This window comes from Glutamicibacter protophormiae, assembly GCF_014647495.1.
Classification (GTDB): domain Bacteria; phylum Actinomycetota; class Actinomycetes; order Actinomycetales; family Micrococcaceae; genus Glutamicibacter; species Glutamicibacter protophormiae.
Window position 1 is genome coordinate 53,331 of record NZ_BMPH01000001.1, and the last position, 57,671, is coordinate 111,001.

The 57,671-nt window shown below is 66.3% G+C and carries 44 protein-coding genes and 3 tRNA genes (2 of these 47 cut by a window edge); 31 read left to right on the forward strand and 16 right to left on the reverse strand.

Annotation, left to right across the window (positions count from 1 at the left end):
- Together IEY43_RS00300 and IEY43_RS00305 are read right to left on the reverse strand one after the other, a co-directional pair.
- A protein-coding gene (locus tag IEY43_RS00300) for a TetR/AcrR family transcriptional regulator (protein WP_188946599.1) crosses the window boundary here: on the reverse strand, window positions 1-340 show its 5' portion. The gene continues 284 nt to the left of window position 1, outside the view; only the first 340 of its 624 coding nucleotides appear in the window; it begins with the start codon at window positions 338-340; its stop codon lies beyond the left edge, outside the window.
- 138 nt (window positions 341-478) lie between these two features.
- Entirely contained in the window at window positions 479-1,792 is a 1,314-nt protein-coding gene (locus tag IEY43_RS00305; protein ID WP_188946600.1) for a glutamyl-tRNA reductase, read from the reverse strand.
- Window positions 1,793-1,937: 145 nt separating this feature from the next.
- On the opposite strand from IEY43_RS00305, the gene hemE reads away from it, so the two are divergent.
- The 9 genes from hemE (at window position 1,938) to IEY43_RS00350 (ending at window position 12,743) form a co-directional block, all read left to right on the forward strand.
- The gene (gene hemE / locus IEY43_RS00310; RefSeq protein WP_188946601.1) at window positions 1,938-2,993 is read left to right on the forward strand and encodes a uroporphyrinogen decarboxylase; all 1,056 of its coding nucleotides are present in this window, start codon (window positions 1,938-1,940) and stop codon (window positions 2,991-2,993) included.
- A gap of 116 nt (window positions 2,994-3,109) precedes the next feature.
- A complete protein-coding gene (gene hemG / locus IEY43_RS00315; protein WP_229777201.1) occupies window positions 3,110-4,696 on the forward strand; it encodes a protoporphyrinogen oxidase in 1,587 nt (528 codons plus the stop codon).
- 111 nt (window positions 4,697-4,807) lie between these two features.
- Window positions 4,808-5,494, forward strand: a complete 687-nt coding sequence (hemQ, locus tag IEY43_RS00320; RefSeq protein WP_188946962.1) for a hydrogen peroxide-dependent heme synthase — start codon at window positions 4,808-4,810, stop codon at window positions 5,492-5,494.
- Complete coding sequence (locus IEY43_RS00325) at window positions 5,491-6,696, forward strand: ferrochelatase (protein ID WP_229777202.1); 1,206 nt, start codon at window positions 5,491-5,493, stop codon at window positions 6,694-6,696. The genes hemQ and IEY43_RS00325 overlap by 4 nt, the downstream gene beginning before the upstream one ends.
- Window positions 6,693-7,667, forward strand: a complete 975-nt coding sequence (gene hemC / locus IEY43_RS00330) for a hydroxymethylbilane synthase (protein ID WP_188946602.1) — start codon at window positions 6,693-6,695, stop codon at window positions 7,665-7,667. The genes IEY43_RS00325 and hemC overlap by 4 nt, the downstream gene beginning before the upstream one ends.
- Window positions 7,668-7,674: 7 nt before the next feature.
- Window positions 7,675-8,514 carry a uroporphyrinogen-III synthase gene (locus IEY43_RS00335; RefSeq protein WP_188946603.1) on the forward strand — a complete coding sequence of 280 codons (840 nt, stop codon included), beginning with the start codon at window positions 7,675-7,677 and terminating at the stop codon, window positions 8,512-8,514.
- An 18-nt stretch (window positions 8,515-8,532) separates the two neighbouring features.
- Window positions 8,533-9,516 carry a porphobilinogen synthase gene (gene hemB / locus IEY43_RS00340; protein ID WP_188946604.1) on the forward strand — a complete coding sequence of 328 codons (984 nt, stop codon included), beginning with the start codon at window positions 8,533-8,535 and terminating at the stop codon, window positions 9,514-9,516.
- 5 nt (window positions 9,517-9,521) lie between these two features.
- Window positions 9,522-10,829 carry a glutamate-1-semialdehyde 2,1-aminomutase gene (gene hemL, locus IEY43_RS00345; protein WP_188946605.1) on the forward strand — a complete coding sequence of 436 codons (1,308 nt, stop codon included), beginning with the start codon at window positions 9,522-9,524 and terminating at the stop codon, window positions 10,827-10,829.
- Window positions 10,830-11,219: 390 nt separating this feature from the next.
- Window positions 11,220-12,743 carry an amino acid permease gene (locus tag IEY43_RS00350; RefSeq protein ID WP_188946606.1) on the forward strand — a complete coding sequence of 508 codons (1,524 nt, stop codon included), beginning with the start codon at window positions 11,220-11,222 and terminating at the stop codon, window positions 12,741-12,743.
- Between the two features lie 354 nt (window positions 12,744-13,097).
- Here the strand turns inward: IEY43_RS00350 and IEY43_RS00355 are convergent, their stop codons facing one another.
- The 4 genes from IEY43_RS00355 to IEY43_RS00370 all read right to left on the reverse strand — a co-directional run bounded on the left by IEY43_RS00355 (window position 13,098) and on the right by IEY43_RS00370 (window position 16,661).
- Complete coding sequence (locus IEY43_RS00355) at window positions 13,098-13,952, reverse strand: MetQ/NlpA family ABC transporter substrate-binding protein (protein ID WP_188946607.1); 855 nt, start codon at window positions 13,950-13,952, stop codon at window positions 13,098-13,100.
- 103 nt (window positions 13,953-14,055) lie between these two features.
- Window positions 14,056-14,721 carry a methionine ABC transporter permease gene (locus tag IEY43_RS00360; RefSeq protein ID WP_188946608.1) on the reverse strand — a complete coding sequence of 222 codons (666 nt, stop codon included), beginning with the start codon at window positions 14,719-14,721 and terminating at the stop codon, window positions 14,056-14,058.
- A 4-nt stretch (window positions 14,722-14,725) separates the two neighbouring features.
- On the reverse strand, window positions 14,726-15,718 hold the full coding sequence (locus IEY43_RS00365) for a methionine ABC transporter ATP-binding protein (RefSeq protein ID WP_188946609.1): 993 nt from the start codon (window positions 15,716-15,718) through the stop codon (window positions 14,726-14,728).
- 259 nt (window positions 15,719-15,977) lie between these two features.
- Complete coding sequence (locus IEY43_RS00370; RefSeq protein WP_188946610.1) at window positions 15,978-16,661, reverse strand: exonuclease domain-containing protein; 684 nt, start codon at window positions 16,659-16,661, stop codon at window positions 15,978-15,980.
- An 87-nt stretch (window positions 16,662-16,748) separates the two neighbouring features.
- On the opposite strand from IEY43_RS00370, the gene IEY43_RS00375 reads away from it, so the two are divergent.
- The 3 genes from IEY43_RS00375 to IEY43_RS00385 are packed head-to-tail and all read left to right on the forward strand — an operon-like array spanning window position 16,749 to window position 23,673.
- Complete coding sequence (locus IEY43_RS00375) at window positions 16,749-17,138, forward strand: MGMT family protein (RefSeq protein WP_229777203.1); 390 nt, start codon at window positions 16,749-16,751, stop codon at window positions 17,136-17,138.
- 2 nt (window positions 17,139-17,140) lie between these two features.
- Window positions 17,141-20,335 (forward strand): ATP-dependent helicase, encoded by a 3,195-nt coding sequence (locus IEY43_RS00380; RefSeq protein WP_229777204.1) that lies wholly within the window; start codon window positions 17,141-17,143, stop codon window positions 20,333-20,335.
- Window positions 20,332-23,673, forward strand: coding sequence for an ATP-dependent helicase (locus tag IEY43_RS00385; RefSeq protein WP_188946613.1), 3,342 nt, complete (start codon window positions 20,332-20,334; stop codon window positions 23,671-23,673). Before IEY43_RS00380 ends, IEY43_RS00385 begins: the two co-directional genes overlap by 4 nt.
- A gap of 3 nt (window positions 23,674-23,676) precedes the next feature.
- On the opposite strand, the gene IEY43_RS00390 is transcribed toward IEY43_RS00385, so the two are convergent.
- Complete coding sequence (locus IEY43_RS00390; protein WP_239463990.1) at window positions 23,677-24,984, reverse strand: phosphotransferase; 1,308 nt, start codon at window positions 24,982-24,984, stop codon at window positions 23,677-23,679.
- Window positions 24,985-25,212: 228 nt separating this feature from the next.
- On the opposite strand from IEY43_RS00390, the gene nudC reads away from it, so the two are divergent.
- From nudC to IEY43_RS00405, 3 genes are all read left to right on the forward strand, one after another.
- On the forward strand, window positions 25,213-26,067 hold the full coding sequence (nudC, locus tag IEY43_RS00395; protein ID WP_188946614.1) for an NAD(+) diphosphatase: 855 nt from the start codon (window positions 25,213-25,215) through the stop codon (window positions 26,065-26,067).
- Window positions 26,067-28,190, forward strand: coding sequence for an ATP-dependent DNA helicase UvrD2 (locus IEY43_RS00400; protein ID WP_188946615.1), 2,124 nt, complete (start codon window positions 26,067-26,069; stop codon window positions 28,188-28,190). The genes nudC and IEY43_RS00400 overlap by 1 nt, the downstream gene beginning before the upstream one ends.
- A gap of 122 nt (window positions 28,191-28,312) precedes the next feature.
- Window positions 28,313-28,924, forward strand: coding sequence for a M48 metallopeptidase family protein (locus IEY43_RS00405; RefSeq protein ID WP_188946616.1), 612 nt, complete (start codon window positions 28,313-28,315; stop codon window positions 28,922-28,924).
- Between the two features lie 110 nt (window positions 28,925-29,034).
- On the opposite strand, the gene IEY43_RS00410 is transcribed toward IEY43_RS00405, so the two are convergent.
- Window positions 29,035-30,471, reverse strand: a complete 1,437-nt coding sequence (locus IEY43_RS00410) for a zinc-dependent metalloprotease (protein ID WP_188946617.1) — start codon at window positions 30,469-30,471, stop codon at window positions 29,035-29,037.
- Between the two features lie 177 nt (window positions 30,472-30,648).
- On the opposite strand from IEY43_RS00410, the gene IEY43_RS00415 reads away from it, so the two are divergent.
- The 5 genes from IEY43_RS00415 (at window position 30,649) to IEY43_RS00435 (ending at window position 36,834) form a co-directional block, all read left to right on the forward strand.
- Entirely contained in the window at window positions 30,649-31,764 is a 1,116-nt protein-coding gene (locus IEY43_RS00415; protein ID WP_188946618.1) for a YlbL family protein, read from the forward strand.
- 213 nt (window positions 31,765-31,977) lie between these two features.
- Window positions 31,978-34,938, forward strand: coding sequence for a UPF0182 family membrane protein (locus tag IEY43_RS00420; RefSeq protein WP_229777205.1), 2,961 nt, complete (start codon window positions 31,978-31,980; stop codon window positions 34,936-34,938).
- Between the two features lie 64 nt (window positions 34,939-35,002).
- Window positions 35,003-35,076 (forward strand) — tRNA-Met (locus tag IEY43_RS00425).
- 871 nt (window positions 35,077-35,947) lie between these two features.
- A tRNA-Met gene (locus IEY43_RS00430) sits at window positions 35,948-36,021 on the forward strand.
- A gap of 736 nt (window positions 36,022-36,757) precedes the next feature.
- A tRNA-Met gene (locus IEY43_RS00435) sits at window positions 36,758-36,834 on the forward strand.
- A gap of 188 nt (window positions 36,835-37,022) precedes the next feature.
- On the opposite strand, the gene IEY43_RS00440 is transcribed toward IEY43_RS00435, so the two are convergent.
- Both IEY43_RS00440 and IEY43_RS18300 read right to left on the reverse strand, forming a co-directional pair.
- Window positions 37,023-37,754, reverse strand: a complete 732-nt coding sequence (locus tag IEY43_RS00440) for a PspA/IM30 family protein (protein ID WP_188946620.1) — start codon at window positions 37,752-37,754, stop codon at window positions 37,023-37,025.
- A gap of 74 nt (window positions 37,755-37,828) precedes the next feature.
- Window positions 37,829-39,889 carry a TPM domain-containing protein gene (locus tag IEY43_RS18300; RefSeq protein WP_188946621.1) on the reverse strand — a complete coding sequence of 687 codons (2,061 nt, stop codon included), beginning with the start codon at window positions 39,887-39,889 and terminating at the stop codon, window positions 37,829-37,831.
- A gap of 239 nt (window positions 39,890-40,128) precedes the next feature.
- On the opposite strand from IEY43_RS18300, the gene IEY43_RS00450 reads away from it, so the two are divergent.
- The 4 genes from IEY43_RS00450 (at window position 40,129) to IEY43_RS00465 (ending at window position 44,423) form a co-directional block, all read left to right on the forward strand.
- The gene (locus IEY43_RS00450; protein WP_188946622.1) at window positions 40,129-41,685 is read left to right on the forward strand and encodes a S1C family serine protease; all 1,557 of its coding nucleotides are present in this window, start codon (window positions 40,129-40,131) and stop codon (window positions 41,683-41,685) included.
- Window positions 41,686-41,884: 199 nt separating this feature from the next.
- Window positions 41,885-42,706 (forward strand): electron transfer flavoprotein subunit beta/FixA family protein, encoded by an 822-nt coding sequence (locus tag IEY43_RS00455; RefSeq protein ID WP_188946623.1) that lies wholly within the window; start codon window positions 41,885-41,887, stop codon window positions 42,704-42,706.
- A 14-nt stretch (window positions 42,707-42,720) separates the two neighbouring features.
- Window positions 42,721-43,665: an electron transfer flavoprotein subunit alpha/FixB family protein gene (locus IEY43_RS00460; protein WP_188946624.1), complete on the forward strand. Its 945-nt coding sequence runs from the start codon at window positions 42,721-42,723 to the stop codon at window positions 43,663-43,665.
- Entirely contained in the window at window positions 43,662-44,423 is a 762-nt protein-coding gene (locus IEY43_RS00465; RefSeq protein WP_188946625.1) for a PIG-L deacetylase family protein, read from the forward strand. The genes IEY43_RS00460 and IEY43_RS00465 overlap by 4 nt, the downstream gene beginning before the upstream one ends.
- 81 nt (window positions 44,424-44,504) lie before the next feature.
- On the opposite strand, the gene IEY43_RS00470 is transcribed toward IEY43_RS00465, so the two are convergent.
- From IEY43_RS00470 to IEY43_RS00480, 3 genes are all read right to left on the reverse strand, one after another.
- Window positions 44,505-45,110, reverse strand: coding sequence for an anti-sigma factor domain-containing protein (locus IEY43_RS00470; RefSeq protein ID WP_188946626.1), 606 nt, complete (start codon window positions 45,108-45,110; stop codon window positions 44,505-44,507).
- A 121-nt stretch (window positions 45,111-45,231) separates the two neighbouring features.
- Window positions 45,232-45,693 (reverse strand): tRNA (cytidine(34)-2'-O)-methyltransferase, encoded by a 462-nt coding sequence (locus tag IEY43_RS00475; protein WP_188946627.1) that lies wholly within the window; start codon window positions 45,691-45,693, stop codon window positions 45,232-45,234.
- Between the two features lie 42 nt (window positions 45,694-45,735).
- Window positions 45,736-46,635 (reverse strand): J domain-containing protein, encoded by a 900-nt coding sequence (locus tag IEY43_RS00480; RefSeq protein ID WP_188946628.1) that lies wholly within the window; start codon window positions 46,633-46,635, stop codon window positions 45,736-45,738.
- A gap of 115 nt (window positions 46,636-46,750) precedes the next feature.
- Here IEY43_RS00480 and IEY43_RS00485 point away from each other — a divergent pair, with 115 nt between their 5' ends.
- On the forward strand, window positions 46,751-47,650 hold the full coding sequence (locus IEY43_RS00485) for a diacylglycerol/lipid kinase family protein (RefSeq protein ID WP_188946629.1): 900 nt from the start codon (window positions 46,751-46,753) through the stop codon (window positions 47,648-47,650).
- On the opposite strand, the gene IEY43_RS00490 is transcribed toward IEY43_RS00485, so the two are convergent.
- Both IEY43_RS00490 and folP read right to left on the reverse strand, forming a co-directional pair.
- Entirely contained in the window at window positions 47,647-48,384 is a 738-nt protein-coding gene (locus tag IEY43_RS00490) for a dihydrofolate reductase family protein (protein ID WP_188946630.1), read from the reverse strand. The two genes, IEY43_RS00485 and IEY43_RS00490, sit on opposite strands and share 4 nt — an antisense overlap.
- A 17-nt stretch (window positions 48,385-48,401) precedes the next feature.
- Entirely contained in the window at window positions 48,402-49,328 is a 927-nt protein-coding gene (gene folP, locus IEY43_RS00495) for a dihydropteroate synthase (RefSeq protein WP_188946631.1), read from the reverse strand.
- A gap of 114 nt (window positions 49,329-49,442) precedes the next feature.
- Between folP and IEY43_RS00500 the strand changes: the two genes are divergently transcribed.
- From IEY43_RS00500 to mnmA, 3 genes are read left to right on the forward strand one after another with little or no spacing between them, the layout of a single operon-like run.
- A complete protein-coding gene (locus IEY43_RS00500; RefSeq protein ID WP_188946632.1) occupies window positions 49,443-50,249 on the forward strand; it encodes a hypothetical protein in 807 nt (268 codons plus the stop codon).
- A 29-nt stretch (window positions 50,250-50,278) separates the two neighbouring features.
- Window positions 50,279-51,514 (forward strand): cysteine desulfurase family protein, encoded by a 1,236-nt coding sequence (locus IEY43_RS00505; protein WP_188946633.1) that lies wholly within the window; start codon window positions 50,279-50,281, stop codon window positions 51,512-51,514.
- Window positions 51,511-52,647 carry a tRNA 2-thiouridine(34) synthase MnmA gene (gene mnmA, locus IEY43_RS00510; RefSeq protein ID WP_188946634.1) on the forward strand — a complete coding sequence of 379 codons (1,137 nt, stop codon included), beginning with the start codon at window positions 51,511-51,513 and terminating at the stop codon, window positions 52,645-52,647. The genes IEY43_RS00505 and mnmA overlap by 4 nt, the downstream gene beginning before the upstream one ends.
- Before the next feature lie 96 nt (window positions 52,648-52,743).
- On the opposite strand, the gene IEY43_RS00515 is transcribed toward mnmA, so the two are convergent.
- Window positions 52,744-53,058, reverse strand: a complete 315-nt coding sequence (locus tag IEY43_RS00515; RefSeq protein ID WP_188946635.1) for a DUF2249 domain-containing protein — start codon at window positions 53,056-53,058, stop codon at window positions 52,744-52,746.
- 142 nt (window positions 53,059-53,200) lie between these two features.
- On the opposite strand from IEY43_RS00515, the gene IEY43_RS00520 reads away from it, so the two are divergent.
- The 3 genes in view from IEY43_RS00520 to IEY43_RS00530 are tightly spaced (each overlapping or abutting the next) and all read left to right on the forward strand, a layout consistent with a single transcriptional unit that may run on beyond the window.
- Complete coding sequence (locus IEY43_RS00520; RefSeq protein ID WP_188946636.1) at window positions 53,201-53,866, forward strand: helix-turn-helix transcriptional regulator; 666 nt, start codon at window positions 53,201-53,203, stop codon at window positions 53,864-53,866.
- Window positions 53,863-54,996, forward strand: a complete 1,134-nt coding sequence (locus tag IEY43_RS00525; protein ID WP_188946637.1) for a DUF8744 domain-containing protein — start codon at window positions 53,863-53,865, stop codon at window positions 54,994-54,996. The genes IEY43_RS00520 and IEY43_RS00525 overlap by 4 nt, the downstream gene beginning before the upstream one ends.
- Window positions 54,993-57,671, forward strand: partial view of a multicopper oxidase domain-containing protein gene (locus IEY43_RS00530; protein WP_188946638.1) — the 5' portion only. It continues 36 nt past the right edge of the window; 2,679 of the gene's 2,715 nt are visible here — the first part of the coding sequence; it begins with the start codon at window positions 54,993-54,995; its stop codon lies beyond the right edge, outside the window. Before IEY43_RS00525 ends, IEY43_RS00530 begins: the two co-directional genes overlap by 4 nt.

Sequence of the window (57,671 nt, forward strand, 5' to 3'; positions counted from 1 at the left end):
AGGCGTGGGACTCGCTCTTGATGTACTGGTAATAGGTGTTGATCGTGGCGAAAACGCGCTGCCGGTTGTCGTCGGTGGATTGGATGGCCTCGTCCAGCCGGCGGCTGAAATCCGCCAGATGCGAATCCAGCAACGCCAGGTAGAGTTCGCGCTTGCCGGGGAAATGCTGGTACAAAACGGGTTTGGAAACCTTGGCCACGTCGGCGATGTCGTCCATGGAGGCTCCGTGGTATCCGTTGCCGACGAAGACCTCGTGCGCGGCCTGGAGGAGCTGGCGGCGCCGCGCTTCCCGCGGCATTCGCTGCGTTCGATGTCCCTTGAGCGCTTCTGCTTCAGCCATGTCGACCTCGACCTTCCCCCTGTGCAAGGCTCCGCCCACGTCATTGTGGATTTTGAAAATCTTCCGGGAGCCTACTTGCAAGTAGTATTCCACGCATCGCGGTGGAACGGTAACTATGCGGGAGAATTACGGGTGCCGCTACGCGGTGCGCGCGGTGGTGTCCACGGGGCAGGCGGCCGGCGCCGTGGCGCTGGCCGGTGACTCCGGTTCACGCAGTTCCAAGCCGTAGAGGGTCTCCAGCGCGGTGACATAGTCCGCGGTGCGCCCCTCGGAGGCCAGCTCGCGGGCCCGGACGGTGGGAATGTGCAGCAGTTGGCGCATCATGCGGCGCATGGCCAGTTCGACCTCGTCTGCGGCGGCGGTGCAGCCGTGCTGGGCGCGCACGCGGGCGACCTCGGCGTCGAGCACCGCCTTGGTGTGCTGGCGCAGGGCCACGATGGCGAAGTCCGCTTCGCGTTCGCGCTGGGCGGCGGAGAATTCCTTGGCTGCGCTCTTCACGATGCGGCTGGCGGCGTGCACGGCCAGGGCCTGGTCGGTCGGGGCGGCCATGCGCACCGACTCCAGCGTGATCAGCTCGACGTCGGCCATCTCGACCAGTGCGGGATCGAAGTCGTGGGTGAGCGCCATGTCGATGGCGATCAATGGGTGGTTCTTCACGCGCACGGCCTCCAGGGCTTCGCGGTCGAGGCGCTGTCCGCCGCCGGAGCAGCCGACGATGATGTCGGCTTCACGCAGGGCCTGGGGGAGCAGCTCGTCGCTCAATGGAAAGCCGCCGCGCTTGCCGGTGAATTCGGCGGCGCGTCCGGAGCTGGAGTACACGCTGATGCGCTCGACGCCGCGTTCCTTCAGCAGCGCCATGGTAGCGCCGGCGTAGGATCCGGTGCCGAAGAGCACCACGTTCTGGTCGGCCCAGGAGGTCGCCTCGTTGGTGAGCTCCTCGGCCAGGTCCAGGGCGACCGCTACCACGGACTTGCCCTGGGTGCCCAGGTTGGTGTTGCTGCCGACGTCCTTGGCCGCCCGGGTGGCGTTCTGGAACAGCCGGGTGAGGTTGCTGGTGGTGGTTTTCTCCTGTTGCGCCTGGGCCAGCGCGCGGCGGACCTGGCCGGCGATTTCGCGTTCGCCCACGACGGCGGAGTCCAGGCCGGCGCCTACCGAGAAGAGGTGCTCGATCACCTTCTCGCCCTCCAGGATCGTCAGCTGGCGGGCCAGGAAATCGGCGCTGAGCGCGGCGGTGGCCGCTAGATGGGACACGAGGTGCTCGGTGGCGTCTTCGACGTGCTCCACGTCCGCGTAGACCTCGAAGCGGTTGCAGGTGGCCAGCACGACGGCGCCATTGATAGCTGCCGAACCGTTAACGGAGGCAGCTGCGAGCCCGCTGGCCGAGGCGCTGATTCGTGCCACGGTCTCAAGGTCGAGCTGCGAATGCGATGCGACAAGAGATAAGAAAACCACAATGTTCCTAGGTTAAGCTCAACGCCCCGGATAAACAATGCAGGTGTGCCTAAGGTCAATCCCCGTCAGACGCTTAATTTCAGCGGAGAGTGAGCATGTGTCCCTCCAAATGGGCTTTAAAGGCAAGAGTTGGCAGAATTGAATCATGACTCTGTCGCAGAACCATCCGATGATCGATGGACGTACCCAAGATTCCGCATTGATTCAGGCCCTGACCGGTCGCGAGCCGTCGCACCATCCGGTGTGGTTCATGCGCCAGGCGGGGCGCTCGCTGCCCGAGTACCTGAAGCTGCGCGAAGGCGTGAGCATGCTTGACTCGTGCCTCGACCCGGCCATGGCAAGTGAGATAACTCTCCAACCGGTACGCCGACACAAGGTGGACGCGGGCATCTTCTTCTCCGACATCGTCATCCCGCTGCGCCTGGCCGGCATCGGCGTGGACATCGTCCCGGGCGTCGGCCCGGTGCTGGACACCCCGATCCGCACCGCCGAGCAGGTCGCGGCCCTGCCAGAGCTGACCGACGAAGCCCTGGAGCCCATCCGCCAGGCAGTGGCCCTGACCGTCGCCGAACTGGGCAGCACCCCGCTGATCGGCTTCGCCGGCGCCCCGTTCACCGTGGCAGCCTACATGGTCGAGGGCAAGCCGAGCCGCGACCACCTGGGCCCGCGCACCATGATGCACGCCGAGCCGGAGGTCTGGGACGCGCTGATGCAGTGGGCCGCCGACGCCTCGGGCAAGTTCCTGCGCGCCCAGGTGGAGGCCGGGGCCTCCGCCGCCCAGCTGTTCGATTCCTGGGCCGGCTCGCTGTCGCTGCCGGACTACCAGAAGTTCGCCGCCCCGTACTCCGCCCGCTCGCTGGACTTCGTGCGCGACCTGGGTGTGCCGCTGATCCACTTCGGCACCGGCACCGGAGAGCTGCTCACCGCCATGCGCGACGTGAACGTGGACACCGTGGGCGTGGACTACCGCATCCCGCTGGGCACCGCGATCGAGCGCCTGGGCCAGGGCGTCTCGGTGCAGGGCAACATCGACCCGGCACTGCTTTCCGCCCCGTGGGAGGTCCTCGAAGCGCATGTGCGCGAGGTCGTCGCCAGCGGCAAGGCCGCGCGCGGGCACGTGGTGAACCTGGGGCACGGCGTTCCGCCGACCACGGATCCGACCGTGCTCACCCGAGTGGTGGAGCTCATCCACTCCCTGTAGCCCGGCAGGACTAAGCTAGGTTATACAGGCGTCATCGCGGTGGCGGACGCCTCGGGGGCCGACCCCGGGCGTGCGCACCGCAGCAAACGATTCAAAGGCAGAAGGTGCATCGGTACGTGAGCAAGGACCAGCGCAGCGAGAACGCGGCGGAAGCCTCGACCCGGACTCCCGCTCCCAAGGCGCGACGAGTCATCGCCTCCGACGCCGCCGCCCACGCGCTGCGCCTGCTGGAAAAGGTGCGCAGCGCCACCGATGCCCCAGCCCACAAGCGCGCCGCCAAGGATGCGCCCGACCCGGCCCCGCATGCTGTAGTGATCGGCGGCGGGGTCGCCGGCCTGGTGGCCGCGCGCGACCTGCGCCAGACCGGGCACCGCGTCACGGTGCTGGAAGCCGCGGACAGCTTCGGCGGGTGCGTGCGCCGCGCCGAGGTCGCCGGGCTGCAGCTGGACGCGGGGGCCGAATCCTTCGCCGTGCGCGGCGAAATCGTCGGCTCCTACCTCGACGAGCTGGACCTCTCCGGCTCCATCGCCGCCACCTCCGGGGCCAGCGCCTGGCTGATCCAGGGCGATGGGGAGAAGATCCTGGCCAACCCGCTGCCCGCGACCTCGCTGATGGGCATCCCCGGCCACGTGCGCACCGACGAGGTGCGCCACATCATCGGCCGCGCCGCCACCGTGCGCGCCGCGGCGGATTTGATCACCCCGATGAGCAAGAAGTGGGCCACCGAGCCGCTGTCGCTGGCTGAGGTGGTGCGCTCGCGCATGGGCCAGGGCGTGCTCGACGAGCTGGTGGCCCCCGTGGTCAACGGCGTGTACTCCACCGACCCGGCGCAGATCGACATCGACGCGGCCGCACCGGGCCTGCGCGCCGCGCTGCAGTCCACCGGCTCGCTGGCCCGCGCCGTGACCCAGCTGCAGTCCGCCGCCCCGGCCGGATCCCGGGTGGCGGGGCTGGACGGCGGCATGTTCACCATGGTCCAGGCGCTGACCAGCCAGCTGCAGGCCTCCGGGGTGTCGCTGGTGCGCAATTCACCGGTCACCGCGGTCAGCCGCCAGCCGCAAGCCGCGCAGCCCTACACCGTGCACACCCTGGGCCAGGAGCTGAAGGCCGACCGCGTGGTCATCGCGACCCCGGCCGAACCGGCCCTGGGCCTGCTCAACCCGCTGCTGCCGGCCGACGCGCAGATCGCGGGCCACTCCGAGGCCAACGCCATCGCGCTGGTCACCCTCGTGGTGGACAAGCCGGAGCTGGACGAATCCCCGCGCGGATCAGGCGTGCTGGTCTCGCGCGGCGCCCCGCTGGTGGCCAAGGCGCTGACCCATGCCACCGCCAAGTGGCCGTGGCTGGCCGAGCAGGCAGGGCCGGGCACCCACGTGGTGCGGCTGTCCTTCGGCCGCATCGGGGAGCACGAACCGATCGTCGAATCCGGCGATGACGAGCGGCTCCTCCAGCAGGCGGTCAAAGACGCCTCAAAGATTCTCGGTGTTCAATTGCAGCAGGAAGACGTGCTCGGCAGCGCGGTCTCCCGCTTCAACGACATGGTGCCGCTGCAGGGCGGCGCCGCCGCGCAGCGCCGCGCCAAGGTCCAGCAGGCCCTGGCGGAGCTGGACGGCGTGGACGTGGTGGGCGCGTGGCTGGCCGGCACCGGCCTGGCCCGCGTCATCGCCCAGGCCCGCCGCGCGGTGGCCATCAGCGCCCGCTAGGCGCCCCCGCCGACACCAACAGACCCAAGCCAGAACGGCAGATCCAACCCAGATCAGCAGATCCAAGGAGAAACACCAGTGAGCAACGCACCGGAGCATAATTCGCCAGTCATCCGCGAACGCGAAAACGCCGGCGAGAACCCGACCTTCTTCTACACCCTGTGGACCATCTTCAAGCGCTCGGACGCCGTCCAGCGCACCGACGCCGCGGCCGCCGAGTTCGAGGCGCTGATTGAACAGCTGGCCGCCGAGGGCGCCGTCGTGCGCGGCATCTACGACGTGTCGGCGATGCGCGAGGACGCCGACATCATGATCTGGATCCACGGCCCGGCCGCTGAACTGCTGCAGGCCTCCATGCGCAAGATCCGCCGCTCCGCGCTGCTGGCCGGCACGCAGATCGTCTACTCCACCATGGGTGTGCACCGCGAGGCCGAGTTCGCCAAGGACCACTCGCCGGCCTTCGCCCGCGGCGTGGACGCCAAGGGCTGGATGACGGTCTACCCGTTCGTGCGTTCCACCGACTGGTACACCATGGATCCGGCTGAACGCGGAAAGATGCTGCGCGACCACGGCGTCCTGGGCCGCGAGTTCCCCGAGGTGCTGGCCAACACCGTGGCCGCCTTCTCCTTCAGCGACTACGAGTGGCAGATCTGCCTGGAAGCCGATGACATGATCGACCTGGTCGACATGATGCGCCACCTGCGCTACACCGAGGCCCGCCACCACGTGCGCGAGGAAACCCCGTTCTACACCGGCCGCCGCATCAGCGCCGCCGAGGCGCTTGAGGTGCTTCTGTGAGCCAGTCCTTCGATCCGCGCACCGGCTACGACGAGAACGGGCGCATGATTCCGAAAGCCTACGATGCGATCCTGCTCGCCTCCTTCGGCGGCCCCGAGGGGCAGGATGACGTCATCCCGTTCCTGCGCAACGTCACCGGAGGCCGCGGCATCCCGGACGAGCGCCTGGAAGAGGTCGCGGTGCACTACCGCACCAACGGCGGCGTCTCGCCGATCAACGCGCAGAACCGCGCGCTGAAGGCCGCGCTGGAAGCCGAGTTCGCCGCGCGCGGCATCAGCGTGCCGATCTACTGGGGCAACCGCAACTGGCACCCGTTCGTGAACGATACGCTGAAGCAGATCGCCGCGGACGGGCACCGCACCGTGCTGCTCATGGGCACCGGCGCCTACTCGGGCTACTCGGCCTGCCGCCAGTACCGCGAGGACCTTGGCCTGGGCCTGCGCGCCACCGGCCTGGAAGGCGTGGTGGAGGTCGACAAGCTGCGCCAGTTCTTCGACACCCCGGCCTTTGTGCAGCCATTCATCCAGGAGCTTCCCGGCTCTCTGGCCTCGGTGCGCGAGCAGCTGGCCGCCGCCGGGAAACCGGAGGGGAAGATCAAGATCGTGTTCGTCACGCACTCGATCCCCCTGAGCGATGCGAACGCCGCAGGTCCCGAAGACATCCGCAGCACGCTGGACGAGAACCTGTACACCGCCCAGCACCGCGCCGTGGCCGAGCACATCCTGGCCAACGTGCCGCAGGCCGCCGGCCTGGAGCATTCCCTGGTCTACCAGTCCCGCTCCGGATCCCCGCACACCCCGTGGCTTGAACCGGATATCAACGACGCGCTGGAAGAGGACGCCGCAGCCGGCGTGGCGGGCGTGGTGGTGGTGCCGATCGGCTTCATCTCCGACCACATGGAGGTGCTCTGGGACCTGGACACAGAGGCCAAGGACACCTGCGCGCGGCTGGGCCTGGCCTTCGCCCGCGTTCCCACCCCGGGCACGCACCGCGCGTTCGTCTCCGGCCTGGTGGACCTGGTCGAGGAACGCCTGGCCGGTCCCGACGGCAAGGCCCTGCGCGAGGGCCGGGCGACCGAGACCGCGCTGGGCCCCTGGTTCGACGTCTGCCGCCCCGGCTGCTGCGTCAAGGCGGCCCTGGACGGCACCCTGCGCCCGACCATCGGCGCGGTGGATTCAGAGGTAGGAGTACCGCAGCCATGAGCCAGTCCTTTCGCGTAGGAACCCGCGGCAGCGCCCTGGCCACCACCCAGACCGGGTGGGCGGCCGAGCATCTGGCCCAGCTGTCCGGCCTGGCGGCGGAGACCGTGCTGGTGAAGACCGAGGGCGACGTGGTGACCGGGTCGCTGGCCAACCTGGGCGGCACCGGCGTGTTCGCCGCCGCGCTGCGCCAGCACCTGCTGGACGGCGGCTGCGACCTGGCCGTGCACTCGCTCAAGGACCTGCCCACCGTGCAGCCCGGGGGCCTGGTGCTCGCCGCCATCCCGCCGCGCGAGGACGTGCGCGACGCGCTGTGCGGCCGCGACGGGATGACCCTGGACGAGCTGCCGGAAGGCGCGAAGATCGGCACGGGTTCCCCGCGCCGTGCAGCCCAGCTGCGCGCCTACCGCCAGGACCTTGTGATCGTGGACATCCGCGGCAACGTGCCCACCCGGCTGGGCCGGGTCAAGGGCATGGGGGACACCCTGGACGACGGCAGCGTGGGACGGGCCACCCAGGGCGACTTGGATGCGGTGATCCTGGCCGCGGCCGGCATGCGCCGGCTGGGCCTGGAGAAGCACATCACCCAGTACCTGGACCCGTCGATCATGCTCCCGGCTCCCGGCCAGGGCGCGCTGGCGCTGGAGACCCGCACGGCCGGCACCGACCATGCGGAACTCGACCAGGCGCTGGCCCGTTTCGACGACCTGCACACCCGCCTGCAGGTGGAAGCCGAACGCGCGCTGCTCAACGCCCTGGAGGCAGGCTGCGCCGCGCCGATCGGCGCGCTGGCCCGCGTCCAGGAGAACAAACTGGTGCTGGACGCCGTGGCCTGCAACCCCGACGGCTCCGAGGTCATGCGCCGCAGCGCGGCCGCCCCGCTGGCCGATGTGGCCGCGGCGCAGGCGCTGGGCCGCGAGCTGGCCAACGGCATGCTGGCCGACGGCGCGGCGGTCGTCGCCGGGCTGGCCTAGCAGGCCCATGGCATACCAGGCACTGATCCTGCGCGATGCGGCCCGCGCCGCGGCCACCGTGCAGGAATTCGAGAAGCTAGGCATCACCTCCTGGTGCGCCCGGCTGATCGACGCCATCTGGCCGCAGGACACCGCGGCGCTGTCGTCCATGGCGGCGGCGCTGCGGGCCGGATCCTACGACTGGCTGGTGCTCACCAGCGCCACCACCGTGGCGGTGCTGCACGAGCTGCTGGACGGCCGGCCGCTGCCGCAGTCCCTGGAGCTCGCGGTCGTCGGCGCCAAAACCGCCCAATCGGCCCGCGAGCTGCTGGGCCTGGAGACCGATTTCCAGCCCGAGGTGCAGTCCGCCGCGGGCATGGCCGCGCAGTGGGCCCCACCGACCGGGGCGCGCATCTGCTACCCGCACGGGGACCTGGCCAGCGGCACGCTGGGCGATTTCCTGGCCGGCCTGCCGGTGCAGGTGGACGAGGTCATCGCCTACCGCACCGTGGACGCCGGCACCCCGGGCCGCCCCGTGCCCGGGCCAGCTGCGCCGGAACACGTCACACGCCTTGATCCGGCGCAGATCGGTGCGAAACTGGAAGAACTGGACCTGGTGGTGTTCAGCGCCCCGAGCATCGTGCGGCGCTTCGTGCAGCTGGCCGGCGGCCGGCTGCCCGAGCGCGTTCACACGCTGGCCATCGGCCAGCCCACCGCCCGCGCGCTGGAAGCCGCGGGACTCCCGGTGCACGGCACCGCGCAGGACCCCGGGCCGGCAGGACTGGCGCAGGCCGCACGCGGCATGCTGGGCATCGGCCAGGCCGCGCAGCGCACGGCCGCACCAAGACTTTCGAAGAAGCAAGACTAGAACTGGAGATACGAAGCCATGGGTTTCCCTCAGCATCGACCACGCCGCCTGCGGCAGAATCCGGCCGTCCGAGCGCTGGTGGCGCAAAACGAACTGTCCGCACGCCAGCTGATCCTGCCGGCATTCGTGCGCGAGGGCCTGGCCGAGCCCAACGAGATCACCTCGATGCCCGGCGTCTACCAGCACACCATGGACAGCCTGAAGGCCGCCGCAGCGCAGGCGGTCACGCTGGGCCTGGGCGGCATCATGCTCTTCGGCATCCCGGCCGAACGCGATGAGAACGGCTCGGCGGGCATCGACCCGCAGGGCATCCTGAACCGCGGCATCGCCGCGGTGCGCGCCGAGGTGGGTGATGACCTGGTGGTCATGTCCGACGTGTGCCTGGACGAGTTCACCTCGCACGGCCACTGCGGCGTGCTGGATGCCGACGGCGCCGTGGACAACGACGCCACCTTGGCGATCTACGGCCAGATGGCCGTGGCCCAGGCCCAGGCCGGGGCGCACATGCTCGGCCCGTCGGGCATGATGGACGGCCAGGTCGGCGTGATCCGCGAGGCGCTGGACGCCGAAGGCCACCTGGACACCGCAATCCTCGCCTACAGCGCCAAGTACGCCAGCGCCTTCTACGGACCGTTCCGCGAAGCCGTGGATTCCCAGCTCAAGGGCGACCGCCGCACCTACCAGATGGACGCCGCCAACCGCCGCGAAGCCATCCTGGAAGCCGAGCTGGACATCGCCGAGGGCGCCGACATGATCATGGTCAAGCCGGCCATGAGCTACCTGGACATCGTGCGCGACGTGGCGGAGATTTCCCCGGTGCCGGTCTCCGCCTACCAGATTTCCGGCGAGTACTCGATGATCGAGGCCGCCAGCGCCAACGGCTGGATCGACCGCAGGGCCTCGGTGCTCGAATCCCTGCTGTCCATCAAGCGGGCAGGCGCCGAACAGATCCTCACATACTACGCAGCCGAAGTTGCCGGCTGGCTCAAGGAAGGCAAGTAATACGCATGTCGAACTCTGAAAAGCTCTTTGCCGAGGCCCGAGAGGTCATGCCCGGCGGCGTGAACTCCCCGGTGCGCGCCTTCGGCTCGGTCGGCGGCATCCCGCCGTTCATGGTCGGCGCCAAGGGCGCGTACCTGACCGACGCGGACGGCAAGGAATATGTGGACCTGGTCTGCTCGTGGGGTCCTGCGCTGCTGGGCCACTCGCACCCCGCCATCCAGGCCGCCGTGCATGCAGCAGTGGACCGCGGGCTGTCCTTCGGCGCTTCCACCCCGGACGAGGCGAAGCTCGGCCAGCTGATCAAGAACCGCATGGGCGGGGTGGAGCGCCTGCGCATGGTCTCCACCGGCACCGAGGCCACCATGACCGCCGTGCGCCTGGCCCGCGGCTTCACCGGCCGCGAACTGATCATCAAGTTCTCCGGCTGCTACCACGGCCACCTGGACGGCCTGCTGGCCGATGCCGGTTCGGGCGTCGCCACCCTGGCCCTGCCGGGCTCCGCCGGCGTCACCGCCGCCACCGCCGCTGAAACCCTGGTGCTGCCGTACAACGACCGCGCCGCCGTTCAAGCGGCCTTCGCCGAGCACGGAAGCAACATCGCCGCGGTGATCACCGAATCCGCACCGTGCAACATGGGTGTGGTGACCCCGGAGGAGGGCTTCAACAAGTTCCTCAAGGACACCACCGCCCAGCACGGCGCCCTGCTGATCCTGGACGAGGTGCTCACCGGCTTCCGCGCCTCGGATGCCGGCTATTGGGGCCTGACCGGGCGGGTGGAGGGTTGGAACGCCGACCTGTACACCTTCGGCAAGGTCATCGGCGGCGGCCTGCCGACCGCCGCCCTGGGCGGCCGCGCCGAGGTCATGGACTACCTGGCACCGCTGGGCCCGGTCTACCAGGCCGGAACCCTGTCGGGCAACCCGGTGGCCATGGCCGCCGGCATCGCCCAGCTGGAGAATGCCACCGACGAGGTCTACTCCTTCCTGGCCAAGCAGTCAGCGGCCCTGCAGGATGCCATCACCTCGGCTTTCAACGCCGAGGGCCTGGACCACTCGATCCAGCGTGCCGGCACCCTGTTCTCCGTGGCCTTCGGCACCTCCGCCAACGGCGTGCACAACTACGCCGACGCCCAGAAGCAGGAAGCATTCCGCTACGCGCCGTTCTTCCACTCCATGCTGGACTCCGGCGTCTACCTGCCGCCAAGCGTGTTCGAGGCATGGTTCGTTTCGGCCGCCCACGACGACGCGGCGCTTGACCGGATCATCTCCGCCCTGCCGGCTGCGGCCAAGGCCGCGGCGGCCGCCACGGCCTAGGTTCCGGCCCGGCCACGGGCATCACCGGCTCCCCGCCCATCCGCCCGACACACCACGTGTCGCGCGGATGGGCGGGGAGCCTCCTGCGTTTAATGGCACTGCGCGCTACCGCTCCACGAGTCATGAGTCACAGGACGATGCTCCAAGTCGCTGGGGCTTCGTGGAGCTCCGCCTTCCGGCGTTGCCTTCTCCGGGCGGTTCGGGTCGTGGCATCAACCCACGTCAACCGGATTATTGTTGAACAATATTCGGTGGCCGGTATCCCTCCAATCTGCCGAAACCAGTGCCCTGCTGCCTCCTGATCTGGGAAAATGCGGAAAACCGCTCCCATGTTGTACGGCTAGGCTTGTGCGGTAAGTTTTTCGCATTTCATCTCCCAAAGGGATCAAAGTGAGCCTATTTCGTACCAAGCCAGTTGAGAGTTTCCTGGCGGACGCCGCAGGGCCCGGACGTCAGCTCAAAAGGACCCTGAACACCTGGGATCTGATGATCATGGGTGTCGCGGTGTCGGTGGGTGCGGGCATCTTCTCCGTGGGCGCGCGGGCGGCCGCCAATTTCGCCGGCCCCGCCGTCACGGTGTCCTTCGTCATCGCCGCACTGACCTGTGCGATGGCGATCATGTGTTATGCCGAGTTCGCGACCGCGATCCCCGTGGCGGGTTCAGCGTATGTCTTTTCCTACGCCACCATGGGCGAGTTCATCGCCTGGATCATTGGATGGAACCTGATCCTCGAACTGTTCACCGCGGCAGCGGTAATCGCCAAATATTGGGGTATCTACCTCACCGAAGTATTCCAGTTTGCCGGGATCCATCTCTCTCCGACCGTTGGCCTGGGTCCCGTGACCATGAGCTGGGGGCCGTTGCTGATTGTTGCGCTGTTCACGGTGCTGCTCGTCTTGGGGACCAAGTTGTCGGCAACTGTCGGGAACGTGTTCACCATCATCAAGATCGCGGTGGTGCTCTTCGTGGTTGTCGCCGGGCTGTTCTACTTCAACGCGGAGAACTTGACCCCGTTCGTCCCCGAGGCGGTTCCGTCCGCCGGGAACGGCACTGCCGACGTGCTCCAGCAGTCGCTCTTCTCCTTTGCCACGGGAGCCGCACCGGCCCAGTACGGCATGGCGGGAGTGCTGGCGGGCGCCGCCTTGGTGTTCTTCGCCTTCGTCGGCTTCGACGTGGTGGCCACCAGCGCCGAAGAAGTCAAGAACTCCAGCAGGACGCTGCCCCGCGGCATCTTCGCAGGACTGGCGCTCACCACGCTGCTCTACATTGGCGTGTCCTTCGCGCTGACCGGCATGGTTTCCTACAAGGATCTGGCAGCCGTGGAGAATCCGACGCTGGCCACCGCCTTCGCCGCGGTAGGCAACGAAGGCGCGGCCTCCATCATCGCCGTCGGCTCGCTCATCGGGTTGACTACCGTGGTGATGGTGCTGCTGATGGGCTTGACGCGTGTCGTGCTTGCCATCAGCCGCGACGGGCTGCTGCCGCATTCGCTGTCCAAGGTCAGCGCCAAGCGCGGCACTCCGGTGCGCATCACGGTCATCTGCGGGACCCTGGTGGCGTTGGCCGCCGGGTTCACTCGCGTAGATGTGCTCGAAGAGATGATCAACATCGGTACGCTGTCCGCCTTCGTGATGGTCAGCCTGGGTATCCTGGTGCTGCGTCGCAAGCGTCCGGACCTGAAGCCCGCGTTCCGCGTTCCCTTCGGCCCGGTGATCCCGATCGTCTCGGCCCTGCTGTGCACCTACCTGATGCTCAACCTGGCCATCGAAACCTGGCTCTACTTCGTTGTATGGCTCGCAGCCGGCGTACTCATCTACTTCGCCTACGGCCGTCGCCATTCACGGCTGAATGATGACGACGCCGCCGAGGACGGCGCAGAACTCGAAGACAGCTCGGCGGCATCAGCCCGGTAGCCGCATAACCCGCAGGCCCTGCCGCTGCAATGGCCCGACCGCCGGGCTTCTGAAAACACCGATGCATTCCCCCTTGCCTGTGATCCAGACGAGGCGGAATGCATCGGTGTTTTGCGTTCGTGCGCGGGCATCCGCCAGACGCCCGCCTGAGGACCTGTGCCGTTAGATGGCTGGAACATGGCCGGGGCACTGAGATGCCCGGGGGAGCACGGCCGCGGTGCCGTCGCCGGCTGCGCGGGGGCTTGCCTGGCGGACTGGGGACCACCGGACGCAAAAAGCACGGCCGCCCATCCGATTCAATGAAGCGAGTCACTGAGGATGAGCGGCCGTGCAGGTCATGCGGTGCCGTGGTGGCTAGAAGGCCGGAATGACGCTTCCGTCGGTCCAGGTGTCCTTGATGTAGGTGCGGACCTCGTCCGAGTGCAGCAGCTCTTCGAGCTTCGCGATGGCCGGGGTCTCTTCGCCCTCACGCCAGGTCAGGAAGTTGGCGTTCGGGTTGTTCTCGCCGGATTCCTGAGCCAGGATCTCGTCCTTGTTCAGCTTGGCCTGGACGATGAAGTTGCCGTTGATGACGGCAAGGTCGATCGAATTGTCCTTGGTGTAGTACTGCGGGACCTGCTCGGCATTGACATCCTTGAGTTCCAGGCCCTTGGGGTTCTTGGCCTTGTCGTCCTGAACGGTGAGCACCGAGTCGGTGTCTTCCAGACCGGCCAGCAGGCCTGCGGATTCCAGCACGCGCATGCCGCGCAGCTGGTTGACCGGGTCGTTGTTCAGCACCACGGTGGCGCCGTCGGTGACGTCTGCGGCCTTGTCGAACTTCTTCGAGAAGACGGTCATCGGCTCGACATGGATGCCGGCGCCGTGGGCGAACTTGTAGCCCTTCTCGGCAACTTCGGTAGCCAGGTACTTCTCGGTCTGGAAGTAGTTGGCGTCCAGCGACTTGTCGGCCAGGGAGGTGTTCGGGGTGACGTAGTCGTCGATTTCCACGACGTCCAGGTCGATGCCTGCGTCCTTGGCGAGGTTCTCGTCGATGTAGGTCAGGATCTGGGCCTGCGGAACCGGGCTGGCGCCGACCTTGAGGACCACCGGATTTGCCGGATCCAGCGGCTGGGCCGAGGCATCGGCGGCAGGTGCATCGCTGCCGCCGCAGGCGGAGAGTGCGAAGATTGCTGCGACACCGGTCAGTGCAAGAGCGAATTTTTTGCGCATTGCGTATTCCTTAGTTTGATGTGCCGTAAACGGCGTGTGCGAGTGTTTTCTGCCCGGAAGCCGAAGCGTTGCGGGCGACCGCCGGATGGACCGGCGGACGTTTCTAGCGGTGGTCGACCTTGCGGGCGATCAGATCGCCGATGACCTGGACGATCTGCACCATGATGACGATGATGATGATCGTCAGGATCATGATGCCCGGGTTGTAGCGGGTGTAGCCGTAGGTGTAGGCCATGCGGCCCAGACCGCCGCCGCCGACCAGGCCGGCCATGGCCGAGTAGCCGATCAGCGTGACCACGGTCGTGGTGATGGCAGAGACGATGCCTGGCATCGCTTCGGGCACCAAGACCTTGCGGATGACCTGCATCTTGGTGGAGCCCATGACCAGCGCGGCGTCGACCTTGCCGGAGGAGACATCGCGCAGGGCGGTCTCCACCAGGCGGGCGAAGAACGGGACGGTGCCGATGGTCAGCGAGACCGAGGCGGCGACCGGGCCCAGCGAGGTTCCCACGATGATGACCGCGAGCGGAATCAGCGCCACCATCAGGATGGCGAAGGGGATCGAGCGGGTGATGTTCACGATGATCCCGGAGAGGATCGCGTTCAGCCAGCGCACGGGGGCCAGGCCGCCCTTGCCGGTGACGTGGAGCAGGATGCCCAGCAGCAGGCCGACGACGACGGTGACGACACCGGAGATGAGCACCATCTCCACGGTTTCCCAGGTGGCGGTCAGCATGGCTTTCTGGACGGTGGGAGTGAGGAAATCCATGGGTTTACTTGGTTCCCTTCACGGTCACGGCAATGCCGTTCGACAACAGGTAATTGGTGATCGTCTCGACATCCGCATCGAGGGGCAGCTGGATGCGCAGGTGCGCGTACTGCTGGTCGCCCAGCTGTTCCACCGAACCGGCCAGGACGTTGACGTCGATGTTGAAGGTGCGGGAGACCGCTGAAATCACCGGCTCGGTGGCCTGGTCGCCGGTGTACAGCAGGTCCAGGATCGTGCCGGCCCCGGCCGAACGCGGAGCGTCCCCGGGCAGCGGCAGCAGGGTGTGGGCCAAGCGGCCCTGGGCATTGGTGATCACCGAGGCGATGTCGCCGTGCTCGACGATGAACCCTCCCTCAAGCAGCGATACCGAATCGCAGGCCTGCTTCACCACGTGCATCTCATGGGTGATGATCAGCACCGTGATGTTCAGGCGGTCGCGCAGCTTCTTGACCAGGTCCAGGATCTCGTCGGTGGTCTTGGGATCCAAGGCGCTGGTGGGCTCGTCGCACAGCAGGACATCCGGATCGGTGGCCAGGGCGCGGGCGATGCCCACACGCTGGCGCTGGCCGCCGGACAGCTGGGAAGGGTAGGCCTTGGCGAACTTGGTCAGGCCCACGAGCTCCAGCAGCTCGGCGACCTTGGCGGCGATCTGCTTCTTCGGGGTGCCGGTGAGCTCCAGCGGGTAGCCGACGTTCTGCTCGGTGGTACGTGAATCGAAGAGGTTAGCGTGCTGGAAAACCATGCCGATCCGGCGGCGCGCGTCGCGCAGCTCGTCCGCGCTGACGTTGGTCAGCTCCTTGCCGTTAACCGCGACGGTCCCGGATGTGGGCTGGTCGAGCAAGGTCAGGCAGCGGACGAGGGTGGATTTGCCAGCTCCGGAATGTCCGACGATGCCATGAATTTTCCCGGTAGGGACTTCAAGGCTGACCCCGCCGAGGGCGACAACGTCATTGCTTCCCTGGCGGTAGACCTTGCGCAGGTCACTAACTGTGATCACTAGGCGTGTTCCTTCAGGTTCTCAGAGGGTGTTAGAGAGTACCCTCCATTCAATCACTATCGAACAAAATCGCCCGAATAACCCTTTGTGCTTGGTCATCGTCCTTAATATCGGGTATTGGCAGGGTGGGTGTCGAATATACTTCGCGCGAAGGCGGTGATATATGAACGAATGACCTGTTTCGCGGCGTGCTAGGGCTGCCAGGACTGGCTGTGAAGTGCATTACCCACCCCCGGCGCTCCGGCCGGGGAGCCTGGTCCTAGTCGTCCTTGATGGGCCACGCGCCGTCGACGACCGCCTCCGGCTTGGTCTTGCGCAGGTAGGCCTGGAAACTTTCGGCCTGTTCGCGCGCCCAGCCGATCTGCCAGCCGTGCAGCACCTGCGGGTCGACCTGCAGCTGCGGGTACTTCTCCGCGATCGCCCGGGCCACCGCCACGCAGGCCACGGCGTCGGCAAAGGAGGTGTGGGCATTCTCCAGCACCACGCCGTAGTGCTCGCAGGCGGCGCCCAGGGTCCGCTTGCCCTTGCGCCACTTGTCGACTTGCTTGTCGATGATGAACGGATCGATCACGTTGCCCGGGATGAACGGAGGCATGTCGTAGCGCAGGGCCTCGGAATGCAGCACCGAGAAATCGTAGGCGGCGTTGAAAGCGATCAGCGGGGCCTGCTGGGAGGCGAAGGCGAGCAGGCCCAGGATCTCACGCACCGCCTGCGGGGCCGGGATGCCCTCGGCGCGGGCCTTCTCGGTGGAGACCCCGTGCACGGCCGTGGCTGCTTCGGGAATCTCGATCCCCGGATCAACTAGCCACTCGCGTTGGTTGACGATGTTCTCCTGAGCATCGAGCAGCACCACCGAAGCGGTGACGATGCGCGCGGTGGCGGTGTCAACGCCGGTAGTTTCCAAGTCAAAGCCTACGGCGAGGCCGTTCTGCCATTCAGTCATGGTTCAACGCTACAGCCCTGCGCAGACATGTCGGGTCTTGGACGCACCGGATGTGGAACACGGCGGCCGGCTTGGCACAATGGATTCATGACCCGAGCCCCGCGCGATGATTCACTGGCCTATCCCGACGCCGTCCACGAGCTGGCCCGGCTGGTCCCGCGCGGCGCGGTCCTGAGCTACGGCGACGTGGCCGAACTGCTGGGCGCAGGCTCGGCCCGGCAGTCGGGCAAGGCCATGGGTTCCGCCCCGCTTGGCACACCATGGTGGCGGATCCTGCGGGCCGATGGAACGATCACCGGTGCGCTCTTGGCGGAAGCCAGCCCGCACTGGGCCGCCGAGGGGCTCGCGGCGCCGGGCCGGCGGATCGACATGAACAGCAAACGCTGGAAGCCCGACCCCGAGCAGTGGGAACGCATCGACAAACTGCGTACGGCATTGGGCAACCCGAAAATGTCCGAGGCGGATGATCAACTATGAGTATGCACGACGTACCCGCCGAGGAATCGGCCCCGCTGCTGGACACCCTGGCCAGCGCTCGAACACCCCTGCTGGTCACCGGAGCCCCCGGCACCGGCAAGACCACCGCGCTCATCGACACCGCCGTGGCCCGCCTGGACGCCGGACTGGACCCGCTGTCGCTGCTGGTCATCGCGCCCACCCGCCTGAGCGCCGCCTCCATCCGCGACGAGCTCAGCCGCCGCGCCCAGCGCACCTTCACCGAACCGGTGGTCCGCACCTGGTCCGCCTACGCGTTCGACCTGATCCGCCGGGCCAGGGTCGAAGGGCTGCTTCCCTTCATCGAGCGCTCCCCGCGCCTGCTGTCGGGCCCCGAGCAGGACACCCTCATCGGCAGCCTGCTCGAAGGCCATGCCCAGGGGCTGACCCCGGGCCCGGGCTGGCCGGCGGACCTCGACCTGGCGGTTCCGACCCGCGGTTTCCGCAAGGAGCTGCGCGAATTCTTCGACCGCGTCTCGGAGCTTGGCTTGGACCCGGCCGACATCGCGGACTACGGCCAGGCGGTGGGACGGCAGGAATGGATTGCCGCGGCCCTGTTCTACCAGGAATACCGCGACCTGCTGGACCTGGGCAACGCCGAGGCCTTCGACCCCGCGGGCCTGATCACCCGGGCAGCGCAGCTCCTGGAAGAAAACCAGGACTTCCTGCACGCCGAGCAGGACCGCCTGCAATTGATCCTCGTGGATGACCTGCAGGAAGCCACGCTGTCCCAGCACCGGCTGCTGGCGCTGCTGGGCCGCGACCGCCCGCTGCTGGCCTTCGCCGCGCCGGACAGCGTGGTCCAGGGGTTCCGCGGTGCCCGCGCCGACCAGCTGCACCGTTTCTCCGAGCGCTACACCAGCGCAGCGGACGCGCGGATCCTGGAGCTGTCCACCGGCTACCGCATGGGCCCGGAGATCACCGAGGCCTGGCGCCGCATCGTCAAGCGCATCCCGGTGGCCACGGGAACCAGGGGCCGCGCCGTGGAACCGGTCGCTGCCGCCGGCACGGGTGCCGCCCGGGCGCTGACCTTCGAGAACTCCACCCTGGAGGAGCGCTTCATCGCCCAGCGCATCGTGCAGCTGAACCTGTTCGAGGGCAAGGACCTCTCGGACATCGCCATCGTGGTGCGCAACGGCTCGCAGGTGCGCTCGCTCAGCCGCTTCCTGGAAGGCCAGGGCATCGCGGTGCAGGTGCCGCCGGCGGAGATCCCGCTCAAGGACGAGGCGGCCGTCCGCCCGCTGCTGGACCTGCTGGACCTGGCCTTCGCCGACGGCGCGGCCGAGGACCCGCTGCTGATGCAGAACCTGCTGCTCTCGCGCTACGGCATGAGCACCGCGCTGGAAATCCGCCGGCTGCGCCAGCTGCTGCGCCAGCAGGAATCGGCCCGCGGCGGCCGGCGTTCCAGCCAGGAGCTGCTCGAAGCCTGCCTGAGCGAGCCGGAGCTCGCCGCAGACCTGGGCAAACCGGCCTTCGGCCTGCAGCGCCTGCTGAAGATGTTCACCGCGCTGCGCGAGGAACTGGCCACCGGCACCGCCACCCCGGAAACCGCATTGTGGGTCATGTGGGAGGCCTCCGGGCGTGCCAAGTCCTGGCGGGAGGAAGCCCTGGGCGCCGGAACCAGCGCGCGCCGGGCCGACCACGACCTGGACGCGGTCCTGTCCCTGTTCCAGGCCGCCGAGCGATTCGTGGACCAGCTGCCCGGCGCGAGCGTGGAGCAGTTCATCGAGCACATCCTGCACCAGGAACTGCCCATGGACTCGCTGGCCAGCCGCGGCGCCGGGGGCCAGCACGTCACGGTGCTGACCACCGCGGCCGCCGCAGGCAAGCAGTGGCCGATTGTCTTCATCCCGGGGCTGCAGGAAGGCTCCTGGCCCAACCTGCGGCTGCGCGGCGAGCTGCTGGGTTCCAACGCGCTGGCCGACGTGGTGGAGCACGGCATCGGCTTCCTGTCGAGCCGGACCCCCACCCACCTGGTCCGCCAGATCCGCAGCGACGAGCTGCGCAGCTTCAGCAACGCAGTCTCCCGCGCCGGCTCGCAGCTGATCTGCACCGCCGTGGACAACGAGGACTCCCAGCCCTCCTCCTTCATGGACCTGGTGGAACCGCCCGGAGACGAGGGCCGCGCGCCCACCCCGGTGCCGCGCATCCGCGCGCTGCCCGCCCTGGTGGCGGAGCTGCGCAATACCGCCGAACGCGCCAAGGCCGCGCAGCTCGGCGCGATCGCCCCGCCTCCGCAGGTCAGCGCCGAGGACTTGTACCAGGACGCCGCCCAGGTGCTGGCTGGGCTGGCCGCCCAGCCGCGCACCGTCCGCGGGGCGCACCCTTCCTCATGGTGGGGCATGCTGCCGTTGAGCAGCCAAGGCCCGGTCATCCCGGAAGGCCAGCCGCGCAGGATCTCGCCCTCCAAGGTCGAGACGCTGGTCAAGTCTCCGCTGAACTGGTTCGTGCAGAGCGCCGGGGGCACCGCAGCCCACGACTTCGCCGCCTCGCTGGGAACGCTGATCCACTCCATCGCCGAGGAGCACCCGGAGGCCACCGGCTCCGAATACGAGCGCATCCTCGAGGAGCGCTGGCCGGAACTGGAGAAGCTGGAGAACTGGGAAGGCCAGCGGGACTTCGACCGGGCCAACTCGATGCTGAAGAAATTCGCCCAGTACTGCGTGGCCGCGCGCCAGGAAGGGCGCACGCTCGTGGCCCGCGAGCTGCCCTTCAACGTGGAGGTCCCCACCGAGGGCGACCCGGTGCAGATCCGCGGCGTCATCGACCGCGTCGAAGCCGACGCCAACGGCAGGGTGACCGTGGTGGACCTGAAGACCGGCGCCTCGGCGCCGAGCAAGAACGACGTGCTGGAACACGCCCAGCTGGGCGTCTACCAGACGGCCATCCAGCTCGGGGCCCTGCAAGAGCACCCCGACACCGCAGGGCTGTCGGACGATCCCGCCGGCGCGTCGCTGGTCTATGTGGGAACCTCCGCCAAGAGCCCGGCGCTGCGCGACCAGCCGGCCCTGGGCGAGGACGACTGGGCCCGCACGCTGATCCTGGAAGCCGCCGAACTGATGGGCCACACCGAATTCACCACCCGGCACGTGGCCGGATCCGCAGGCCTGCTGGGCAGCTGCACCCTTCCCGAAATCTGTCCGCTGTGCAACGAAGGACGTCAGGTGACCGAGCCATGAGCACTATCATGTACACCCCGCAGGAGCTCTCCGAAGCGCTGGGGGAGAAGTTCCCGCCCACCGACCAGCAGGCGCAGATCATCAGCGCCCCGCTGGAACCCATGCTGGTCATCGCCGGCGCCGGATCCGGAAAAACCAAGACCATGGCGGACAAGGTGGTCTGGCTGGTCGCCAACCAGCTGGTGCGGCCGGAGGAAATCCTCGGCGTGACCTTCACCCGCAAGGCCGCCGGTGAGCTGTCGGTGCGCATCCGCGCCAAGATCGCCCAGCTGGTGGCCACCGGCCTGCTCAGCGAGGAAACCACCCGGGACTTCCTGGACCCGGCGGTGTCCACCTACCACTCCTACGCCAACACCCTGGTCCAGGACCACGGGCTGCGCCTGGGGCTGGAAGAGGACACCGTGCTGCTGGGCGCCGCCCAGTCCTGGCAGCTGGCCCATTCGGTGCTGGAAGGCTATACGGGGGACTACCACCACCTGAACAGCGCCACCAGCACGCTGATCGACGCCATCGTGTCCTTCAGCTCCGAAGCGGCCGAACACCTGCTCACCGCGCCCGAGGCCCACAGCTGGATCGACGACCTGGTAGCCCGGCTGCGCACCCTGCCGATGGATCCGGAGAAGAACAAGGCGCCCACGCAGGCCGCGCTCAAGCTCATCGACAAGCTGGCCTCCCGCGCCACCATTGCGCAGCTGGCCGAGGACTACGCGGCGCAGAAGAAGAAGCTCGGAGTCATGGACTACGGCGACCTGGTTGCCCACGCGGCCACCATCGCCCAGCAGGTTCCCGCCGCCGCGCTCGCCGAACGCACCGCGCACAAGGTCGTGCTGCTGGACGAGTTCCAGGACACCTCGCACGCCCAGATGGTGCTGTTCTCCGAACTCTACGGCCAGGGCCACCCGGTGACCGCGGTCGGCGACCCCAACCAGTCGATCTACGGCTTCCGCGGAGCCAGCGCCGGCCAGCTGTTCCGCTTCCCGGAGAAGTTCCCGATCCACCGCCCCAACGGCCGCGAGCTGGCGCACGTCAACCACCTGACCATCGCCTGGCGCAACACGGTCAACGTGCTGGAAGCCGCCAACGCCATTACCGCCGGCTCCGCGCAGTCCACCGGGCCGGTGGCCGTGAAGCCGCTGGAGCCCTCGGCCTTCGCCATGCCCGGTCGCGTAGTGCTCAACCGCTGCGCCACGGTGCGCCAGGAAGCCGAAGCCATCGCCGATTTGATCCAGGCCGAGGGCTTCGTCGCCGCCGATGGCACCGTGCGCACCAGCGCCGTGCTCTCGCGCAACCGGGGGCAGCTATCCTCCATGGCCGAGGTGCTCGACGAACGGGGCATCGACTACCAGTTCGTGGGCTTGTCCGGGCTGCTGAGCACCCCCGAGCTGACCGACCTGGTGGCCTGCCTGCACGTGCTGGTGGATCCGCTGCGCTCGGACAAGCTCATGCGGCTGCTGGCCGGCGCGCGCTGGCGGCTGGGCGTCGCGGACCTGACGGCCTTCGCCGATTGGTCGCGCCAGCTCGAACGCCGCCGCGCCCGCGGGCTGAACCCGCAGGAAATCCAGAACGGGACCGGGGAGGAATCCGAGCCGGCGTTGGAGGCGGCCCGTGCGGAGCTGAATGACGGGGCCAGCCTGGTCGAAGCGCTGGACTACCTCCCTCCGGAGCACTGGACCAGCGGGGACGGACGCCGGCTGAGCGCCGTAGGCCGTTCCCGGCTGGTGCAGCTGCGCAAGGAGCTGGCCGGGCTGCGGCTGCTGGCCAACGACGACCTGGATACGCTGATCCGCGAGGTCGAACGATCCATGAACCTGGATATCGAGGTTGCCGTCCGTCCCTGGGTGGACCGCGACAAGTCCCGGGCGAACCTCGACGCCTTCGCTGACGTGGTCCGCGAGTACTGCCGCAATGCGCCGCGTGTGGAACTGGCCGGATTCCTGATGTGGCTGGAACAAGCCGCCGAAAAGGAAAAGGGGCTGCCGCTGCCGGGCGAGGACGCGGACCCGAGGGCCGTGCAGCTGCTGACGGTGCACGCCTCCAAGGGCCTGGAATGGGACACCGTGGCGGTCATGTCGATGAATGACGGGGTGTTCCCCGGCTCCAAGTCAGACCGCTGGACCAGCGGCGACAAGGCCGTGCCGTGGCCTTTGCGCGGCGATGCGCGGGATTTGCCCCAGTGGGACACCGACCAGAGTTCGCTCAAGGAGCTGCTCGAAGCCGAATCCGTGTTCACCTCCGATGTGGAGGACCACCACATCGCGGAGGAACGGCGCCTGGCCTATGTGGCGGTGACCCGCGCCAAGACCCTGCTGGTCTGCAGCAGCAGCATCTGGACGAACAGCCGCACCAAGCCGACCGAACCGTCGTTGTTCTTCACTGCGTTGATGCCGCTGGCAGAAGGGGAGCATCCCCGGGCCCAGATCGGCGTGTGGGTCAAGGACGAAGACGCGCCCGAGCAGAACCCCAGCCGCATGACGCCGCTGGAAGCCGACTGGCCCTATGACCCGCTGGCCGGACCCGAGATCCGCGGCGGCGTGGCCAAGAGCCCGCATCCGTATTCGCGGCGCAGCGTGCTGCAACAGCTGGCGCAGGACGTTGTGTCTGCTGACCAGCACCGCGAGATCAGCACCGATGTCGGGCGGGCCTGGGCCGAAGAAGCGCAGCGACTGGTCGCCCAGCGGGAATTCCTGGCGAACAGGGAACGCGGCATCGAAGCGCCCGAACACGTGCGCGCCTCGCTGTTCGTGGAGCTGGCGGAAGATCCCGTCGAGGTGCTGGAGAATCTGCGCAGGCCGGTGCCCCGCCGCCCGGGGCTTGCCGCCCGCCGCGGCACCGCGTTCCACGCCTGGATCGAGGAGTACTACGAGAAGACCGCGATGCTGGATTTGGGCGACTTCATGGAGCCGGCCGACAGCTACCTGGACGACGCGCTGGATTTGGCATCCATGAAGGAGGCGTTCCTCGCCAGCGAATGGGCGCAGCTGTCGCCAGCCTATGTGGAGGTGCCGCTGGAAACGCGGGTCGGCCCGGTCGCGGTGCGCGGTCGCATCGACGCGGTGTTCCGCCTGGAGGACGGCACCTGGCTGATGCTGGACTGGAAGACCGGGCGGGTGCCCTCAGGCAAGGATTTGAAGAGCAAGCTGGTGCAGCTGGCCGTCTACCGGCTGGGCTGGTCCAGGCTCCACGGAATTCCGTTGGAGCAGATCAAGGCTGCCTTCTACTACGTTGCCGCGGGTGTGACGATCCATGCGGAGCATCTTTCCGGCGAGGAAGAGCTCGAGGAAATGATCACCGCTGCCTTTGAGCAATTGACCGACGGGGAACCGGCCGGCACCCGGTAGGGCTCACCTGGAGGAGTCGGGTCCGTCCTCTGCCGAGGGGGCGGATTCCTCCTCCGGCGCCGCCGGATCGGAGGCGCCGGGACCTGCCTGGCGTTCTCCGGCCTTCGCGGCGGTCCCGGGGGCCGCGGCGTTGGCTGGATTCCCGGCCTTGGGCTGGGGGTCCGGCTCGGCGCCATTCGAGGCGGCTCCGTTCGGGGCTTCCGCCGGTGCAGCAGCTGAAGCGTTGCCTCCCAGCGCGGTGACCTTGGAAGAATTGACGGTCGGGGCCGAAGACTTGGGCACCATTACGGGGCGTTCGCTTGCCGGCGCCGGCGGGGCCGGGCTTGCGGCAGGTGCCGCCGGGGTGCCCAGCGGGCGCGGCGCTTCGACGACGGACAGCGGCTGGCCGCCGTACTCGGCGATATTCCGGTCCAGTTCCTGGAGCATCTCCTCGGCTTCGGCGATGCGTTCGGCATCCTTGCTGTCCAGCGACTTGACCAGCCATTGGGCCAAGGCGAACTCGGCGGCGAGCGCCGCCCGGCGCATGATGTGCGGGTCGGCGGATTTTCCGCGGGCCTCGACGTAGGCGGCGAACACGCGCTCGCTGAAGTTCTGGTCCTCGATGGCCGACAGCCACGCAAAATCGTCCGCCGGGTCCCCGACATGCAGGTCGGTCCAGCCCTTGACGGCGGTAATGCTCGACTGGGAAATCTGGATCTGCTCTTCGTCGAAGTCGCCGTGCACCACGGCTGCGTTGAAGCGCCACAGGGAGACGTCTTCCATTGCATGCTCCCAGCGGCGCAGCAGCCGGCTGGGAACCTTGCCGGTGGCGGCTGCGGTATCCAGCTCGTTGAGCTTGCGCTGGCGCACCTCGTCGGCGGTGTAGGTCGGAAGCCCGGCGATCTCCACGGACTCATCGGGAATCTGGTGGATGGCCGCCATGCACTGTCCCAAGGCGGCCGCCAAGCGGCTGCCCTCGTCCACCAGTTCGTCCAAGTTCGGAACCCGGCCCGGAAGATCCTTGTAGACGAAGGTGCGCAGCGACCCCTGGCGCACCGTGCCGGCCACGCTGGGCAAGGCGAAGGGCAAGGAAGCGCGGACCTTCGCGGAGAAAGCGCGCAATGCCGACAACTCCGCTTCCAGCCTCATGCTGGCTTCGTCATGGCGCGGCGAACGTACGCGCCAGCGGTGCTTCTGCGCGTCGACGATCAGGGCTGAATCGAAGTCTTCTGCATCATCGGATAGCGCGGCAAAGCCCACCGGTGACAATCCGGGTACAGCGGCGGTGGCAATTGCGGCGAGTTCCATGGCAGTGCGTTTCACAATGTCCACCGTATGCGAGATTCCTTTCGGCATCGTTGAATGACGCACGGAAGATGCGCCGTTTTCCAGCGAAATACCGGTGTTGCGATGAAGATCATTGTCAATTATTTCCACAGCGTCTTGCTGGCGCGTTCCCCTCTCCTCGAAGTGCACTAGGTTAGAAGTATGGCGTTGGCAGACATTTACCGTTCACCGATTAGTGGTTTGAGCTTTTCCCGGTCACAGATTCACCGACCTTTGACGGAACACGACGATCCGGAGAAGCTGCCGCGAGCCCTCTCCGAAGCGTCCACCCGGGTTCTGCTGCTCTCCGAGGCCGGTGCCGCCGTCACCGGCGGCCAACTGCTGTTTCTCGACGGTCCTGCCTACGTGCCGCAGGCCGATGACCGTCAGGTGTTCCTCGGATCCCATGGGGCGCAGAGCTTCGTGCTGGCCATCGTCAGTTCCGAGCATTACCCGCAGATCGCCCCCGAGCAGTGGATCAGCCTGCGCGAGGCATTCACCGTCCTGGGCGGCATCGAAGCGGAGCTTTTTGTCGAAGCCCAGGCCATCGCGAACTGGATCCGAACGGAAAAGTTCTGCCCGCGGTGCGGATCGGCAACCCGGTCCGCCACCTTCGGCTGGGGCCAGCGTTGCGTGGCGAACGGCCACGAACTGTTCCCGCGCACCGATCCAGCGGTCATCGCCGCGATCATCGACGCCGAGGATCGCATCCTGCTCGGAGCCAATGCGACATTCCGAACACACATGTATTCGGTCTTGGCAGGCTTCGTGGAAGCCGGCGAGTCCTTGGAGTCCGCGGTGCGCCGCGAGATCTTCGAGGAATCCGGCGTCCATGTGGGGGATGTCGCCTACCGCGGCTCCCAGCCGTGGCCGCTGCCCCGTTCGCTCATGCTCGGCTTCACCGGGGAAGCGTTGAGTACCGAGCTGGTCCCGGATGGCGCCGAAATCCAGGACCTGCGCTGGTTCACCCGTGAACAGCTCGGCGCGGAATTGCGCGCCGGCAGCCTGCAGATTCCCCGCGGTGCATCCATCGCGCATGCATTGATCAAGTCCTGGTACGGCGAGGACCTTCCGGAGGCATCCAAGTAGTGAGCGCGTACGACAACCCTCCAATCCACGACCTGCTGGCCGGCCTCGATGCCGAGCAACGGGAAGCCGCTGAAACCCTGCGCGGACCGCTGTGCATCCTTGCCGGTGCCGGCACCGGTAAAACCCGGGCCATCACGCACCGCATAGCCCACGGCGTCCATTCGGGCATCTACAATCCGACCAGTGTGCTGGCCCTGACCTTCACCACCCGCGCCGCCTCGGAAATGCGCACCCGGCTGCGCCAGCTCGGGGCCGCCGGGGTGCAGACGCGCACCTTCCACGCCGCCGCGTTGCGCCAGCTGCAGTATTTCTGGCCCCAGTCCATCGGGGGAACCCTGCCGAATCTGGTGGAGCACAAGGCTCCACTGATTGCCGAGGCCGCCCGCAGGCTGCGCATTTCCAGCGACCGTGCCATGGTGCGGGATCTTGCCGCCGAGGTCGAATGGGCCAAGGTCTCCATGCATTCCCCGGAAAGCTACGCCAAGATTGTTGAAAGCCGCGAAATGCCCAATGGCCTGGCCCCCGTGAGCATGGCCCGGATCTTCCAGACCTACGAGGAGCTCAAGGACGACCGCAGCGTCATCGACTTCGAGGATGTGCTGCTGCTGACCAGCGCGATCCTGGAAGAGGACGAAAAGGTGGCGGCCAGCGTGCGCCTGCAGTACCGGCATTTCGTGGTCGACGAGTATCAGGACGTTTCGCCGCTGCAGCAGCGGTTGCTGGACTTGTGGCTTGGAGCCCGGGACGAACTGTGCGTGGTCGGCGATGCATCGCAGACCATCTATTCCTTCACCGGGGCGCGCCCGGACTACCTGCTGAACTTCGGAACCCGCTTCCCGGAAGCGAAGATCGTCAAGCTCGTGCGCGACTACCGTTCGACCCCGGAAATCGTTTCCCTGGCGAACAAGGTGCTTGCCACCCGCCGTATCGAAACCGCGGTGCCCGACCGCACCGTCACCTGGCCGGAGCCGCTGGAGCTCGTGGCCCAGCGGGACCACGGGCCCGCCCCCGAATTCTTCGAGGCGACCGATGACGAGAACGAAGCCGACGAGGTCGCCCAGCGGATCAAGATGCTGGTCAAGCAGGGCCAGGACATCTCAGAGGTTGCGGTGCTGTATCGCACCAACGGGCAGTCGCAGGCCTTCGAGCAGGCACTGACCGCCCATTCGATCCCGTATGTCATGCGCGGCGCCGAACGCTTCTTCTCGCGACGGGAAGTCAAGGAAGGCATGCTCGCCCTGCGTGCGGCGCTGAACGTTTCGCAAGACGAGAACGTGGCGCAGCTCGTCCGCGATGTGCTTTCCTCCCACGGGTATTCCGCCACTGCGCCCAGCGGCGGCACCGGCGCCGTGAGGCAGCGCTGGGAATCGCTTTCGGCACTGGTGCGCCTGGCCGACGAACTCGTCGAGGGCCGCAAGTCGCAGGGGGAGAAGGCGACGCTGCATGATGTGGTCCGCGAGCTCGAAGAGCGCGCGGCGATCCAGCACGCACCGACCCTGGACGGCGTGACACTGGCATCTTTCCACGCCGCCAAGGGCCTGGAATGGGACGTGGTGTTCCTGGCCGGCCTGAGCGACGGACTGGTCCCCATCACCTATGCCAAGGACCAGGCCGGATACGATGAAGAACGCCGCCTGCTCTACGTGGGCATCACCCGTGCCCGCATCCGCTTGTACCTGTCTTGGTCGCTCGCCCGGACCCCGGGCGGTCGTGCCCACCGCTACCCTTCGAGGTTCCTGGACGGCATCAAATCGGTGCGCCAGGCCAGCAGCAGGCAGCAGGCCCCGGCCAAACGCCGCGAACAGAAGGTGACTCCGGCGGTGTGCAGCACCTGCGGCTCCTTCCTCACCAGCGCCAAGGAACGCAAACTCAAGCGCTGCTCCTCTTGTCCGGCGACCTATGATGAAGCCCTCTTCGAAGCGCTGCGTGCTTGGCGCTCGCAGGTAGCCAGCTCGAACTCGGTTCCGGCCTTCGTGATCTTCACCGATGCGACGCTGATGGCCATCTCGGAGCATCGGCCGACCTCCGAGCAGGCGCTGGGCAAGATCTCCGGGGTGGGCCGCAGCAAACTGGAACGCTACGGCCAGGCCGTGCTGGAAGTGCTCTCCGACCACCTCGGCTAGGTTTTGCACAACCGGCGCCCGCGGCACAACAGCCGCGAGGCCCCGGCCTATGGTGAACCGTAGCCACGCGGCTCGTATCCGGTCCCCGGATGCCTGCCCCCAGTCCTGAAGGGAACGCGCCCATGCCTGCCTTGCCGAAGACCATAGACTTCGTGGCCTCGGACGACATTCCGGTGCGCGTCGTGCGGTCGGCCAAACGGCGGAAGACGATTTCCTCCCAGTGGAGGGACGACCGGCTTGTCGTCCAGGTGCCTGCGGCGCTGGATGAACGCTCGGAACGGATGCTGGTCGACGAGATGGTCAAGAAGTACCGCCGCAATCGTGTCCAGCGTGCCGAGGCGACCAGCGACGCGGGCCTCGCGGCCCGGGCCGAGCAGTTGGACCGTCGCTATTTCGGAGGCCTGGCGCAGCCGGTCTCCGTGCGCTGGGTCAACAACCAGAACAAGCGCTGGGGGTCGGCCAGCGTGTTTCAAAAGACGATCCGGCTTTCCTCGAAGCTGCTGCACACCCCTCAGTGGGTGCAGGACTACGTGCTGGTGCACGAGCTCGCGCATCTGGTGGCGCCCGGGGACGGCCACGGCGCCACATTCCAGGCACTGCTGGACAGGTTTGAACGCCGCGCGGAGGCCGACCAGTACCTGGCCGGTTTCAGCGCAGGTTACCGGGCCCACGCAGCGGACAACGGACAGGATGCGGCCGGGGCGGGCGGGTTCGACGGCGACGAGGACGAATAGTCTGTTCCTGCACGCGGGCACCGACGCTTTTCAGCCGGGACAGCAATGGTGCGGGCGCCGAATCGACAAGATTCGGCGCCCGCACCACGTTACCGGTCCCGCACAGCAGTCTAGGCCTTGGGATCCTGCGGATCCTCGTCGTTGTTCTCATCCTTCGGCGCTTCGGCGACGGGGTCGATGCCGTCGAATTCGCCGTTGAGCAACTTGCCCAGGGCCACGTCGAATTCGTCGAATTCTTCGGCGGCCTCTTCACGGCGCTTGGTGAAGCCGGCGGGATCGCTCAGGTCCGCTTGGGTCGGCATCAGGTCTGGATGGTCCCAGACGGCATCGCGGCCTTCGATTCCCCGCTCGTTGAACAGGTGCTCCCACAGGGCCGCCGCTTCACGCAGCTTGCGCGGGCGCAGTTCCAAGCCGACCAAGGCGGCAAACGTCGACTCCGCCGGTCCGCCTGATGCGCGGCGGCGGCGCATGGTCTCGCGCAGGTGGCCTGCGAACGGCAGGTTCTGGGCCGCTTCGGAGACGACATGGTCGACCCAACCTTCGATCAGAGCCAAGGTGAGCTCCAGATTTTCCAAGGCCTTGTCCTGGGCCTGGGTGCGCTGCGGGGTGAACAGCCCCTCGCCGAGCATGGACTGCAGCGCTTCGGGATTCGACGGGTCGATCCCGCGAACTGCTTCCTCGATGCGCGACATGTCGATGTGGATGCCGCGGGCGTAGGACTCCACGGCGCCGATGAGCTTGGAGCTCAGCCAGGGTACGCGGTTGAACAGGCGGGCGTGGGCGCTTTCGCGCAGCACCGCATAGAGCAGCACTTCCTGCTCCGGAATTTCCAGGCCGTCGCCGAACACGGAAACGTTGGTTGCCACGATGCCCGGGGTCGTGCCGGCCAGCGGCAGCCCGATATCGGTCCCGCCCAGCACGTCCTTGGCCAGTTCTCCCAGCGCGGAGCCGAGCTGCATGCCGAACATGCTGGCGCCGAGGTTGCGGAACATGCCGTCGGCGTTGCCGAGCATGCCCTTCATCTCCTCGGGAATCTGGTCCTTCATGGCACTGGTAATCGCCTGGGCCACGGATTCAGCCACCGGCTCGGTGATCTTCTTCCAAGTGCCCAGCGTCTTGTCGTACCAGCGCTTGCGGGTCCACGCCTCGATGGGTGTGGAACCTGCTTCGAAAACGGTGGAGTTGTTCAGCCACAGGTCCGCGAGGTAGGACGCGTCGGTGATCGCACTTTGGCGTGCGACCGACACCTCGGGGTCTTCGCTGGCGTAGGCCTGCAGGGCGGTGTCGGAGGCGAGCTTCCAGTTCACCGGACCGGATGACGCGTTGCTGCTCATCATTGCCGACATCATGGTCTGCGCCTGCTGCATCATTTTCTGCATCGCCGCTGGGTCGCCCTGGGCCCCCAAGGCATCTCGCAGCTGCGGTGGAAGATTATTTGGGTCGAATCCGCTGCCGAAGAGCTGACCAAACATCGCAGAGAACGGATCCTGCGGGTTGTTCTCGTCGTCGTTACCGTCGGGGCGGTTATTCGGGGGGTTCTGTGCCATGTAGTTAAAACTACCGCCTACGGCTGGGAGTTCGCAGTCGTAATAGTCCCAGTTCGCTTTCGGCACATAGATTCTGCACGCTTCCTCATGAATTTCACAGCATGCCTTCAGTAGGGTTAACAGTAGCCTTGCCACTCTTGGCATTGCTGCACCAATTTTCCGTCAGGAGTAGGGTACGTGTACGAACAGGAACCAGTCATTTCAGCCAGCGACCCGGCTCCAACCGGGGCGCCTGGCAGGGGTTTCTCGCGAGTGCAGCGCACCAGCGCCGGAATGATCGCCCTGCTGCTCATCGGCGCGATGATGTTCCTGCCCACGAACTTCGTAATCCGTTCGCCAGGCCCGGTGCTCAATACGCTCGGCGAAGTCGATGGCACCGAACTGATCACCATCGAGGGCGCCAAGTCCTTCGAATCCGAGAGCACGCTGGACATGCTGACCGTGTTCGTCCAGGGCGGCGGATCCAATCGCGTGACCATCCCGGTGGTGCTGGAAGCGCTGGTCAACCCGACAAAAGACATCGCCCCGGAGGAAACCGTCATCCCGCGCGGCGTGAGCACCGATGAGCAGTCGGAGCAGAACGACATGCAGATGGTTTCCTCGCAGGACCAGTCGGTGGCCGCGGCGCTAACCGAGCTGGGCTACGACTTCAAGACGTGGCTGGACGTCGCAGGGTTCGCCACCGATGCAAACAAGGCAGTCCTCAAGGAAGGCGACCGGTTGCTGAAGTATGAGGGCAAGGAGATCAAGTCCCTCGAACAGCTGAAGGCGGATCTCGACGAGCATGGTGATGCGCCGGCAACGATGACCATCCAGCGGCCCGGCGGCAAGGCTGCAGCCAAGCAGCTGGACGTGGAAGTTTCCACCACGCTCGGCGAGACCGGAAACCGGCAGTTGGGCGTGCTGCTGAACACCACCCACGATTTCCCGATCGACGTGAAGTTCGGCGTCGAGAACATCGGCGGGCCGAGCGCCGGCATGATGTTCGCACTGGCGATCATCGACCGCCTCACCGAGGGTTCTCTGGCAGGGGACCACCACGTGTCCGGAACGGGCAGCATCGACCAGGCCGGAAACGTCGGGCCCATCGGTGGCATCGCCCAGAAAATGGTCTCGGCCAAGAAGGAAGGTGCAACGGTGTTCCTGGCTCCAGCGGAGAACTGTCCGGAAGTCGTAGGGAGAGTCCCCGACGGATTAAACGTTGTCAAGGTATCGACGCTGCACGAAGCACGCGAAGTCCTTGAAAAGGTGGCCAGCGGCGCGGACCCGGCCAGCATGACGACCTGCGAATAGATTTAGCTGCGCAACACGGGAAGAATGTGGTGCAGACAGCAAGACTGGTGCGTAATCTCTCGCACGTGAATTAGGTACATGAGTTCTGACGCGAAACCAGCGTCGGGGACACAAGGTAAGGAATAAATAGTGTCATACGGATCGGATACACCGTCCGGGGGCCCACCGCGGCCCCGCCAACCGCAGCAACCGTCCAGGCCCTCGGGCAAGAAGGTGTCTCCGCTGACCCTGACCATCTTCGCGGTGGTCATCTTGGTCGCGGTGTTCGTTTTCCTGTCCAATTTCTACGCAGATATCCTGTGGTTCAACCAGCTCGGCTTCTCCGAGGTCTATTGGACCGAGCGCATTGCCAAGCTGGTGATCTTCCTGATCGCCCTGGTTCTCATGGCTGTTCCGATGTGGTTCTCCATGCGCAGCGCCTACAAGCACCGTCCGGTCTACGCACCGGACGGCGGCCGTGCGGACTCGATGTCGCGCTACCAGACCCAGCTGGAGCCGGTTCGCCGCTTCCTGATGATCGGCATTCCGCTGGTGGTCGGCATCTTCGCCGCCGTGGCGGTAGCCGGACAGTGGAAGACCATCCTGCTGTTCCTCAACCGCACCCCGTGGGGGAGCACCGATCCGCAGTTCAACATGGATCTGTCCTTCTTCATGTTCTCGCTGCCATTCATCGCACTGGTCACCGGATTCCTGATCTCGGTAGTGCTGCTCAGCGGTGTGGCCGGCTTGCTGACCCACTACCTCTACGGCGGCATCCGTGTTGAAGAGCGCGGCGGCATCACCATTGGCAAGGCAGCCCGCGTGCACACCGCCATTGTGGTGGCAGTCTTCCTGCTGCTTCAAGCAGTGAACTTCTGGATCGGCCAGTACGAAACCCTGACCGACCAGTCCGGCCGCGTGGCCGGTGCGCTGTACCGCGACGTGCATGCAGTCATCCCTGCGCAGATGATCCTGGCGATCGTCGCCGTGCTGATTGCCATCACCTTCGTGATCGCCGCAATCACCGGCCGCTGGCGCCTGCCGCTGATCGGTACCGCAATGCTGGTGATCACCATGATCGTGGCCAGCGGCGTGTACCCGTACATGGTGCAGCAGTTCCAGGTCGTGCCTTCCCAGCGTGCGCTGGAAAGCCCGTACATCGAACGCAACATCGAGATGACACGACAGGCCTACGGTCTGGACGACATCGAGGTCACCCAGTACGACGCGACCGTGACCACCGAGAAGAACGCGTTGGCCAAGGAAACCTCGACGACCGCGAACATCCGCCTGCTTGATCCCAACCTGGTCTCGGCCGCCTTCGCACAGCTGCAGCAGTTCCGCGGTTACTACACCTTCGCCGAAACCCTCAACGTGGACCGCTACAAGGTCAACGGCAAGGTCGAGGACACCGTGATCGCGGCCCGCGAAGTCAACGTTTCGCCGACCGACACCTGGGTGAACCAGCACATCTCCTACACCCACGGCTACGGCCTGGTTGCCGCCTACGGCAACCGCGTTGCCGCCGGCGGCCGTCCGGACTTCATGCTCGGCGGCATCCCGACCAACGGCGATTTGGCCAGCGACAAGGACTACGAGCCGCGCATCTACTTCGGCGAGAATTCGCCGCAGTACTCGATCGTCGGCGGCCCGGAGGAGGGCTGGGACGACCGCGAGCTGGACCGCCCGAGCGCCAGCGGCGACGCCCAGGACACCCGCTACACCTTCACCGGCAACGGCGGCCCGAACGTGGGCAACATGTTCAACCGCATCGTCTACTCGCTGAAATTCGCCTCGACCGACCTGCTGCTTTCGCAGGACGTAAACGCCGATTCGCAGATCCTCTACGACCGCGATCCACGCGAGCGCGTCAGCAAGGTTGCCCCGTACCTGACCCTGGATTCGAACGCCTACCCGGCGATCGTCGACGGCCGCGTGCAGTGGATCATCGACGGCTACACCACGTCGAACAACTTCCCGTACTCGCAGCAGCAGCAGCTGTCCTCCGCGGTCACGGATTCCCTGACCAACGCCCAGGACATCGACGCGCTCAACGGACGCGTGAACTACCTGCGCAACTCGGTCAAGGCTACCGTCGATGCCTACGATGGCTCGGTCAAGCTGTACGCCTGGGATGACGAAGATCCGCTGCTGAAGTCCTGGCAGAGCATCTTCCCGAACACCATCCAGCCGATGACGGATATGTCGGCACAACTGATGGAGCATGTGCGCTACCCCGAGGACATGTTCAAGGTGCAGCGCGAAGTCTTGTCGACGTACCACGTGGATGATCCAGGTACCTTCTACGAGGCGAATGACGCATGGGCAGTCCCGGATGACCCGACCACCGCCAACGCAAAGGTCAAGCAGCCTCCGTACTACATGTCGCTGAAGATGCCGACGCAGGATGAAGCCGCGTTCTCGTTGACCTCGACCTTCATCCCTGCAAGCTCGGCCAGCGGCCAGCAGCGCAACGTGCTGTTCGGATTCCTCTCGGCGAACGCGGATGCGGGAACCGCAGCGGGAACCAAATCCGAGGACTATGGCAAGCTCAGACTCTTGGAGCTGCCGACCGACACCGCCGTGCCGGGCCCCGGACAGGCACAGCAGAACTTCGATACGAATACACGGGTGACCCAGGAGCTTAACCTGCTTCGCCAGGGTGCTTCGGAAGTGAAGAACGGCAACCTGCTGTCGCTGCCTGTTGGTGGCGGTATCCTCTATGTCCAGCCTGTCTATGTCCAGTCCTCGGGTGCTACAAGCTACCCGACATTGCGCAAGGTGCTGGTGGCCTTCGGCGACCAGGTTGGATTTGCCGATACGCTCACCGAAGCCCTTGACCAGGTCTTTGGCGGCGACTCGGGTGCGGTGACCGGTGAAAGCGGCGCCAACGCTGGCGAGAAGCCGAGTGAGGGCGACAACGGTTCGAAGCCGACGCAGACCGACTCCCAGAAGCTTTCTGACGCACTGAACGCCGCCAATGCGGCGATCAAGGCCGGTCAAGAAGCCTTGGCCAAGAACGACTTCGCCGCCTATGGCAAGTCGCAGAAGGACCTGGAAGCCGCGCTGCAGAAGGCCATCGAGGCCGATGCCGCGATTAATGGCACTCCAAAGGAAACCGAGAATCCAGCCCAGGACCAGGGCAGCGAACAGGGAACTGAATCGCCTGCCCCAACCGACGGGAACAACGGATAGTTCAACTGGCACGAACGCCCGATTTGCGTTTCACTCCGCGATGATGCAATAATTGACTAGTCATCGCGGGGTGGAGCAGTTCGGTAGCTCGCCGGGCTCATAACCCGGAGGTCAGAGGTTCAAATCCTCTCCCCGCCACGAAGGCCAAAAAGACGGAAGCGAAAGCTTCCGTCTTTTTGCATTCCCAGGCACCTGAACCTGACGTCAAGATCGTGAATCTGGCAGGACAGCTTCCCCTCATTTGTTATGGACGTCTCGGACGCTGTCTTTCGAGCCGTTCGCAGCCGCCCATTGCAGCCGGCCGGCGGTTTTCCATCATCATTCCCTGCGAAGTTCAATTGACCGCAATTGGCAGCGTCTCCTCGGGTTCAAGTTAGCGTCGCGGTCCGAACACAAGTTTGGTATCAGGGTCCCGTGACGATTGCAGAATCGCATCCGAGCCGATAGTGGATTCCAGGGCGGGTGCAGGTGAAGCATTCATCCGCCATGAACTTTGCCAGCGAAGTCCGCAGTAAATTCCCTGCGGCCGGTCTGACGGCAGAAACCTTGTCCGTCCAGGTTGCGTTCCGTGATCGAGCGCTGATCCGGCCCGCTGCAATGCCACCGGCGCCCGCAACTCGCTTGAGAGCCTTGCCCAGCCGTGCCGGCCAGGGAAGTGTCCTCCCGGCGGGCGTGGACGTTGCTTGGGCCGCAAACCGGCAAAGAATGGCACCGTCGACAGGCCGAAGGCCAGGAAGCCAGGGCTCGCAGCCGGCCTCCAGCGTCGCGCACGATAACAAGTGCGACTCGGCCTCGGCGCCTGTGCTCGGAATTCCCGCTCGGCGCACGGCCTGGGGAACTCTCGGTCGTGTCCTGCTGCTGGACCAAGAGAAGCATTGAGCATCCGTTTTTACCGCTACCTTGAGGCTGGTTGCCGCTTCGATGAACTCCGAAGGCGACCGGGGTGACGAAGGCCACGGGCGCTCGATTCGCGATTCAGTTTCCTTGTTGGTAATGTTGTATTTACCGACGCGGGGTGGAGCAGTTCGGTAGCTCGCCGGGCTCATAACCCGGAGGTCAGAGGTTCAAATCCTCTCCCCGCCACTAAGGCGAAAGACGGAAGCGAAAGCTTCCGTCTTTTTTTATTTCCGAAGCGTATGCACCCACCCCTCGGATCCAATCAGCGCTGCCTCCAAGGCCTCCAGGAACTGCAGCGCGTACGACGGGGCGGCGGCCTCAGCTGGTGGCACCGCTCGCTCGCCCCCCTTATTGCGGGTCTGGCGGAATCGTTCGCAGGCTCGTCATCGATTGACGCGTGGCAGGCGCCATCCCCTGGTGGATCCAGATGCCATCAATTCCGACCCCGTCGAAGACCTCGTCGACGCGGCGTGGGGGAGGGGGCACTGTCCGCCAGCAGGCGGTTCAGTAGCGGAAGAGCCACGCGGCTTGCCGCCTCCGTGATCTGTTGGAGTTTTCCTATTCGCCAACCGGTGGTCCGGGGTGGCCCATTGACCATGTTTGACTCGGGCCGGGCGGCGGTAGGTGGTTGAAGTGTTGCAGTTGATGCGCCGCGCTCATTGTTGGCCATTGCGCGTTGCCGTTTTCTTTCGGGGATTGACGGACTGTTTGGCTGGAGGTTTTCCGTCTGGGGTTGCTGTGCGGGGATGGCATCCATGGGCGACTTGGTCCTTTCCAGGCTTTCGGGGGCGGGAGCAGGTTTTCAGGCCTCCTTTATCGCAGTTAGCCCGAGAAAGAGCCAAGCCGGAATGCGGTGGTGACGAACGACACGTGCCCCGGATTCGCGTTCATGGTTACGCGTTGGTAATGTTGTATTTACCGACGCGGGGTGGAGCAGTTCGGTAGCTCGCCGGGCTCATAACCCGGAGGTCAGAGGTTCAAATCCTCTCCCCGCCACCAAGGTGAATGGAGATCCGAAAGGGTCTCCATTTTGCTTTTCCCCGTGAAGCTTCCTTCCGGAACCAGTTCGCGGGAATGCGCTTCACCACTTGCCGGGAACTGAAAAAAAGGGGGCTCCCCCTTGGCTGACCTCGAACGGTCTTGCCAAGGGGGAGCCCCCTTTTCCCGGTGATGACCCCGGCCGGCGCTTAGCCTTCCAGCTGGCCCGTTTGCTTGGCCTTCAACGCGGCCAATCGGGCCTCTACCTCGGTCTGCTCCCCGAGATCTTCCAGCGATTCGAACTGTGCATCCAAGCTGGAGGATGCGAGCTCTGCGGCGCCGCGGACACGAGCCTCTTCGCGACGGACCTTTTCCTCGAAGCGGCCGATTTCGCTGGACGGATCCATGATGTTGACGGCCTTGACCGCCTCATTGACCTGGTTCTGGGCGTGGGCCGCCTTGGAACGGGCGATCAGCTCATCGCGCTTGCTGGACAGCTCGGTGCGCTTCTCCTTCATCTGGTTCAGGCCGGTCTTCAGCTTCTCGACGATTTCACGCTGTGAAGCGATCGTCGGCTCGGCAGTCTTCATCTCCGATTCCGACTGCATCTGGCGCTGGATGGCCACCTTGGCCAAGTTGTCGAACTTGGCCGCGTCAGCGGCGTTTCCTGCGCTGCGGAACTCATCAGCCTTGTTGGAGGCGGCCAAGGCCTTGGTGCCCCAATCCGCAGCGGCCTGCTGGTCTTCCTTGTAATCGTCTTCGATCATTCGCAAGTTGCCGATGGTCTGGGCAATGGCCTGCTCGGCTTCGGCGATGTTGTCGTTGTAGTCCCGAACCATCTGATCCATCATCTTCTGGGGATCTTCTGCGGAATCAAGCAGTGCGTTGATGTTGGCTTTCGCCAGCTGGGAGATACGTCCGAAAATTGACTGTTTGGTCATGGTTGGCTCGTCCTGTCTGATTGATGATTATGAAATCGGGTCGTGCACACTGTCAAAATCTCTTGGCCGTCCGGCTAGAAGCTGCCGCCGCTTCCACCGAAGCCGCCGCCGTCCCCTCCTCCGAAGCCTCCTCCGAAGCCTCCTCCGAAGCCGCCGAAGCCGCCGCCGCCGAACATCCCGCCGCCGTCGCCGTTGTTGCCGCCGTGGCCGCCATGGAGGATGGAATCGATGAGAATGCCGCCCAGCACCGCGCCGCCGATACCGTCGAACATGCCGCCGCGTCCGCGTCCTCGACCTCCATAGCCTCCACCGAAATCGTCCCCGCCGCCGAAGCCGTTGACGTCCTGTTCAGCCATGCTTGCAGCCTGATCGGCCAGTTGGATCGCGCGCTGGGCGGATGCCACTGCGGCGGAAGGGTTGCGGCTGGACTGCGAACGGGCGTCGTCGTAGGCGCGCTGCGCTTCGGAAAGTCGGGTTCGCGCCGATGAACGTACGCCACCGCGACGGGCGCGGATGTAGTCTTCGGTGCCGTTGATCCGCGATTCGGCCGTATGCAGCAGGCTCTGCAGCTGCTCGCGAGCGGCCTGCTCCTGCTCTGCCTGGTTGCGCAAATTGGCCAGCGACGTCGCCAGCGGCTTGCTGGCTTCATTAAGCTGCGAAATCAGGGCTAGCGGGTTGTGTTTGCTGCCTAGCGACTTCTTGATGTTGTTCAAGGCGCTGAGCACACCGGCAACGGGGCCGGCCAGGTTGGGCTGGGAGCCATTATTCACCAGTGCCTGGGCCTGGGCTACATCTCGCGAGGCGAGCGCAACCGCCGATTCCAGATCGGATTCTGCCTGGCTCAGTGCCGTTGCGGACTTGTTGATGGCTTCCAGCAGGACTTCCGCCTGGTCCTGGGCTTCCTCCGCGTTCTGGATCAGCAGTGCGGCGTTTGCCCGGTCGCTGCCCAGCTGCTCGGATGCCTGCTTCAGCGCCGAGGCGGCGAAACTCAGGCGATCAGAGGCCTGCTTTGCGTTGTCCAGGATTTGCGATACCGCGGACTGGTCGTACCTGTCGGTGAGCTGTTCAAGGATGGCAACCCGTGCGGAGAGCTGCTGATTCAGGGGTTCCTGCTCGGCGGCTACTTCGGTGATCCGGGTTTCTGCGTTCTGCTCCAACTGGCGCAGTTTCCTGAAGTCGTCGGCGTGCTTCTGCAACGTCTCATTGACCTGTCCGCAACGATTGATGATTTCGCCGAGCCAGGAGCGCTGCTCCTGTTCCGTGTCCGGGATGTCATCATCCAACTGCTGCTGCAGCCGGAATGATTCGGACAGGTGCTGCTTGGCCTGGACCAGGTCCTGGGTGAATACCTCGATGGATTCTTTGCCGTATTGGGCTTCGGCGAATCCCAGCTCCTGCTCTGAGGAGCGAATCGAGTCATCTGCTGCGACAAGCAGCTGGTCGGCTTGGCGGCGCAGCTGGTCCAACGGAACGAGTTGTTGCTGCGGCATGCCAGGGAAACCGGGACCCTGTCCCGTTGGCAACTGCGCAGACTTCGTCTTTCCGCGGCGGCTCAACACCATGAACGCGAGGACAGCGCCACCGGCGATGATGATCATGACCCAGAAGAAGCTGAAACCAGACGAGGAACTGGACGAACCGCTGCCGGCCAAGGTTCCGCTGTCGAAAGCCTCAATGCCTGAGATAGCTCCCTCTGCCGCCCCCAGCCAATCGTCATCGCTTAAGGCCGGTAGTACTTCATTCGAAAAGATCTCTTGGCGGTAATCATCGAGGGGGCTTTTGTCGGAAGTACCCAGGAATGCCTGGCGGCTTTCGGTTCCGACAACCAAAATGGCATCATTTGTGCCCATGTTCTTCTTGTTGAAAACTGCTTCGGCCCACTTCTGGGGATTCTCTGGGCTGGTGAACTCATCGACGTAGATGGCGAACAGGCTGTACCCAGTAGCCTTGCGCAGCTGCGCAATCTGGTTTTCCAGCTGTGGCACATCTGAACCAAGTACGTTTGAATTGTCGACAACGAAGTCCCCGGGAGGTATCGTGACCGGAGATTCCGCCATGGCCGGCGAGGTCAAACCCACCGCAGCCACCGAGGCCAATAGGGCTCCGGCCAATATTCGCCGAGCTTTGCTACTCATGCTTTCCCACCTGAACTGCTACGTCGAACTAAAACCAAGGGCGATACCCCGATTTGGTAAATACAGGAAGCCGTATTCACACTTCGAATTGATTCTATTTGCCCCAGTGAAGCACGTCTATGACATTCAGCTTCCAGAATAGTTAACTCACAGGGGGCGCTAAGTTTGTGCAGTTTCATGCCACAGAACGCAACGGAATAATTGAAGTCAAGAGATCCTAGAGCTGAAAGAGACGAACAATGAGCCAGAACCCGAACGAGCCAAGCGACAACAACGCAGACGGCTCTGCTCAGTCGGGAAACAATCCCGATGCCACCGTGCCGGCTTCGTCTGAGCCGACAGTCAACGTTCCCCGGGTCGGCCAGACCCCCCAGGGCAACGATCAGCCAACAGACGCCTACCCGCATGCCAATCGCGGCGAAGACGCTACCTCGGAATACCAGCCAGCCCAGCATGCCGGGCCAGGAGCCTCATACAACTACACGAATGCCTCGGACAACACGTCGAACGCCGCCTACGGTTCGGGATACTCCGCGCCGCAGTCGCAGCACGTGAACTACCCGGTGCCGCCTGAACGCAAGCCATCGGACAAGAAGACCTTCACCGGAACCACCTTGATCTCCGGCATGGTCGCGGCCGCCTTGGTTGGCGGCCTGACCGCGGCGGGAACGAGCTACTTCCTGTCGGATACGGGAAGCACCGGCGGCACCACCACCCCCGCCCCGCAGGCAGGGGTTGTCATCAACAATCCCGACTCCGTCACCGAAGTCACTGCGGCGGCGGCCAAGGCCAGCCCCAGCGTGGTGACCATCGAGGTCTCCGGCAGTGGATCCAGCGGATCCGGTTCGGGCATCATCTTGGACAAGGACGGACATATTCTGACGAACACCCACGTGGTGACGCTTGGCGGCAAGGTCGCCAACCCGGACATTTCGGTGCAAACCAACGACGGACAGGTCTATAACGCCAAGGTCGTCGGCACCGACCCGATGTCGGATCTGGCCGTGATCAAGATCGAGGCGAGCAACCTTGTCCCGGCAACCCTCGGCAGCTCTGCTGACCTGAACGTTGGCGATACATCGGTAGCCATCGGTGCACCCCTGGGACTGAGCGGTACGGTGACCGACGGCATCATCTCGACACTGAATCGCACGATCTCCATCGCGTCCTCCGCCGTGCCTGAGAATACCGCGCCGGAAAGCAACGGCGACAACGGAAGCCAGTTCAACTTCCAGTTCCCGGGAGAAGAGCAGCAGCAGAGTTCGGCTGGCACCATCTTCGTCAACGTCATCCAGACCGACGCGGCCATCAACCACGGCAACTCGGGCGGCGCGCTGGTCAACGCGAAGGGCGAAATCATCGGCGTCAATGTCGCGATCGCCTCGGCGGGCGGCACCGAGGACTCGGGTTCCATCGGGGTCGGCTTCGCCATCCCGATCGACTACGCCAAGCGCATCGCAAACGACCTGATCGCCAACGGCACCGCCACCCATGGCCTGCTGGGCGCCACCGTCCAGGCCACGGCCGGAGCCAAGGATTCTTCTGGCACCGCCACAACGTCCTTCTCGGTGGGCGCCACCATCGTGGATGTGACCAAGGGGTCGGCTGCGGAAAAGGCCGGCCTGAAGTCCGGGGACGTCATCACGTCGGTCAACGGCCGCGCGGTCCGCGATTCGCAGACCGTTACAGCTGCAATCCGCGAGGTGCCAGCTGGCGGCGAGGCGAAGATCACCTACCTGCGCAGCGGGCAGGAGAATACCGCAACGGCCACCGTGGGATCGTTGAGCAGCAAGTAAATATGACTCCGAGAGTCGTCATATCGTCATTGTGAGACACGTGACGCGGTCTGGTGATTAACCAACCGCGTCACGTGTTGTTCTCTGAGCGATAAACGGCAATGGCATCGCCGTTCGTGGATACGATAGATGCAGATGAGATCTTCCGGCGCCTGGCGCACAGTGCGGCCGGATTACCCGAACTTCGAGGAAGGCGCGAATGAGCGACGCGAGCACTACGCCACTGACCATCGTGGTCCTGGTCAAACATGTTCCAGATGTCCAGTTTGACCGGCACATCGACCAGGATTCCCTGCGGCTGGACCGTACCGAGTCGGTTCTTTCGGAACTAGACGAGTACGCCGTCGAGGCGGCCCTCGCCATCGTTGAGGACAACGGGGGATTCGCGGCCGGCCACCAGGTCATCGCGGCGACCATGGGTTCCGGCAGTTCGGTGAACTCGGTGAAGAAGGCGCTGCAGATGGGTGCCTCCTCGGGGCTGCACCTGAATGATGCTGCGCTCGCCGGGTCGGACGCCGTGGCCACTTCCAGGGCCCTGGCTGCCCTGGTGCGGCACGTACCCGATGCGGATCTGGTGATCACCGGCATGGCTTCCACCGATGCTGAAACCTCGGTCGTTCCGGCGCAGCTCGCCGAGCTGCTCGGCTTCGCCCAGCTGACCCATGCGGCATCGGTGGCTTTCGATGCCTCGGTCCGTGAGCTGACCGTCGAACGAGACCACCTCAACCAACGTGTGACGCTCAAGGCAGGGCTTCCCGCCGTGCTGTCGGTCACCGACCAGGCCAACGATCCCCGCTATCCGAACTTCAAGGGCATCATGGCCGCGAAGAAGAAGAAGATCGTGGAAGTCGATCTGGCCGCGATCGGCCTGGCTGCGCAGGACGTCGGGGCCGAAGGTTCCACCACTTCCGTGCTGGCCGCCGAACAACGACCTGCCCGGCCGGCCGGCACCATCATCAATGACAGCGGTGAAGCGGGCATTGCCCTCGTCGACTTCCTTGCCGAACAGAAGCTGATCTAAGGACCTATTCGAACATGTCTTCTGCACTTGTATTTTTCTCCGATCTCAGCGCCGCCCCGGGCAAGGCACAGCGTGAGCTGCTGACCTTGGCCTCGCGCTTCCAGACCGCGGTGGTGGCCGCGGCCACCGAGATTTCCGCCGAGGCCCGCGACGTGATCGCCAGCTACGGCATCGGCACCGCCTTGCAGGCCGCCAACCCTGGACAGGGGTTCGGCGAGCATGAACTGGCAGTGCTGGATGCGGCGCTGCTGCAGACCGATGCCGACCTGGTGCTGCTGGGCAACGACAGCTTCAGCCGCGAGCTCGGCGCGCGCATCGCGGTGCGCCGCAACGCGGCGATCGTCACCGACGTCGTCGACGTGTCCGCCGACCTGATTGCCACCAAGGACGAACTGGCTGGAAGCTACAGCGCGAGCGCCAAGTCCACCACCGGCGTGCTGATCGCCGCCGTCAAGCCGAACAGCATCCAGGATGCGCCGGCTGGTTCCGCGGGAACCGTGCAGGTCAAGGAGCTGGACCTCGGCGCCGAGCAGGCGCCGAAGGTCAGTGTTGTCGGGGTGGAGGAGAAGGCTGTTTCCGAGCGCCCGTCGCTGGGCGAAGCCCGCGTGGTGGTCGCCGGCGGTCGCGGCGTCGACGGCGACTTCGGACCGCTGGAGGACCTTGCCGACGCGCTGGGCGCCGCCATTGGCGCCTCCCGCGCCGCGACCGACGCCGGATGGATTTCACATGACGCGCAGGTGGGCCAGACCGGCATCACCGTGTCGCCGCAGCTGTACATCTCCGCCGGAATCTCGGGGGCGATCCAGCAGAAGGCCGGAATGCAGACCAGCAAGTACATCATCGCGGTGAACAAGGACGTCGACGCGCCGGTCTTCGAGATCGCGGACCTGGGCATTGTCGGGGACCTGGCCAAGGTGCTGCCGCAGGCCGCCGCCGAGATCAGGCGCCGCCGAGCATGATCGACACAACCCAATTCATCACGGCCCAGACCGAGCGGGTGCTGGCCTTCGCCGCCCACCCCGACGACCTGGACTTCGGCGCCGCCGGAACCATCGCCGCGCTGACCGCAGCCGGTGTCGAGGTGCAGTATTGCATCATGACCGACGGGGATGCCGGCGGCTTCGACGAACGCGACCCGCAGGAAACCGCGCGCCTGCGCCACCAGGAGCAGACCGTTGCAGCTTCCAAGGTCGGTGTCAGCACGGTGCACTTCCTCGGCGAGCGTGACGGGTACCTGGAGCCCACCCATGAGGTCATCCGCAAGGTGGTGCGCCTGATCCGCCAGGTGCGTCCGAGCATTGTGATGGCCATGCATCCCGAGCGGAACTGGGACCGCATCCAGCGCTCGCATCCGGACCACCTGGCCTGCGGCGAAGCGGTCACCCGGGCGATCTACCCGGCGGTGGAGAACCCGTTCGCCTACCCGGAACTGGTGGCCGAGGAAGGCCTGGACGCCTACAAGGTGCCGTGGCTGTGGCTGTACGGCGCTCCGCGCGAGCGCGAGAACGGTTTCGTGGACATCACGCAGTTCTTCGGGCAGAAGATGGAGGCGTTGCGCGCGCATTTCACCCAGCACCCCGACGTTGCCTCCATGGAGCGTTTCGTGGAGCGCCAGTGCCGGACGAATGCCGAACGCGGGGGATTGCCTGCCGCCGCGTTGGCCGAGTCCTTCCATCTGGTCGCCGTGAATGCGGACGACACGATTTCCGGCTTCTAGGACCGCAAGCCGGAACCGGACAAAACATGAGGCGCGTTCCCTTTGGGGAACGCGCCTCATGTTTTGCGGCTTGGACGGCTGCTAGTCGTCCGCGCCCGGGGTGCTGGTGTCGCTGGCGCCGCTGTCCTGGGCGTCGGGAACTTCGGATGCTCCAGGGTCCAGCGGCAGGTCCACCGATGCTTCGGTGTCCTCCGACGGGGCCGAAGGGATCGTGGATCCTTCGACGGTGATATGGATGGCCAGGACGTCGCCGGCCGGGGTCAAGCCCGCATCGACATCGTCGCCGGTGGACGAGGCGACAACGGACACTCCGGTTTCCTCATGGACGGCCCACACGACATACTGCTGGCCGTCGGCGAGGCCCGGCAGGCTGGTCAGGTCCACGCCGATGGCGTCTTCCGATGCGGAGGAGCTGAGGACGGCCTGTCCGCCGTTCTTGAGCTGGATGGTCTGGATCACCGCGTCGTCGGCTTTGGCGGCTTTGGAAGCCTTGGGGCCGCCGTTGAGCAGCGAGAAGACCACGAGAGCGAGAACCGCAACGATCACGACGCCAACAACACCGAGGATCCAGCGCTTCGGCCTGGAGTTCCTCTCGGCGCGTGAACTGCTGGCCACTTGGTCAACCAGGTCTAGACCCAGGTCTTCGTCCTGAGGCTCGTCGCGGTGCTGGGAATGGCTACCGTTCATTGTCTTGGTTTCTCCCGGGGTTGTGGTCAAAGTTCAATACCTGCGGATCAGCGGGCACATATCGAGCCTACTTTATAAAGATTGGGTAAACCTGTATACGTGGCCGTACTTCGCTGGTACTTTATGCTCCGGCAAAGCCGTGCTGGCGCCACGCTTCGAAGGCAACAATCGACGCAGCGTTGGCCAGATTCAGCGAGCGGCGGCCCGGGAGCATGGGGAGCTTGACCAGGTCGGTGACGCGGGGATGCTGCTTGTCCTCGGCACTCAATCCCACCGATTCCTTGCCGAACAGCAGGATGTCGCTCGGCTCATAGCTGATATCGCTGTAGATGGTCTCGCCCTCGGAGGTGTAGGCGAAGACTCGCCCTTCGCCGAGAGCCTCGAAGGCGGCATCGAGATTTTCATGCACGGTCACGAATGCCAGGTCGTGGTAGTCCAGGCCGGCGCGACGGAGGTTGGCGTCCTCGAAGTTGAAGCCCAGGGGTTTGACCAGATGCAGTTCTGCGCCGGTGATGGCTGATAGTCGGATGGCATTGCCCGAGTTGCCGGGAATTTCTGGGGCATTGAAAACGATACGAAACACACTTCCAGTTTAAGGGGTGCGAACGCAGATCGAGTCATCGGCCTAGTACATGCCGCCGATCAGCCGGGCGAGGACTTCGCGGTCCACGATATTCGGCGAGGGTCCGGAGCCGAGGAACAGCTTGAGCTCGCGCACCAGACCCGCTGCATTGAGCACGTTCGCGGAGCTCGCCAGCGAGGGCTGGGCGTTGCGATGGTAATCGATCACCGGTTCGTGGTGGTTCCCGTTGGAGGCCAGGACCAGCGTGTAGGCGGCGACATTCATCTGCATGAAGGCCCGCTGCATGCCGGAGATCTGAATTTCCGGGGGCTGCGTCATCTTGTTGCCGTGGCGGAGCACCGAGCCGTCGAAGGCATAATAGCCCTCGGGCAGCGTCATCGTGTTGACAACCGCCATCCGGTATCCGGCGGTCAGCACGTGGTCGTAGTGGCCCCCGTTGGGGGAGCGCAGCCCGTTGACCAGGCGTGCCGCCGGCAGCACGTTGAGCACGTTCTTGCTGAGCAGGTTGATGGTCGTGGCCTCGCGCTGCAGGCGCGACCGGGAGCTGAACATGCCGCGTTTGCGCGGTTCCCCGTGCACCCGCTGCGCGGACCGCTTGGAGTCCAGGGCGGTGAACTGGGCATCGTTCAGCGGCGGAACGTACTCGGTGGGCAGCTGGGCCTTGGGCTGCTGCGGCGTGGTGCGCAGCCGTTCATCGTACTGGCGGGCGCTGAAGCCTGCCCGCGGCGCCTGGCCCGGGGACTGGAAGCTGCGTTCGAAGGAATCATCGGACTGCTGGTCGCTGAGCTGCTGGAACGCGCGTTGGACTTCCTTGAAGGCATCTTCGCTTCCGCCCAGATCCGGATGCGTGGCGCGCGCGGCCCTGCGGTAGGCGACCTTGATTTCTTCCATGCTTGCCGTGCGGGATACGCCAAGGATTTCGTGGGGGCTCGGCGAGCTCATAGTCAGGCAAGTTCCTTTCGATGCGGCGCACTATCGCCGACCCTTACTATCGTAGCGAAAGACCTGTGGCCAATGCTTTCCGAATCTGTACGTTAGCTGGGTATTGTCTATAGGCATGTCCGTCCAGCACCGTTTCCAGCGCATCGAGATCGTCTTCCACCCCGCCTCGGGCAGGGGCCGGGGAAGCCGCCGCGCAACGCAGCTGGCCCAACGGCTGGCTGGCGCGGGCATCCAGGCGAACCTGCTCGACGTCTCGTCGCTGCCTTCGGCGCGGATCGCCGCACAGCTTGCGGAAGCGGACGCGGTGGTGGTGGTCGGCGGGGACGGGCTGATCCACCACGTGGTGCAGGTGCTGGCCGGGACCGGGATTCCGCTCGGGATCATCCCGGCGGGCAGCGGCAACGACACCTGGCGTATGCTCCGCGACGCGAATCCCGCGCAGTCCATGGACCGGGTTGCCTCGTTCCTTGGCGGGGGGACTGCCGCGCACCCGGTCGATCTGCTGGAGGTCGAGTTCGACGAAACACCGCACCGCACCCGGCTCGTGGTCGGGGCGATCTCCTGGGGATTCGAGGCCACGGTCAACGCCCGGGCCAACCGGCTGCCGCGCGGCCTGGGATCTTTGCGCTACATCGTGGCGCTGCCGCTGTGTCTGCCGAGGCTCAGGGCCTTCGACACCCGGGTCGCCGCCAAGGGGCTGGACTACCGCGGACCGGCGCTGGCCGCCAGCATCGCCAATATCCGTTCGCTGGGCGGCGGCATCACGCTGTTCGCCTCGGCCGAGTTCGACAACGGGCTGGCGGACCTGTCGCTGGTGCGCGGCGGCCGGATCGCCCCGGTGCTCAGGCATGTGCCGCGGATCCTGGCCGGGCGGGAGCATCCCTTCCGGGTTTCGGCCAGGGCGAAGGAATTCAGGGTGGGGGCCGCAGGGGACTGCTATGCCGACGGGGAACGGCTGGGTCGAGGGGCGTTGACCGTGCGGGTCGTCCCCGGAGCCCTGCCGCTGATGCGCTAGCGGTCGACGCGGTACTCGGCGAAGAGCATCGAATTTTCCTCCAACAGGGTATGCAGCCTGAGGCTGCGCTGCTGCTCGCGGACCGAGCGGGCGATACGCGACCCGGCTCCCGCCGCGAGGACGGGGGAGTAGCTCACGCACAGGGAGTCGACCTGCCCGGCGGAGATGAACTGCCCGAAGATGTGCGGTCCTCCCTCGGCGTGGATGAACTGCAGGCCCCGCGCATCGAGGTCGGCGACGATCTGCACCGGGTCGGGGCCCTCGCCGTTGTTTGCGACCTGGACCAGCTGGACATGCTCCGGATAGCTCTCGCGCAGCGGCTCGGCGACCTGTGCGCAGGTGTACAGCAGCACCGGCCCGGGCGAGGCCGTCAGTACCTCGGCGTCCGGGGCGATGGACAGGTTGTGGGAGACGATGGCGAAGACGGGGTGGGCGTCCAGCCCGTGGGCGGTGCGCCAGGCCTGGTCCGCGTCGGAGACCAGCGGGCCGGCATAACCCTCGGCGCGGACCGTGCCTGAACCAACCAGCACCACATGGGCCAGCCGGCGCAGCAGGCTGAAGATCCTGTGGTCCCCGTTTGAGCCGAGCGCCCCGGACAGCCCGCCGAGCTGGGCGCTGCCGTCGGCGCTGGACACGAAGTTGAACCGGACGAACGGCAGGGCGGCGCCGGCGTAGCGGGAGAGCAGGTAGTCGTCGTCGACCTGCTCAATCGGCTGGGGCAGAAGGGCTCGCATGGATCTCCTTGGATGCTCTAGGCGCTGGCTTCGCATTCGGGATGCGCCGGGGGATTGACGTCCCCCATATTGTGGATCTGCCTCACCGGCTGGCGCCAGCCCTGGGCGGCTTCGATCAGGCGCACGGTTTGCATGGATTCCGGGATGTTGTGCATCCGCAGGATCCGCGCCCCGCCCATGGCGCACATGGTGGCCGCGACCATGGAGCCCAGCATGCGTTCGGACTTCGGCAGGTCCAGCGTCTCCCCGATGAAGTCCTTGTTGGACACCGCCGCCAGCGCCGGATAGCCTAGTTCGGCAATGGCCTGGAACCCGGCGGTCAAGTCGAGGGTATGCCGGGTGTTCTTGTTCAGGTCGTGCCCGGGATCGATGATGAGCTTCGAATCCTTGATGCCGAAGCCCTTGGCCAGCTGCACCTTCTCGTGCAGGTAGCGGCGCACCTCGGCGAGCACGTCGTCGTAGTGCGGGCGGGGGTAGATGGTGCGCGGTTTGGCCAGCGAATGGGTCAGCACCAGATGCACGTCGTTGGCGGCCACGACCTTCGCCAGCTCGGGATAGGCCAGGCCGGTGGTGTCGTTGATGACATCCGCCCCGGCGTCGATGGCCGCCTGCGCCACCAGCGGATGGAAGGTGTCCGCCGAAATCACCACGTCGCTGCGCCGGCGCACCTCGCGGATCACCGGCACCACGCGCTCTGCTTCCTCGCGCCAGGGCAGCTCCGGGCCCGGGGAGAACGGCACCCCGCCGATATCCACCCAGTCCGCCCCGGCGTCCACCGCACGCAGCGCCGCCGAAACGGCCTCATCCAATCCGAACGTCGACCCGGCGTCGTAGAAGGAATCCGGCGTGCGGTTAATCACCGCCATGACCGCGATGCGACGCGAGAAATCGATGCTCTTGCGGGCGAACTGATGAATCGGGACCAACAGATCTGGCATGTACATCGGTGGCGGCTCCCTTGAGACGGCTGGCTGACGGTGTGGACCTACTTCATCATTCATATCACTGCGGCAGCCGAAACCCTCGGTGGCAGGGGAATGGCTCGGTAGTCTTAGGACATGCAGTTTTCCCATGTCTCCGCTGAATACGGCCAATGGATCATCGACGCCTGCGCCGATGCAGACCCGCTGACGGTCACCGCCCAGGTGCCGGTCGGCTATGAACGCTACGCCCGCATCCTCCATCCGGCGCTGGATGAGGACGACCGCCAGGTGGGCTGGTCCACCGTGGCCGCCAGCCGCGGCCACGTGCTGACCGCCGCCGATTCGTTTGAAACGGTTGCCGGACTGGATGCCCAGGGCAACCCGGTGGCCGAGGACGCCTGGGTGGATACCGACCTGCCGCTGGACGAGCTGCCGGCCAACCAGTGGAAGGACCTGGCCCTGCAACTGATCCAGGCCAGCGGCAAGCAGGAGTTCGTGCTGGGCCTCTGGGCGGGCTATGCCTTCATTGAAGGCGGCGAGCGCATCCAGATCGAGCTGGAGCCGGATCCTGCGCTGAACGACGAGCAGAATGCCGCGGCCCATGCCGCCGCGCTCGCCGAGGCGCAGAAGCCCGCCTTCGCGGACGAAGACCTGGCCGGAGGCCCGCTGGAGCTGGGCGGCGGCTACCGCAACTACCACCTGTTCCGCGCCGATGCGGCGTTCTTGAGCGATCCGCTGTGGGCGAAAACCGCGGCGGGGGAGCAGCGCCAGCGCCCCTCGCTGGTCTTCCCGGAGGACCGCTGCTGGATGCTGTCCACCGAACCCTATGACGACTGCACGTTGGTCGGCGGGCCGTCCGCGCTGATCGAGGCGATCTTGAAGGATCCGGGCCTCGAAGCCATCGAGGTCGGGCAATTCACACGGATCGGGCATTCAAACTAGGAGCGCGAAGCTCGTACCATGGAAGGGATATGAATACTTCCGCCGTATACTTGGACCACGCGGCAACCACGGACATGACCCCGGCGGCGCTGGCCGCCATCACCGCGCAGTTCGCCGCCACCGGCAACCCCTCGTCGCTGCACACGGCGGGCCGCCGCGCCAACCGCGTGGTCGACGACGCCCGCATCGCGATCGCGGCCGCCGCCGGCGCGCATTCCAGCGAGCTGATCTTCACCTCCGGCGGCACCGAATCGGACAACCTGGCGCTCAAGGGCCTGTTCTGGAACCGCGTGAACGCCAACCCGGCGGCGCGGATGATCCTGGTTTCCGGGATAGAGCACCACGCGGTGCTGGATACCGTCACCTGGCTGGCCGAGCACGAGCAGGCCGAACTGTGCTGGATGCCGGTGGACGCCGACGGCGTGCTGGACCTGCAGGCCGTGCGCGCCCTGCTGGAAGAACACCACGAACACATCGCCCTGGGCACCATCATGTGGGCCAACAACGAGGTCGGCACCGTGCAGCCGGTTCCGGAATTCGCGGCGCTGCTGGCCGGTTACGGGATTCCTGCGCACAGCGACGCGGTGCAGGCCTTCGGCGCCGTGCCGACGAACTTCGCGGACTCGAAGCTGGCGGCGATGTCCATCAGCGCCCACAAGATCGGCGGCCCCGTGGGCATCGGCGGACTGCTGGTGCGCCGCGACGTGGCCCTGATGCCGGTGCAGCACGGCGGAGGACATGAACGCAAAATGCGTTCGGGAACGCTGAACGCCGCGGCGGCGGCAGGCTTCGCCGCGGCCGCCACGGAAGTCGCGGATCACCTCGCCGAGGAAGCCGCGCGGCTGAGCGGGTTGCGCGAATACGCGGTGCAGCAGATTTCGCAGCTGGTCCCCGAGGCGGTGCTCAACGGCCCGCGCGACGCGGAGAACCGGGGCACCCGGCTGCCGGGGAACCTGCACTTCACCTTCCCCGAATGCGAGGGGGATTCGCTGCTGTTCGTGCTGGACATGCTGGGGATCGCCTCCTCCACCGGATCGGCGTGCACCGCCGGGGTCCCGCAACCCTCCCATGTGCTGCTGGCCATGGGCCGGGATGCCCGGTCGGCGCGCAGTGTGCAACGTTTCACACTGGGGCATAGATCCACCCGGGCAGACGTTGACGCATTATTGGAAGCCTTGCCGCAGGCCTATGAGCGGGCAAGGAAGGCTGGAATGGCAGCCGATGAAAGCAGCATCCACACGGCAGGAACGGGTTTTACGCGATGAAGGTACTAGCAGCAATGTCCGGCGGCGTGGACTCGGCGGTCGCCGCGGCCCGTGCGGTCGAGGCCGGCCACGATGTGGTCGGCGTGCACCTGGCCCTCTCGCGCATGCCCGGAACCCTGCGCACCGGCTCGCGTGGCTGCTGCACGGTGGAGGACTCCAACGACGCCTGGCGCGCCTGCGACAAGCTGGGCATCCCGTTCTACGTGTGGGATTTCTCCGACCGGTTCGCCGAGGACGTGGTGGACGACTTCGTTTCGGAGTACGAGGCAGGCCGCACCCCGAACCCGTGCATGCGCTGCAATGAGAAGATCAAGTTCGCCGCCCTGCTGGAAAAGGCGCTGGCCCTGGGCTTCGACGCGGTCTGCACCGGCCACTACGCCAAGGTGCTGCGCGACGAGCAGGGCAATCCGGAACTGCACCGCGCCGCCGACTGGGCCAAGGACCAGTCCTATGTGCTGGGTGTGCTGACCCACGAGCAGCTGGAGCACTGCATGTTCCCGCTGGCCGAGACCCCGTCCAAGGCCGAGGTGCGCGCCGAGGCGGCCGCCCGCGGCCTGACCGTGGCGAACAAGCCGGACAGCTATGACATCTGCTTCATTCCCGACGGCGACACCCGCGGCTGGCTGGCCGAACGCATCGAGATGAAGCCCGGCGCGATCGTCGACCACGAGGGCAACGAGCTCGGCGAGCACGCCGGAGCCCAGGCCTTTACCGTCGGGCAGCGCAAGGGGCTGCGCCTGGGCCGCCCGGCTGCGGACGGCAAGCCGCGCTTCGTGCTGGAGATCCGCCCGAAGGAAAACAAGGTCATCGTCGGCCCGGAGGCCCTGCTGGCCGTGGACCAGCTGCGCGGCATCCGCATTTCCTGGGCCGGACTGCCCATCGGGGAAGTGTCCACCGGCGCCGAATTCGACTGCATGGTGCAGGTGCGCGCCCACGGCGACCCGGTCGCCGCGGTGGCCCACATGGAACGCTCGGCCGAAGGCCGCGACGAACTGGTAGTCAACCTGCCCGAGGGAATGCGCGGCGTCGCCCCGGGCCAGACCATGGTCGTCTACCAGGGCAGCCGAGTGCTGGGCCAGGCGACCATCGACTCCGCCCGCTCCAGCGCCTGGGATCCCGCGAAGGTCGGATAACGCGCCCCAAGGATTGCGCTTCACGAGCGATGGCCCCGGCCTGCGCGAAACCCGTTGAGGTTTCGCGCAGGCCGGGGCCATCGCTGTTTCGACCGGCTAGCTGCGCACGAACTTGAGCTTCCACCGCTGCGGTCCTTCTTCGAGGTAGCTGACCTCGAAGGCCGTCTCATCGCGCTGCCGCAGCTGGGCCAGCAGCGGCAGCGGATCATGCGTGGCCGACAGCACCAGGCCTGCACCGGGCCGCAGCGAATCCAGCGCGCCGAAGATGGCCGCGTGGCGGACCGCATGGGGGATCGCCTGGACATCGAGCTGGGGGAGGTCCTCGTCATGCCCGCCGCAGGCGCAGCCGCCCGGCGCGTGCTGCTTCTGGGCTTCTTCCCTGCTGCCGGAAATCTCGATGCGTTCTGCCATGATCTGCTCCCTTGCCCGGCTCCGGCGTCGCCTCGTGGGGCGCATGCCGGTCCGCGTGGTGCGGTTCGATTTATTTTATTACACTTAACTTAGTGGAAAATAACGGGGCAGGAAAGAGCTGGCTCCAAGGAGGCGCGGAATCATGGGCAAAGGACCGGAGGGCGGAGCGCCCCGGCGCAGCGGAGGCGGGCGCGTTCACTCGTCGACCCGCGAGCGGATACTGTCGCTGGTCGAAATGCGGAACGAGGGCCTGAGCCTGCCTCAGGTGGCCGAGTTTATGGGCCTGCATGAGAACACCGTCCGGAGCCATCTGGACGCGCTGCTCGCCGACGGGTACGTGCAGCGGGAGTCCGCGCCCGCCGCCGGCCGCGGGCGGCCAGCATGGATCTGGCGGGCCGCGGCGCCAACCCCCTCGCCGTTCGCCGCGCTGGCCAACGTACTGGCCGACCAGGTGGCGCTGTTCAGCGACAACCCGGCCCGGGCCGGCATCGAGGCCGGCCAGCGCTGGGGCGCAATGCTGCCAGAAGCCGCCCGGGAAGGCGATGCCCGTGGCGCGGTTCTCGACTCGCTGGCTGCGCTCGGTTTTGCGCCCCGTCTCGAAGCCGACCACAGCGTGTCGCTGCTCTCCTGCCCGCTGCTCAGCGCGGCCCGGGAGAACCCGCAGGTCATCTGCAACGTGCATCTGGGGATCGTGCGGGGGATCCTGCAGTCCCGCGGACGGGATCCTGCAGGAAGCCGGATCCTGCCTTTCGCGCTGGAGCACGGCTGCCGCCTTGAACTGTCGCCACAGCGCGAGGGGCAACGATGAGCCCGGCCTCCTATGCTGCGCCGTCCAGGCCCAAACGCCGGGGACGGTGGCGCCTGGCCCTGATGCTCCCGGCCGGCCTGTGCCTGCTGGCCGGGCTGGATGCGGCGCTGATCCTGCTGGATGTACCCGCCCCGGTGCAGATTGCCGCGTGGGGGCCGGCGCATTCGCTGGCCATGGTCTTCGGGTTTGTCGGAGCGCTGATTGCCTTGGAGCGAGCGGTGGCCTGGGGGCGGGCCGCGGGCTACGCGGCGCCCGTCCTGCTGGCGCTAGGCGGTGGCAGCCAGCTGTTCGCCGCGCCCCGGGCGCTGACCGGAACGCTGCTGATCCTGGGCATGGCCGCCCTGCTGGCCACCTACTACCCGTTGTGGCGCAGGCAGCGTGCCGACGCGGTGCTGATCCAGATGCTCGGCGCCTGCGCCGGGCTGGGCGCCACCGTGCTGTACACCGGCGCAGTGGAGATCTCCTTGCTGCTGCCGTGGCTGGCCGCGTTCCTGGTGATGACCATCGCCGGGGAACGGGTTGAGCTGGCCCGCATCCAGTTGACCTCGCGCTCGCAAGCCCTGGCGGTGGTCCTCAACGTTGCGCTGCTCATGTCCGCCGCGGCGTCCACGCTGTTCGTCCAAGCCGGGACCGTGCTCTTCGGTCTGGTGCTGTGCGCACTGGTGCTCTGGCTGGCGGTCAACGACGTCGCGCGGCGCACCGTCAAGTTGAAGGGCGCGCCGCGCTACATGGCGGCCTGCCTGCTGGCCGGCTACTTCTGGCTGCTGGTTGCCGGCGTCGTCTGGATGCTGGGGTACCCGGCCGGCTCCGGCGCCTATGATACTGCGGTGCACGCGGTTTTCCTGGGCTTCGTGATGTCCATGATCATGGCCCATGCGCCCACGATCCTGCCGGCCGTACTGGCCATCGACCTTCCCTACCGCCAGGCCATGTGGCTGCCGGTGATCCTCATGCATGCCGGCTTGGTGATCCGCCTGTGGCTCGGCAACGGGTTGGGTGGGCAGCTGGCATGGCAGGTCGGTGGTGTTCTCAACGTCGTCGCGCTGCTGCTTTTCGTGTTCGTGGCCCTCGCCAGCGCGTTGCTGGCGCTCGCGTCCGCACCCGCCTCCGGGAAGGAATCCGTTAAATGAACCTGCCGTTGAGCACCGGGCCCGCCGCGGCGAAGGTCCCCGGCCGGGGTTTCTGGCCGCTGCGCGACCTGCCCACGGCGCTGTGGCTGATCCTGGTGGTTGTCGTCGCGCTGGTCCACCGCCAGCTGCCGGCGCCCCGCTGGCTGCTGATCCACCTGCTGCTGCTCGGCGCGCTGTCCCACGCCATTCTGGTCTGGTCGCAGTACTTCGCCACCGCGCTGCTTAAACGCGTGGTGACCGTCCAGGAACGCCGCCGGCAGTCGCTGCGCCTGGGGCTGATGAACGGCGGCGCCGCCGTGGTGGTTGCCGGGGTGCTTGCCGAACTGTGGCCGTTGACGCTGGCCGGTGCGCTGCTGGTCGCCGCGGCCGCGGCATGGCACGGAGCCTGGCTGTACCGCAGCCTGCGCGGCGCGCTGCCCTCGCCCTATGCCGCGAGCGTGCGCTACTACATCGCCGCCGCCTGCTTCCTGCCGATCGGCGCCGGGCTGGGAACCTGGATTTCCGCCGGGCTCGCTTCTCCGCTGCATGAGCGGCTGACCTTGGCCCATGCGCTGGTGAACCTGCTGGGCTGGGTCGGGCTGACCGTCGCCGGAACCCTGATCACGCTGTGGCCCACGATGCTGCGCACCCGCATCGCCACCCATGCCGCGGTGCGCCTGCGCCGGGCGCTGCCGGTACTCGCAGCCTCGGTGCTGGTGGCCGCGGGCGGGGCGGCCGCGGGACTGCTGCTGGTGGCAGCCCTGGGTGTGCTCGGCTATCTGGCAGGGCTGGGAATGACTGCCTCGCCGTTCATCCATGCCGCCAGGGCCAAGCCGCCGCGCAGCTTCGCCACCTTGTCGGTCCTGTCCGCGGTCTGCTGGTGGACGGGCACCCTGGTGTGGACGCTCTACGCCCTAGCTGCCAGCGGCGACTGGACGCAGATGGGCCGGCACTTCGACACCATCGTGCCGTACCTGGCCGCAGGCTTCGCCGCGCAGATCCTGCTGGGCGCGCTGTCCTATCTGGTGCCCGTGGCGCTTGGCGGCGGGCCGCGCCCGGTCCGCGCGGCGGCCACGGCCTTCGACCGTGGAGCCGCCTGGCGGGTGAGCATGGCCAACGCGGCCTTGCTGGCCTGCGCCCTGCCGGTCTCCTCGCTGGTGCGTGTGCTGTGCTCGGTGCTTTACCTCGGCGCCATGGGCAGCTTCATCCCCTTGCTCTTCACCGCCTTGAAGGCCCATCGCTTGGCCAAGAAAGAAGCCGCGGAATCCGCAGGCCAGCCGAGGGCCCGCGAGCGCGGCCCGGTGGAACCCGAAGGCGCCCGCCCGCCCGGCCAACGCCTGGGCCAGGCGGCCGCAGGTCTGATGTCGGTTGTGCTGGTGATCGCCGTCGGCGTAGCGCTGGATCCCGCGGCCGCCGGGATCCGCCCGCCGGCCGCTTCCACCGCGCAGCAGCCGGTCGACCCTGCCAACGCACCGGTCAAGACCGTGCAGATGACCGCCAAGGACATGCGGTTCACACCTTCCACCATCGAGGTGGAAGCAGGAACACGGCTGGTCATCGAATTGGCCAACACTGATGCCGCGCAGGTCCACGACCTGGTGCTGGCCAACGGGAGCGACTCCGGGCGCCTGGCGCCGGGCCAGAGCGCCACCGTGGACGCCGGGGTCATCACCGCAGACATGGAGGGCTGGTGCTCCATCGTCGGGCACAAGCAGATGGGCATGGTGATGCGGATCGTGGTGACCGGCGCCGCCGCCGCCGCCGCCGCACCCGGCGACACGGCACCCGAGACGTCCCACGGACACCTGCAGGATGCTGGCCAGCCGCCCGCGGCCGCGGGACCCGACCTGCTGGCCCAGCCCGCGGACGGATTCACCGCACGCAACCCGGTAATGGATCCACTGCCTGCGGACACCGGCAAGCCGGCGCTGCACAAGAAACGCTTCACGGTCAGCGAGCTGCAGGCCGAGGTGTCGCCGGGGTTCACGCAGAACCTGTGGACCTTCAACGGCACCGCCCCGGGTCCGGTCCTGCACGGACGGATCGGCGACAAATTCGAAATCACGCTCTACAACGACGGCACCATGGGCCACTCCATCGACTTCCACGCCGGGTCCCTGGCCCCGGACAAACCGATGCGAACCATCGTCCCTGGCGAGGAACTGACCTACACGTTCACTGCCACCAAGTCAGGGATCTGGATGTACCACTGCGCCACCGCACCCATGAGCGCGCACATCGCCAACGGCATGTACGGAGCGGTCATCATCGAACCCGAGGACCTGCCCGCGGTGGACAAGTCGTATGTGATGGTGCAGTCCGAGTACTACCTCGGCGCGGAAGGGCAACCGGTGGACGTGGACAAGATTGCAGGAGGGAACCCCGATCTGGTGGTGTTCAACGGCTACGCAAATCAATACTCCTTCGACCCGCTGCAGGTTGCCACCGGTGAACGCATCCGCATCTGGGTACTCGCCGCGGGCCCCAACAGGCCCAGCAGCTTCCACGTGATCGGCGGCCAGTTCGACACCGTGTACTTCGAAGGCGCCTACCAGCTGGACGCCCGCGATCGAACTGGCGGGGGTTCCCAATCCCTGGCGTTGGCACCGGCGCAGGGAGGATTCGTGGAACTGGTGCTGCCCGAGGCCGGGAACTACCCGTTCGTCACGCACTACATGTCGGACGGGGAGAAAGGG

Excerpts from the sequence above, each read along its gene's own strand:
- hemE (WP_188946601.1), top strand. The coding sequence starts at position 1,938 with ATGACTCTGTCGCAGAACCATCCGATGATCGATGGACGTACCCAAGAT.
- hemC (WP_188946602.1), top strand. The coding sequence starts at position 6,693 with ATGAGCCAGTCCTTTCGCGTAGGAACCCGCGGCAGCGCCCTGGCCACC.
- IEY43_RS00335 (WP_188946603.1), top strand. The coding sequence starts at position 7,675 with ATGGCATACCAGGCACTGATCCTGCGCGATGCGGCCCGCGCCGCGGCC.
- hemB (WP_188946604.1), top strand. The coding sequence starts at position 8,533 with ATGGGTTTCCCTCAGCATCGACCACGCCGCCTGCGGCAGAATCCGGCC.
- hemL (WP_188946605.1), top strand. The coding sequence starts at position 9,522 with ATGTCGAACTCTGAAAAGCTCTTTGCCGAGGCCCGAGAGGTCATGCCC.
- IEY43_RS00355 (WP_188946607.1), bottom strand. The coding sequence starts at position 13,952 with ATGCGCAAAAAATTCGCTCTTGCACTGACCGGTGTCGCAGCAATCTTC.
- IEY43_RS00360 (WP_188946608.1), bottom strand. The coding sequence starts at position 14,721 with ATGGATTTCCTCACTCCCACCGTCCAGAAAGCCATGCTGACCGCCACC.
- IEY43_RS00370 (WP_188946610.1), bottom strand. The coding sequence starts at position 16,661 with ATGACTGAATGGCAGAACGGCCTCGCCGTAGGCTTTGACTTGGAAACT.
- IEY43_RS00375 (WP_229777203.1), top strand. The coding sequence starts at position 16,749 with ATGACCCGAGCCCCGCGCGATGATTCACTGGCCTATCCCGACGCCGTC.
- IEY43_RS00380 (WP_229777204.1), top strand. The coding sequence starts at position 17,141 with ATGCACGACGTACCCGCCGAGGAATCGGCCCCGCTGCTGGACACCCTG.
- IEY43_RS00385 (WP_188946613.1), top strand. The coding sequence starts at position 20,332 with ATGAGCACTATCATGTACACCCCGCAGGAGCTCTCCGAAGCGCTGGGG.
- IEY43_RS00405 (WP_188946616.1), top strand. The coding sequence starts at position 28,313 with ATGCCTGCCTTGCCGAAGACCATAGACTTCGTGGCCTCGGACGACATT.
- IEY43_RS00410 (WP_188946617.1), bottom strand. The coding sequence starts at position 30,471 with ATGGCACAGAACCCCCCGAATAACCGCCCCGACGGTAACGACGACGAG.
- IEY43_RS00440 (WP_188946620.1), bottom strand. The coding sequence starts at position 37,754 with ATGACCAAACAGTCAATTTTCGGACGTATCTCCCAGCTGGCGAAAGCC.
- IEY43_RS18300 (WP_188946621.1), bottom strand. The coding sequence starts at position 39,889 with ATGAGTAGCAAAGCTCGGCGAATATTGGCCGGAGCCCTATTGGCCTCG.
- IEY43_RS00450 (WP_188946622.1), top strand. The coding sequence starts at position 40,129 with ATGAGCCAGAACCCGAACGAGCCAAGCGACAACAACGCAGACGGCTCT.
- IEY43_RS00455 (WP_188946623.1), top strand. The coding sequence starts at position 41,885 with ATGAGCGACGCGAGCACTACGCCACTGACCATCGTGGTCCTGGTCAAA.
- IEY43_RS00460 (WP_188946624.1), top strand. The coding sequence starts at position 42,721 with ATGTCTTCTGCACTTGTATTTTTCTCCGATCTCAGCGCCGCCCCGGGC.
- IEY43_RS00465 (WP_188946625.1), top strand. The coding sequence starts at position 43,662 with ATGATCGACACAACCCAATTCATCACGGCCCAGACCGAGCGGGTGCTG.
- IEY43_RS00470 (WP_188946626.1), bottom strand. The coding sequence starts at position 45,110 with ATGAACGGTAGCCATTCCCAGCACCGCGACGAGCCTCAGGACGAAGAC.
- IEY43_RS00480 (WP_188946628.1), bottom strand. The coding sequence starts at position 46,635 with ATGAGCTCGCCGAGCCCCCACGAAATCCTTGGCGTATCCCGCACGGCA.
- IEY43_RS00485 (WP_188946629.1), top strand. The coding sequence starts at position 46,751 with ATGTCCGTCCAGCACCGTTTCCAGCGCATCGAGATCGTCTTCCACCCC.
- IEY43_RS00490 (WP_188946630.1), bottom strand. The coding sequence starts at position 48,384 with ATGCGAGCCCTTCTGCCCCAGCCGATTGAGCAGGTCGACGACGACTAC.
- folP (WP_188946631.1), bottom strand. The coding sequence starts at position 49,328 with ATGTACATGCCAGATCTGTTGGTCCCGATTCATCAGTTCGCCCGCAAG.
- IEY43_RS00500 (WP_188946632.1), top strand. The coding sequence starts at position 49,443 with ATGCAGTTTTCCCATGTCTCCGCTGAATACGGCCAATGGATCATCGAC.
- IEY43_RS00505 (WP_188946633.1), top strand. The coding sequence starts at position 50,279 with ATGAATACTTCCGCCGTATACTTGGACCACGCGGCAACCACGGACATG.
- mnmA (WP_188946634.1), top strand. The coding sequence starts at position 51,511 with ATGAAGGTACTAGCAGCAATGTCCGGCGGCGTGGACTCGGCGGTCGCC.
- IEY43_RS00515 (WP_188946635.1), bottom strand. The coding sequence starts at position 53,058 with ATGGCAGAACGCATCGAGATTTCCGGCAGCAGGGAAGAAGCCCAGAAG.
- IEY43_RS00520 (WP_188946636.1), top strand. The coding sequence starts at position 53,201 with ATGGGCAAAGGACCGGAGGGCGGAGCGCCCCGGCGCAGCGGAGGCGGG.
- IEY43_RS00525 (WP_188946637.1), top strand. The coding sequence starts at position 53,863 with ATGAGCCCGGCCTCCTATGCTGCGCCGTCCAGGCCCAAACGCCGGGGA.